52 protein-coding genes and 5 tRNA genes (1 of these 57 cut by a window edge) are annotated in these 55024 nt (G+C 69.1%); 31 read left to right on the top strand and 26 right to left on the bottom strand.

Translation table 11 applies throughout. The features are described 5' to 3' along the window. Together G4D83_RS15715 and G4D83_RS15710 are read left to right on the top strand one after the other, a co-directional pair. On the top strand, nt 1-447 hold the 3' end of the coding sequence (locus tag G4D83_RS15715) for a type VI immunity family protein (RefSeq protein ID WP_163865570.1). 498 nt of this gene lie to the left of the window's left edge; the window shows 447 of its 945 coding nt (coding positions 499-945); its start codon lies off the left edge, out of view; the stop codon is at nt 445-447. Beyond that, nucleotides 444-1178: a hypothetical protein gene (locus tag G4D83_RS15710; RefSeq protein ID WP_163865569.1), complete on the top strand. Its 735-nt coding sequence runs from the start codon at nt 444-446 to the stop codon at nt 1176-1178. The genes G4D83_RS15715 and G4D83_RS15710 overlap by 4 nt, the downstream gene beginning before the upstream one ends. Before the next feature lie 3 nt (nt 1179-1181). Here the strand turns inward: G4D83_RS15710 and G4D83_RS15705 are convergent, their stop codons facing one another. From G4D83_RS15705 to G4D83_RS15685, 5 genes are read right to left on the bottom strand one after another with little or no spacing between them, the layout of a single operon-like run. Then, nucleotides 1182-1661, bottom strand: a complete 480-nt coding sequence (locus tag G4D83_RS15705; protein ID WP_163865568.1) for an FAS1-like dehydratase domain-containing protein — start codon at nt 1659-1661, stop codon at nt 1182-1184. A gap of 5 nt (nt 1662-1666) precedes the next feature. Then, nucleotides 1667-2062, bottom strand: coding sequence for a MaoC/PaaZ C-terminal domain-containing protein (locus G4D83_RS15700; RefSeq protein ID WP_163865567.1), 396 nt, complete (start codon nt 2060-2062; stop codon nt 1667-1669). 36 nt (nt 2063-2098) lie between these two features. Beyond that, nucleotides 2099-3229 carry an SDR family oxidoreductase gene (locus G4D83_RS15695; RefSeq protein WP_176436814.1) on the bottom strand — a complete coding sequence of 377 codons (1131 nt, stop codon included), beginning with the start codon at nt 3227-3229 and terminating at the stop codon, nt 2099-2101. Between the two features lie 23 nt (nt 3230-3252). Continuing rightward, nucleotides 3253-3849, bottom strand: coding sequence for a dephospho-CoA kinase (gene coaE, locus G4D83_RS15690; RefSeq protein WP_163865566.1), 597 nt, complete (start codon nt 3847-3849; stop codon nt 3253-3255). Nucleotides 3850-3858: 9 nt separating this feature from the next. Continuing rightward, entirely contained in the window at nt 3859-4323 is a 465-nt protein-coding gene (locus G4D83_RS15685) for a hypothetical protein (RefSeq protein WP_163865565.1), read from the bottom strand. A gap of 132 nt (nt 4324-4455) precedes the next feature. Here G4D83_RS15685 and G4D83_RS15680 point away from each other — a divergent pair, with 132 nt between their 5' ends. From G4D83_RS15680 to G4D83_RS47400, 6 genes are all read left to right on the top strand, one after another. Continuing rightward, nucleotides 4456-4956, top strand: coding sequence for a cytochrome c3 family protein (locus G4D83_RS15680; protein WP_163865564.1), 501 nt, complete (start codon nt 4456-4458; stop codon nt 4954-4956). Nucleotides 4957-4960: 4 nt separating this feature from the next. Next, on the top strand, nt 4961-5581 hold the full coding sequence (gene yihA, locus G4D83_RS15675; protein WP_163865563.1) for a ribosome biogenesis GTP-binding protein YihA/YsxC: 621 nt from the start codon (nt 4961-4963) through the stop codon (nt 5579-5581). Nucleotides 5582-5670: 89 nt separating this feature from the next. Next, nucleotides 5671-7356, top strand: a complete 1686-nt coding sequence (locus G4D83_RS15670) for a DUF6178 family protein (protein WP_420826638.1) — start codon at nt 5671-5673, stop codon at nt 7354-7356. A gap of 150 nt (nt 7357-7506) precedes the next feature. Then, nucleotides 7507-8793 (top strand): spore coat polysaccharide polymerase ExoJ, encoded by a 1287-nt coding sequence (gene exoJ / locus G4D83_RS15665; RefSeq protein ID WP_163865561.1) that lies wholly within the window; start codon nt 7507-7509, stop codon nt 8791-8793. Continuing rightward, a complete protein-coding gene (gene exoK, locus G4D83_RS15660) occupies nt 8783-9931 on the top strand; it encodes a spore coat polysaccharide biosynthesis glycosyltransferase ExoK (protein WP_163865560.1) in 1149 nt (382 codons plus the stop codon). Before exoJ ends, exoK begins: the two co-directional genes overlap by 11 nt. Continuing rightward, complete coding sequence (locus G4D83_RS47400) at nt 9894-10724, top strand: DUF4097 family beta strand repeat-containing protein (protein WP_476703752.1); 831 nt, start codon at nt 9894-9896, stop codon at nt 10722-10724. Before exoK ends, G4D83_RS47400 begins: the two co-directional genes overlap by 38 nt. Before the next feature lie 166 nt (nt 10725-10890). Here G4D83_RS47400 and G4D83_RS15650 read toward each other — a convergent pair whose 3' ends face one another. The 4 genes from G4D83_RS15650 to G4D83_RS15635 are packed head-to-tail and all read right to left on the bottom strand — an operon-like array spanning nt 10891 to nt 14633. Further along, nucleotides 10891-11985: a quinone-dependent dihydroorotate dehydrogenase gene (locus G4D83_RS15650; RefSeq protein WP_163865558.1), complete on the bottom strand. Its 1095-nt coding sequence runs from the start codon at nt 11983-11985 to the stop codon at nt 10891-10893. Between the two features lie 11 nt (nt 11986-11996). Then, nucleotides 11997-12992, bottom strand: coding sequence for an amidohydrolase family protein (locus G4D83_RS15645; RefSeq protein ID WP_163865557.1), 996 nt, complete (start codon nt 12990-12992; stop codon nt 11997-11999). A 46-nt stretch (nt 12993-13038) separates the two neighbouring features. Continuing rightward, nucleotides 13039-13764 (bottom strand): Smr/MutS family protein, encoded by a 726-nt coding sequence (locus G4D83_RS15640; protein WP_163865556.1) that lies wholly within the window; start codon nt 13762-13764, stop codon nt 13039-13041. A gap of 47 nt (nt 13765-13811) precedes the next feature. Then, nucleotides 13812-14633 carry a TerB family tellurite resistance protein gene (locus G4D83_RS15635; RefSeq protein WP_163865555.1) on the bottom strand — a complete coding sequence of 274 codons (822 nt, stop codon included), beginning with the start codon at nt 14631-14633 and terminating at the stop codon, nt 13812-13814. A 55-nt stretch (nt 14634-14688) separates the two neighbouring features. Here G4D83_RS15635 and folD point away from each other — a divergent pair, with 55 nt between their 5' ends. Both folD and G4D83_RS15625 read left to right on the top strand, forming a co-directional pair. After that, a complete protein-coding gene (gene folD / locus G4D83_RS15630) occupies nt 14689-15552 on the top strand; it encodes a bifunctional methylenetetrahydrofolate dehydrogenase/methenyltetrahydrofolate cyclohydrolase FolD (RefSeq protein WP_163865554.1) in 864 nt (287 codons plus the stop codon). 273 nt (nt 15553-15825) lie between these two features. Further along, nucleotides 15826-16956 (top strand): esterase/lipase family protein, encoded by a 1131-nt coding sequence (locus G4D83_RS15625; RefSeq protein WP_163865553.1) that lies wholly within the window; start codon nt 15826-15828, stop codon nt 16954-16956. Nucleotides 16957-16972: 16 nt separating this feature from the next. On the opposite strand, the gene G4D83_RS15620 is transcribed toward G4D83_RS15625, so the two are convergent. The 3 genes from G4D83_RS15620 to G4D83_RS15610 all read right to left on the bottom strand — a co-directional run bounded on the left by G4D83_RS15620 (nt 16973) and on the right by G4D83_RS15610 (nt 20153). After that, a complete protein-coding gene (locus G4D83_RS15620; RefSeq protein ID WP_163865552.1) occupies nt 16973-17611 on the bottom strand; it encodes a TIGR02265 family protein in 639 nt (212 codons plus the stop codon). Between the two features lie 103 nt (nt 17612-17714). Beyond that, a complete protein-coding gene (locus G4D83_RS15615) occupies nt 17715-18335 on the bottom strand; it encodes a TIGR02265 family protein (protein ID WP_163865551.1) in 621 nt (206 codons plus the stop codon). Between the two features lie 579 nt (nt 18336-18914). After that, on the bottom strand, nt 18915-20153 hold the full coding sequence (locus G4D83_RS15610) for an OmpA family protein (RefSeq protein ID WP_163865550.1): 1239 nt from the start codon (nt 20151-20153) through the stop codon (nt 18915-18917). A gap of 292 nt (nt 20154-20445) precedes the next feature. Between G4D83_RS15610 and G4D83_RS15605 the strand changes: the two genes are divergently transcribed. Continuing rightward, nucleotides 20446-21390 (top strand): ADP-ribosylglycohydrolase family protein, encoded by a 945-nt coding sequence (locus G4D83_RS15605; protein WP_163865549.1) that lies wholly within the window; start codon nt 20446-20448, stop codon nt 21388-21390. 405 nt (nt 21391-21795) lie between these two features. After that, a complete protein-coding gene (locus tag G4D83_RS15600; protein ID WP_163865548.1) occupies nt 21796-23325 on the top strand; it encodes a sensor histidine kinase in 1530 nt (509 codons plus the stop codon). A 7-nt stretch (nt 23326-23332) separates the two neighbouring features. Here G4D83_RS15600 and G4D83_RS15595 read toward each other — a convergent pair whose 3' ends face one another. The 3 genes from G4D83_RS15595 to metF all read right to left on the bottom strand — a co-directional run bounded on the left by G4D83_RS15595 (nt 23333) and on the right by metF (nt 25274). Beyond that, nucleotides 23333-23860 carry a hypothetical protein gene (locus tag G4D83_RS15595; RefSeq protein WP_163865547.1) on the bottom strand — a complete coding sequence of 176 codons (528 nt, stop codon included), beginning with the start codon at nt 23858-23860 and terminating at the stop codon, nt 23333-23335. Between the two features lie 128 nt (nt 23861-23988). Further along, nucleotides 23989-24405, bottom strand: a complete 417-nt coding sequence (locus tag G4D83_RS15590; protein WP_163865546.1) for a hypothetical protein — start codon at nt 24403-24405, stop codon at nt 23989-23991. Continuing rightward, nucleotides 24402-25274 (bottom strand): methylenetetrahydrofolate reductase [NAD(P)H], encoded by an 873-nt coding sequence (gene metF / locus G4D83_RS15585; protein WP_163865545.1) that lies wholly within the window; start codon nt 25272-25274, stop codon nt 24402-24404. The genes G4D83_RS15590 and metF overlap by 4 nt, the downstream gene beginning before the upstream one ends. Nucleotides 25275-25372: 98 nt before the next feature. On the opposite strand from metF, the gene gcvT reads away from it, so the two are divergent. From gcvT to gcvP, 3 genes are all read left to right on the top strand, one after another. Further along, complete coding sequence (gcvT, locus tag G4D83_RS15580; protein ID WP_163865544.1) at nt 25373-26455, top strand: glycine cleavage system aminomethyltransferase GcvT; 1083 nt, start codon at nt 25373-25375, stop codon at nt 26453-26455. A 29-nt stretch (nt 26456-26484) separates the two neighbouring features. Continuing rightward, complete coding sequence (gcvH, locus tag G4D83_RS15575) at nt 26485-26877, top strand: glycine cleavage system protein GcvH (RefSeq protein ID WP_163865543.1); 393 nt, start codon at nt 26485-26487, stop codon at nt 26875-26877. An 87-nt stretch (nt 26878-26964) separates the two neighbouring features. After that, a complete protein-coding gene (gene gcvP / locus G4D83_RS15570; RefSeq protein WP_163865542.1) occupies nt 26965-29871 on the top strand; it encodes an aminomethyl-transferring glycine dehydrogenase in 2907 nt (968 codons plus the stop codon). 80 nt (nt 29872-29951) lie between these two features. On the opposite strand, the gene G4D83_RS15565 is transcribed toward gcvP, so the two are convergent. The 3 genes from G4D83_RS15565 to G4D83_RS15555 all read right to left on the bottom strand — a co-directional run bounded on the left by G4D83_RS15565 (nt 29952) and on the right by G4D83_RS15555 (nt 34113). After that, on the bottom strand, nt 29952-30881 hold the full coding sequence (locus tag G4D83_RS15565) for a cation diffusion facilitator family transporter (RefSeq protein WP_163865541.1): 930 nt from the start codon (nt 30879-30881) through the stop codon (nt 29952-29954). A 76-nt stretch (nt 30882-30957) separates the two neighbouring features. Continuing rightward, nucleotides 30958-32199, bottom strand: a complete 1242-nt coding sequence (locus G4D83_RS15560; protein ID WP_163865540.1) for an energy transducer TonB family protein — start codon at nt 32197-32199, stop codon at nt 30958-30960. Nucleotides 32200-32319: 120 nt separating this feature from the next. After that, the gene (locus tag G4D83_RS15555; RefSeq protein ID WP_240356347.1) at nt 32320-34113 is read right to left on the bottom strand and encodes a SpoIID/LytB domain-containing protein; all 1794 of its coding nucleotides are present in this window, start codon (nt 34111-34113) and stop codon (nt 32320-32322) included. Between the two features lie 120 nt (nt 34114-34233). Here G4D83_RS15555 and G4D83_RS15550 point away from each other — a divergent pair, with 120 nt between their 5' ends. Beyond that, nucleotides 34234-35898, top strand: coding sequence for a right-handed parallel beta-helix repeat-containing protein (locus G4D83_RS15550; RefSeq protein ID WP_163865538.1), 1665 nt, complete (start codon nt 34234-34236; stop codon nt 35896-35898). 97 nt (nt 35899-35995) lie between these two features. Here G4D83_RS15550 and G4D83_RS15545 read toward each other — a convergent pair. Then, nucleotides 35996-36067, bottom strand: a tRNA-Cys gene (locus tag G4D83_RS15545). 147 nt (nt 36068-36214) lie between these two features. Between G4D83_RS15545 and G4D83_RS15540 the strand changes: the two genes are divergently transcribed. From G4D83_RS15540 to fdxA, 4 genes are all read left to right on the top strand, one after another. Next, a complete protein-coding gene (locus tag G4D83_RS15540; RefSeq protein WP_163865537.1) occupies nt 36215-37366 on the top strand; it encodes an acyl-CoA dehydrogenase family protein in 1152 nt (383 codons plus the stop codon). A gap of 96 nt (nt 37367-37462) precedes the next feature. Continuing rightward, complete coding sequence (locus G4D83_RS15535) at nt 37463-37813, top strand: rhodanese-like domain-containing protein (protein WP_163865536.1); 351 nt, start codon at nt 37463-37465, stop codon at nt 37811-37813. A gap of 72 nt (nt 37814-37885) precedes the next feature. Further along, entirely contained in the window at nt 37886-38974 is a 1089-nt protein-coding gene (gene asd / locus G4D83_RS15530) for an aspartate-semialdehyde dehydrogenase (RefSeq protein ID WP_163865535.1), read from the top strand. Nucleotides 38975-39082: 108 nt separating this feature from the next. Further along, entirely contained in the window at nt 39083-39418 is a 336-nt protein-coding gene (gene fdxA / locus G4D83_RS15525) for a ferredoxin FdxA (RefSeq protein ID WP_163865534.1), read from the top strand. An 86-nt stretch (nt 39419-39504) separates the two neighbouring features. Here the strand turns inward: fdxA and G4D83_RS15520 are convergent, their stop codons facing one another. The 3 genes from G4D83_RS15520 to G4D83_RS15510 all read right to left on the bottom strand — a co-directional run bounded on the left by G4D83_RS15520 (nt 39505) and on the right by G4D83_RS15510 (nt 42690). Then, entirely contained in the window at nt 39505-40305 is an 801-nt protein-coding gene (locus G4D83_RS15520; RefSeq protein WP_163865533.1) for a hypothetical protein, read from the bottom strand. Between the two features lie 132 nt (nt 40306-40437). After that, entirely contained in the window at nt 40438-41490 is a 1053-nt protein-coding gene (locus tag G4D83_RS15515; protein ID WP_163865532.1) for a hypothetical protein, read from the bottom strand. A gap of 15 nt (nt 41491-41505) precedes the next feature. Further along, the gene (locus tag G4D83_RS15510; protein ID WP_163865531.1) at nt 41506-42690 is read right to left on the bottom strand and encodes an MFS transporter; all 1185 of its coding nucleotides are present in this window, start codon (nt 42688-42690) and stop codon (nt 41506-41508) included. Nucleotides 42691-42768: 78 nt separating this feature from the next. Between G4D83_RS15510 and G4D83_RS15505 the strand changes: the two genes are divergently transcribed. Continuing rightward, complete coding sequence (locus G4D83_RS15505) at nt 42769-43245, top strand: GNAT family N-acetyltransferase (protein ID WP_163865530.1); 477 nt, start codon at nt 42769-42771, stop codon at nt 43243-43245. Here G4D83_RS15505 and hrpB read toward each other — a convergent pair whose 3' ends face one another. From hrpB to G4D83_RS15485, 4 genes are all read right to left on the bottom strand, one after another. Continuing rightward, complete coding sequence (hrpB, locus tag G4D83_RS15500) at nt 43246-45810, bottom strand: ATP-dependent helicase HrpB (RefSeq protein ID WP_163865529.1); 2565 nt, start codon at nt 45808-45810, stop codon at nt 43246-43248. 35 nt (nt 45811-45845) lie between these two features. Next, nucleotides 45846-47663: a hypothetical protein gene (locus G4D83_RS15495; RefSeq protein ID WP_163865528.1), complete on the bottom strand. Its 1818-nt coding sequence runs from the start codon at nt 47661-47663 to the stop codon at nt 45846-45848. Between the two features lie 71 nt (nt 47664-47734). Continuing rightward, nucleotides 47735-48439: an HAD family hydrolase gene (locus G4D83_RS15490; protein WP_163865527.1), complete on the bottom strand. Its 705-nt coding sequence runs from the start codon at nt 48437-48439 to the stop codon at nt 47735-47737. Between the two features lie 49 nt (nt 48440-48488). Further along, nucleotides 48489-49145, bottom strand: a complete 657-nt coding sequence (locus tag G4D83_RS15485) for a HEAT repeat domain-containing protein (RefSeq protein WP_163865526.1) — start codon at nt 49143-49145, stop codon at nt 48489-48491. An 82-nt stretch (nt 49146-49227) separates the two neighbouring features. Here G4D83_RS15485 and G4D83_RS15480 point away from each other — a divergent pair, with 82 nt between their 5' ends. The 10 genes from G4D83_RS15480 to tuf form a co-directional block, all read left to right on the top strand. Beyond that, nucleotides 49228-49620, top strand: a complete 393-nt coding sequence (locus G4D83_RS15480) for a hypothetical protein (protein ID WP_163865525.1) — start codon at nt 49228-49230, stop codon at nt 49618-49620. A 253-nt stretch (nt 49621-49873) separates the two neighbouring features. Continuing rightward, nucleotides 49874-51163, top strand: coding sequence for an adventurous gliding motility lipoprotein CglB (gene cglB / locus G4D83_RS15475; RefSeq protein ID WP_163865524.1), 1290 nt, complete (start codon nt 49874-49876; stop codon nt 51161-51163). 84 nt (nt 51164-51247) lie between these two features. Continuing rightward, complete coding sequence (locus tag G4D83_RS15470) at nt 51248-52249, top strand: ATP-grasp domain-containing protein (RefSeq protein ID WP_163865523.1); 1002 nt, start codon at nt 51248-51250, stop codon at nt 52247-52249. Nucleotides 52250-52312: 63 nt separating this feature from the next. Further along, nucleotides 52313-52762, top strand: a complete 450-nt coding sequence (locus G4D83_RS15465) for a hypothetical protein (RefSeq protein ID WP_163865522.1) — start codon at nt 52313-52315, stop codon at nt 52760-52762. 5 nt (nt 52763-52767) lie between these two features. Beyond that, the gene (gene rlmB, locus G4D83_RS15460; protein ID WP_163865521.1) at nt 52768-53571 is read left to right on the top strand and encodes a 23S rRNA (guanosine(2251)-2'-O)-methyltransferase RlmB; all 804 of its coding nucleotides are present in this window, start codon (nt 52768-52770) and stop codon (nt 53569-53571) included. Between the two features lie 135 nt (nt 53572-53706). Beyond that, nucleotides 53707-53779: transfer RNA gene (locus G4D83_RS15455), tRNA-Thr, on the top strand. 77 nt (nt 53780-53856) lie between these two features. Continuing rightward, a tRNA-Tyr gene (locus tag G4D83_RS15450) sits at nt 53857-53940 on the top strand. Nucleotides 53941-53949: 9 nt separating this feature from the next. Beyond that, nucleotides 53950-54025 (top strand) — tRNA-Gly (locus G4D83_RS15445). Between the two features lie 26 nt (nt 54026-54051). Then, a tRNA-Thr gene (locus G4D83_RS15440) sits at nt 54052-54127 on the top strand. Between the two features lie 17 nt (nt 54128-54144). Continuing rightward, nucleotides 54145-55024: elongation factor Tu (gene tuf / locus G4D83_RS15435; RefSeq protein WP_163865520.1), on the top strand; the 880-nt coding region annotated here is incomplete at its 3' end.

The following is a 55024-nucleotide window of genomic DNA, read 5'->3' as shown; positions in this document are numbered from 1 at the left end:
TGGGGTTTCATGCACATGGGCGTTCATGAGAGCCAGGTGCGCCGCGAAATCAATCAACTCCTTCCTCGCTATCACGGCTTCGATCCGGCCTATAATTCGGCGAGGATGTGGATGCGAGGTCATATTCTGGGTGCGCACTGGCTCACCTTGCTGCGCGACGACCTCATTCAAAAGTTGGGAGGAATGGAGGCCATTCGCACAGGGCTCCCCTACGCTGAACTCCAACCTCTCGACCATGGGGTGCTCATCCGTGCGGCAAAACGCCCTCCGCTAGGCGACGTCAATCGCCAGTGTCTGGACATCGGCTCCATGCCAGACGTGGCACGGCTGCTGCGCCCCATCCGCCTCATGATGGAGGGCTTTGGAGAACCCCAGGAAGTCTTCGACGCACCGGCCTGGATTGCCCGCTACGACAACAAGCCCTCCCAACCCTGGGATGCCAAATGATGACGCGGCCCTTCAAGGTCTCACACCGCCCGCTGCTTCCGCCGACGAAGCTGGAGTTGGTGGTGGTGCTCGAGTCCCCCTTGTCTGGCCAGGAGCACCCCTTCGCGCCCCTGGACTATTTCCAGCAGGTCGCCGCGCTGGGAGGACTGGGCGGGGAGACGCTGCCTCCCTCCCGGTCTTCACTCCGGCTGTCGAGCCACGAGCAGCTCCCGGGCAACACCTGGAGCTGGCGCTTCGACGCGGTCCAGCTCCACGCCTCCAGTCTGTTCATCCTCGAGAACGTCCTCCACGACATCCACCTGGAGGGGCCCCACATCCAACAGGCCATCATCTCGTCGGGGTTGCTTGCTCCATCACAGCGGGGGCCCGAGCCGGTGCTGCCCTTCGCCTACGAGCCCCTGCCATTCGAGTACATCTTCGAGGCGGAGAGCACCGAGGCCTTCATCGAAGTGGATTTCGCGAAGGCGCAGGGCACCGAGCTGCTGCGTGACTGCGAGGTGGCCTGGTGGTCCTGGCTGGGGCTGGTGCAGCGAGGCGGCTTCGCGGAGGCCACCTTCCCTCCAGGTACGCTCAAGACCTTCCTGGCGAAGGCGCCCGTCATCTCCTCGCACGGGCTCCAGTTCTTCCTGGACGACGTCACGGCGGGGGGCGAGGCCTTCGACAGTCTGGTCAACATGCTCCACGCGATTCATCTGCGTGGAGCCACCATCGAATGCGTCCGGGTCTCCTGACGCTCAGCTCCGGATGACGCCCGTCCAGAGGCCCTTCACCACCACCTCGCCGCGCTGGTTGCGCGACTCGGTGGCGACGACGACGAACTCCATGCCGGCCTTCCCGTAGATGTTCTCGATGCGGCCCGTGGTCGTCATCACATCGCCGGGGCGCATGACGCCCAGGAACTCCAGCTCCTGCTCGCCGTGCACCAGCATCAACAGATTCACGCCCAGCTCCGGGTCCGCGACGGCCGCGCCGAACGGGCGGATGGCGAACACGACGGCGAAGCTTGGGAACGCGATGATGTCCCCGTACGGGCCCTTCTTCGCGGCGTCGTCGTCGTAGAGGAGGGGACTGACGTGCTCGGGCGGCTCGCCCGGCGTGCCGGCGGCGGGATGCGCGCCTCCCACGGCCAGGGCGAACTCGCGCAGCTTCTCCGCGCCAATCGTGTACGTGTACGGGCCGTATTCCCGGCCGATGAAGCGCTTGTCGATGGCCATGGCGACTATCCGAGGGAGGCTTCGACGATGGCGCCCTTGAGGACGGCCTCGCCGCGCTGGTTGGTGGCGGTGACTTCCGTGGTGAGCCGGTCCGCTTCGATGGCCGTGATTCTGCCCTCGAACGTGACGACGTCCTCCGGCCGCACGGGGCGCGAGAAGCGCACCTTCACCTTGCGGATGCGGCCCGGGTCTCCCACGAAGATGCCGACGGCTTCCACCGCCCAGGCCAGCGTGCAGAGGCCCTGCAGGATGACGCCGTCCAGGCCGGCCACCTTGCCGACCTCCGGGTCGATGTGGATGGGATTGAAGTCCCCGGATGCGCCCGCGTAGTAGATCGGCCGGTACAGGTCGCACTCGCGGACGTGCGTGAAGGTATCGCCTACCTGGAAGGTGCGTGCCATGAGGCCCTCTCATCTAGCACGGAGGGCCCTGCTCGCTCACCCCGTCGCGGTGCCCTGGTCCAACGGGTCATCCACCTCGGAGCCCTCGCGGCGCTTGCGGTACTGCTCGCGCACGTACGCCACCAGCTGGTCCAGATACGAGGAGAGGGGAGGGCACCTCACCCCCGTGCCGTCCAGGAGCTCCAGCGTGTTGTGGCAGTTGTAGATGGCCAGGTGATTGACGTAGCTGATGGCCGCGCGCTGCGGCCGGGCCAGCTTCTCCAGCACCGGCAGCCGCAGCATGACGTCCGCCGCCCGCGCCGACAGGTTGAAGCGCGGCAGCTTCTTGTTCGCCTTCTCCGCGATGAGCTCGTACACGCGCCGCGCGCTCATGGGATTCGGGTCCACCAGGTGGAACGTGCGGCCCGCCGCGCGAGGGTCCTTCCCCAGTCGCCACACCGCCTCCACCACGTAGTCCACCGGCACCACGTTGAGCGGCGCCACGCCGTTGCCCGGCAGCGGCAGCGGCACCACCAGCGGCGACGTCACCAGCAGGATGCCCAGGTAGTAGGGCCCCTCGAACTTGTCGATCTCCCCCGTGCGCGAGTCGCCCACCACGCTGGACGGCCGGTACACGGTGACGGGCAGGGTGGAGCTGGCGCGCATCACCAGCCGCTCCGCCTGGAACTTCGTCTCCTCGTACGGATTGCGGAAGCCCTGGCCCCGGTCCAGCTCGTCCTCGGCGATGACGCCCACGCGGTCGCCAGACACGTAGCAGGTGGAGAAGTGGTTGAAGCGCGCCAGGTGCTCGCAGTCCCGCGCCAGCTCCAGCATGTTGCGCGTGCCGTCCACATTCACGCGCCACGCGGTGTCCTTGGCCACGCCCAGTTGCGCCACCGCCGCCAGGTGGAAGATGTCCGTCACCCGCTCGCACAGGCGCTGGTACTCCTCGCCCGACAGGCCCAGGTGCATGTCCACCACGTCACCGGTGAGCAGCTCCACCGTGGCGCCCTTCAGCTTGGACGCGTGCTTCTGTGCTTCCTTGAGCGCCTTCGGCTGAACCAGCGCGTAGACGTGCCCCTTCGGGTCCTCCCGCGCGATGTGCTCCACCAGCCGCTTGCCGATGAACCCGGGATAGCCGGTGATGAAATACGTCCCAGCACCGGTCTTCTTGCGCGTCTCGCTCATTGCGCGCGGAGCATACTCGCCCGTCAGCCGCGCGCGAGCATGGCGCGCCAGACCGACTCCACTTGCTCCCGGGTGGAGGACAAGTCCCGGCTGTTGTCGATGACCCACGTCGCGTGGGCCCGCTTGTCGTCCAGGGGGAGCTGGGCGGCCAGCCGCGCCTCGGCCGCCGTCGCGTCCAGCCCGTCACGCGCCATCAGCCGCGCTTTTTGCAGGTCCCGGGGCACCCACACCAGCGCCACCCCCTCCATCCACTCGTGCATCCCCGCCTCCACCAGCAGGGGGACATCGTAGATGACACGCTCCACGCCCCGGGCCTCCAGCGCCTGGACCTTCTCCACGAAGGCCTCGCGCACCAGGGGGTGGGTGATGGCGTTGAGGGCGGCGCGCTCCGCGTCGTTACCGAACACGCGCGCGCCCAGCCTCGCCCGGTCCAACCGGCCGTCGGCGCCCACGACGCCGGGGAAGCGCTCGGCGATGGCGGCGAGGCCCGGGGTGCCGGGCTCCACCACTTCGCGCGCGAGCACGTCCGCGTCGAGCACCTCCGCGCCCAACTCCCGCAGCATCCGGGTGACGGTGCTCTTGCCGGAGGAGATGCCGCCCGTCAGCCCGAAGACGTGCACGGTGGGGGCCTACTTCGCGGCCTTCTGCGTGGTGAAGGTGAGCGACTGCACCGTCTTGCCGTCCTCGTTGAAGAAGATGGCCAGCCCCAGCTTCGGGTAGAGGAAGTAGGTGCGGAAGTCGTCCGTCAGCTTGCGCTGGTAGCACGGCGTCGCGGGCACGGGGCCGGAGGGGCAGGCGGGGCCGTAGCTCGTCTCGATGGTCTCCTTGTCGATGACGGGGCCGGGGAACACGTCGATGCGCTCGATGAGCCCGCTCGCGTCCACCTTGAACTGTGCCTGGCTGGTGCCCTTGATGGCCTCCTTGCCGAGATAGGCGATGGTCTCCTTGCCGTCCTGGCTCACCGTGCGCGAGGGCTCGCCGAACTTCTTGACGACCTCGTCCTTCTTGGTGACGCCGGGCTCCACGCCCTGCCACGGCTTGGCGACAGCGGGGAAGGCGACGGCAATCACGGCGAGCGCAATCAAGGTCCTCATCACGACTTCCTCCCTAATGGAAAGGGCGGGCGGGGCTCAAGCGCTGCCCTCTCTTTTCAACGGATGATTCCGACGGGCATTCAACCACGAGACGCCTTGCCCCGTCCGGGGGGGAGTGCTACTTCGCGAGCCATGCGCGCTCCTGGCTCCAGGATTCTTCCCGTCCTCCTGCTGGCCCTCTGTGGCGTGGCCGGGGCGGCGGACTTCGTCGGCGCTGACAGTTGCAAGGGCTGCCACCCGGAAGCCTACGAGGCGTGGATGCAGTCCAAGCACGCCCGGGCGGTGAGCTCCCTCTCCGAGCAGCAGCAGAAGGACGGCCGCTGCCTGTCCTGCCACTCGCCGGACCAGGTGTCGCAGACGCAGGCCAGTGTGAGCTGCGAGACATGTCACGGGGGCGGGCAGTACTACTCGCCCGAGTACGTGATGAAGGACCCGGAGCTGGCGCGCCTGGTGGGGTTGGTGGACCCGTCGGAGAAGCAGTGCCGCTCCTGCCACGACGCCTCCTCGCCCTCCTTGCGGCCGTTCGACTTCAAGGAGTCGCTCAAGGCCATCGACCACTGGTCGGCCGAGCGCGCCCGCCGCGCCGCCCGGTCCGAGGCCCAGGCCACTCCCCCCTCCACCGCGAAGAAGTAGCCGCTTGATCAAGATTCTCGACGCCCGATTCGTCGTCACCGCCGTGGAGCCCAAGGGCTACCCGCAGGGACATACCGCCGAGGTGGCCTTCGTGGGCCGCTCCAACGTCGGCAAGTCCTCCATGATCAACACCCTCACCGGCCGCAAGAAGCTGGTGCGCGTGTCGAACACCCCGGGCCGCACCCGGACGCTCAACTTCTTCGACGTGGACCTGGAGCGCGGCAACTTCCGCCACCAGGTGCGCCTGTGCGACCTGCCGGGCTACGGCTTCGCCCGCGCGAGCAAGGCGGACAAGGCCCAGTGGGAGCAGATGATCACCACCTACCTCGAGAAGCGGCACCGGCTCGAGGTGGTGATCAGCATCATCGACGCGGAAGTGGGCCCCACGCCGGATGACCTGGCCACGCTGGACTATCTGCAATCCCACAAGCGCAAGGTGCTGGTGGTGGCCACCAAGATCGACCGCATCACCAAGGCCAAGACGCTGCCCCGGCTCCAGGAGCTGTCGCGCCAGGTGGACCTGCCCATGGAGGCGATCCTCCCGTTCTCCTCCACGGAGCGGCGGGGCGTGGACGAGGTCTGGGGCGCGCTCCTGGACACCTTCGGCAAGGCCACCCGCCTCTGAGCCCGGGGCCCCGGGGCTCCATCAGGTAGTCGCCGCTCCGGGTGGTGTTCCCCTCCCGACGAGGGAGTCGCTGTGGTAGGCACGCCGCCGTGTCCTCCGAGAACGGCAAGGGTAATGGCAGGGATTCGCAGCTCGCCCTGCGCGAGTTGCAGCAGCAGTTGATGAGGCTGTCACCCCGGAGGCGCATGGAAGCGCTTCTAGAGGGTGCGGATGCGGCGGCGGTGGTGCGCGCCCTGCCGCCGGAGAGCCTCTACGTCACCATCCAGGAGGTGGGGCTCGAGGACGCGACAGAGCTGGTTCAGCTCGTGTCGCCCGCCCAGTTCCGCGCCTTCGTGGACCTGGGCGCCTGGAAGCGCGACAAGCTGGACTCGCACGCCGTGCTGACGTGGCTGCGCGCCGCGCGTGGTGGCTACGACGACACTCCGGAGTTCCTGCGCAAGCTGCACGCGGTGGACATGGAGGTGCTGGAGTACCTGCTGCACGAGCTGGTCGCCGTGCATGACCTGGAGGAGAACCCGGACGTCAACCCGCAGGGCGTGACGCTGGAGACTCCGGAAGGCCGCTACCTGGTCGAAATCAAGGCCGAGGGCGCGGAGATGTCCGCGGTGCGGGCGCTCGTCACCGACCTCATCGCGGAGAACCCCTTCGAGGCCGTGCGCCTGCTGGAGGCCGTGCGCTGGGAGGTCCCCGCCGAACTGGAGGAGACGGCCTTCCAGTTCCGCAAGGCGCGCCTGCTGGATCTGGGCTTCCCGACGCTGGAGGACGCGGTGGCGCTCTTCAGCCGCGTGGACGTGCCGGCGCGTCGGTCCTCGAACACCACGACTCCGTCGGGCACGGCGGCGCTGACGGCGCCCCAGGGCCACGTGGACTACCTGGACGCGGCCTTCCGGGGACTGACTGAAATCGAACGTCAGAACGCGGAGGACGAACTGGCGGGCGTGGCCAACGCGGCGCTGGTGGCGGAGCTGGCGGACCCGGGTGACCTGGATGCCGTGCGCAGGGTGGGGGAGATGGTGCGGGACTACCTCTCGCTCGGCCTGGAGCACCTGACGGGGGCGGACCCCACGCAGGCCATCGAGGTGCTGCGCGACACGCCCCTGCGGCGCATCTTCCAGACGGGCTTCACGCTGACGCTCCAGCTCAAGTTCCGCGCGGACCGGCTGGCGAAGTCGCCGGGCGCGGTGGTGGACGGCGTGCTGCTGATGCTGCCGGAGGAGTCCGCCGCGATGGAGGCCCTGCGCCGCAAGCGACCCCGTCGCACGCTGAAGGTGGAGGGCGCGGAGCCGGTGCCGTTCCGCTCCCTGCGCGAAGTCGCCGCCAGCGAGGCCGTGCTCGCGCGCGCGGAGGCCCAGGTGGAGGTCCTTCGCGGCGTGCTGGGTGGCACTCCCCAGGCCGCGCATCAGGCGGTGGCCCGCTTCGGTGTCCCGCTGGAGACGCTCGGCGTGGAGCGGCTCTTCGCCGCCGTGGTCGCCATGGCGGTCCTGGACGCGAGGCCGGATGCCCGCCCGGTGCCGCTGGGGCGCACGGTGGAGTTGGGCCAGCGCCTCTTCGAGGGCTCTCCCCAGGCGCCACGCCTGCTCGCCTCCGCGTCGGAGCGCGCCGTGTCGGGCCTGGAGGGCGCGGTGGCCCCGGAGGCTCGCGCGGAGCTGCGTCGCATGGTGGGAGTGACACTCACGCGGCTCTTGTCGGAATTGGGCGCGGCGTGGCTGGAGGACGCGAAGTGGAGTCCCGTCGCGTCCGAAGTGTTGCCCATGGAGAGCAGCCCGGTGCCGTAGCTTTTTCAGGGTGGGAGGCCTCCCGGTAACTCGGGGGCCTTGCTGCCCGTGGAGATCCGGGTGCTTGCGAGCCCGGACCCTGGCACGCCCTCTGCTTCTGTCTGCCGCACGCGAAGGTGTACGCGCGTGAACTGCCAGAGGAGGAGGGACATGGTGCCGGGAGAGCAGGGGCAGCGCCGTGACGTGTGGGCCTTCTATGCGCTGACCGCATTCGCCGCGGTGATGTACGCGGTGCCGGGTGAGTGGATCCCCGTGCTGGCGCCGCTTCGGCTGGCGCTGCTGACGTCAGTGGTGGCCGCGGGTTTGATGGTGATTCGGAGGTTGGGGCGCGGGGAGCCGCTCTACCTGGATGGAGCGCGAGGCTGGGGGCTCATCGGCTTCTCGTGCCTCGCCGTGCTGTCGGTGTCGTGGGCGGTGAACGCGGAGGTCGCGCGCTACACGGGCATCGAGCTGCTGAAGCTGACGGCCATCTACCTCACCGTCGTCAATGTCATTTCAAGCGGGCGCCGGCTCGCCGTCGTCTGCGGGTCCATCGTCCTGGCCTCCGTGGTGACGTCCATCGGCGTCATCAACTGGTACATGGTGGGGGAGAACCTGGTGGAGGGCTTCCGCGCGCGCTGGGTGGGCGTGTACGCGGACCCGAACCACATGGCGATGAACCTGGTGCTGGTGGTGCCGCTCGCGGTGGCCTTCGTGGCGCGCAAGGGCTCGTCGTGGGTGTGGCGGGTGGCGTGTCTGGTGGCGGCGGTGCTGGCGGTGGTGGCCATCGTCCTGTCGCACTCGCGCGGTGGCTTCATCGGTCTGTCCATCGCCATGGGCCTGTGGGCGTTCCGCGAGAAGCGCCGCATCCAGGCCATCGTCGTGGGCTCGCTCTTCGTGGTGGGCCTGGTCGTGTTCGCGCCGGAGAGCTTCTGGGCTCGCAACGAGACGGTGGCGGCCTTCCACGAGGACGCGTCCGCCATGGGCCGCGTCTACGCGTGGCAGGTGGCCAGCCGCATGAGCCTGGACAAGCCGCTCCTGGGCGTGGGCGCGGGCAGCTTCCGCTACGCGTGGGCGGAGTACGCGCCTCCGGAGGCCCGGCGCGCGTACGTGGCGCACAACATCTTCCTGGACGTCATCGGAGAGCTGGGCTGGGTGGGCCTGGGCCTCTTCATGATGTTCGCGGGAGGCGCGTCCGGCGGTGCGTTCGCCGCGTCGCGCGGCAAGGAAGTGGGTTGGATTGCACGGGCGCTGTCCGCGTCCGTGGCGGGCTACCTGACGTGTGACTTGTTCTCCGGCTACATCCTCTCCGCGCATTGCTACGTGCTCTTCGGCCTGGCTGCCGCGGCGCACCGCATCGCCCGCGCGGCGGAGGTGACGGAGACGGTGGCTGTGCCGGGGGGCCAGGCACCCGTCGGGCCCGTGGGGGCGTGGGAGGGGTCGGGACATGCGGCGTGAAGACGTGAATATGGGGGCCAGGCCCATGCGCCTGGTGCAGTTCACCCGGTCTTTCCACATCGGTGGCACGGAGGTGCAGGTGCTGGAGTTGCTGCGGGGACTGCCCCCCAGCTACCAGCTCCAGGTCTCCGTGCTGGAGGACGCCGGGCCGTTGATGGGCGCGGTGTGGAAGCTGGGCTACGCGGCGGAGACGTTTCCCCTCAAGGGCTCCGTCGCGCAGGCCAACACCGCGTACCAGGTGATGCGCATGGCCCGCTGGCTGAAGTCCAACCGCGTGGACCTGGTCCACGTGCACGACTTCTACTCCACGCTCATCGCCGTGCCCGCCGCCAAGCTCGCGGGGACCAAGGTCATCGTCGGTCGGCTGGACTTGTCCCACTGGCAGGGCAAGGCGCGGCGCGCGGTGCACTCGCGGCTGACGGCCATGGCGGACCACGTCGTCGCCAACGCGGAGGCCATCCGCCGGATGCTGGTGGAGGAGGAGGGGCTGCCCGCCTCGCGCATCTCCGTCATCCACAACGGCCTGGACCTGGCCCGCTTCGACATGCGCATGCGCGAGGGCCTCAAGGCCCCGCTGCCCGACACCGGCGATTCACCCGTCATCGTCCATGTCGCCAACATGAACCACCCGGTGAAGCGGCAGGAGGACCTGCTGCTGGCGCTGGCCATGCTCCACCACGGGGGCACGCCGGTGCAGGCCTTCCTCGTGGGCGACGGGCCCCGCCGCAAGGGCCTGGAGAAGCTGGCCGCGGAGCTGGGTGTGTCGGACACCGTGCACTTCCTGCGGCACCGCACGGACGTGGCCGCCATCTACGCGCGCGCCACCCTGGGCGTGCTGTGCTCCAGCGCGGAGGGCATGTCCAACGCCGTCATGGAGGGCATGGCGGCCGGCCTCCCCATGGTGGTGACCCGGGTGGGGGGGAACACAGACCTCGTTCGCGATGGCGAGCGCGGCCTCGTCGTCCCCTCCGAGCGCCCGGCCCAGCTCGCCCAGGCCATCAACCAGCTCCTCTCGAGCCCCGAGAAGGCCAGGCGCATGGGCCGCGCGGCCCGGGACTTCGTCGCCCGCGAGCTGTCCCTGGAGCGGTTGATCCGCCTCCATGACGCGCTGTATCAACGCGTGGTTCACGGCCCCTGAGGGCCATGTCAGACCGGCGTGGATACTTCGCGTCGTTCGCCGGCAATGGGGCGCCGGCCCGTCCGTAGGTGGGGTGTTCGTACCCTACCTCGGAGCTCCCGTCATGTTGCTGCCCCTGCTGGCTGTGCTGGCCTCCGCCGCCCCGACGACGCAGACCTGGAAGTTCGACACGGATGGAACTCCCCAGGTCCATCTTTCCAATGTTAATGGCGCGGTCCGCGTAGATGCGGTAGACGGGAATAGTGTGGTAATCGAGGCTGTTCCGGAAAATCCCGACAGTTCCCGGAAAGCCATGAGCGTGGAAGTCAGCCAGGACGGTGACGCGGTGGAAGTGAAGGTGTGCTGCGGGCCCTGCGAGGCGAAGCAGCAGTCGTGTCGGGCGGAGCACGGCTCGGTGCGGTTGACGGTGAAGGTGCCGAGGGCGTCGGAGCTGGACGTTTCAGTGGTGAACGGGGCGGTGGTGGTGAAGGGGGTGACGGGGCCTCAGCAGCACGCCACGGTGAACGGCCGTGTGGAAGTGAACGGCTCGGAGCGACGTTTGTCGGTGAGTACCGTTGAGGGAGAGGTGGTACTGGCTCCCAAGAAGCTCGAGGACACCGAAGTCACGACGGTGTCGGGCAACGTCCGGCTGAAGCTGCCGGAGCGAGCGGACGCGCGGGTGGAATTCAGCTCTGTAGGGGGGAGTTTCAACGGGAGCAGCGTGGCCCTGGGGTCGAGGAAGAAGACCTACGGCGCGGGCACCCACGAGGTGGAAGTGAGCACCGTCAGTGGCTCGCTGACCCTCCAGGAATAGCTTTCGAGGCCCGTCTCCAAGTCAGACGGCCCGGGGCGCTCGCCGGTGAAACTCCAAGGCGCCGGCGAGCGCTCACTTTTTGTCGTGCCGCTTTGCGTCCCCACCTTCCGGTGGCGCGAGACGCGAGGCCCCGGCCGGCGAGCCGCTCACAGGGCGGCCCCGGCCTTCAGGAAGCGGACGTCCTGGCGCTCCGGTGCTCCGCGCCAATGGCCTGGGAGACGCTCGTGAAGCCGTCTCTCTCCAGCAGGGCGGCCAGGGCGGGGAGGATGCGGCGCACCATGCCGGGCCCCTCGTAGATGAAGCCCGTGTAGACCTGCACCACGGACGCTCCCGCGCGCAGCTTCTCGTAGACGTCCTGGGCGCTGAAGACGCCTCCCACGCCGATGATCGGCAGCGCTCCGCCCGAGCGCAGGTACGCGCGTCGGATGACGGCGTTGGCGGCCTCTCGCACGGGCGCGCCGGACAGGCCGCCGGCCTCCTTCGCGAGCGGGTGCTCGAAGGGCCGCGCCACCGTGGTGTTGGTGGCGACGAGGCCCGCGAGCTTCCGGGTGCGCGCCACGTCCACGACCTCGTCCACGGCCTCGGGCGTCAGGTCCGGGGCAATCTTGAGGAACAGGGGCTTGCCCGGGGCCACGGCGGCCAGACGCTCCTGCACGGCGCCCAGGAGCGCGGAGAGCTGCTCGGGCTCCTGGAGCTTGCGCAGGCCCGGCGTGTTGGGTGACGAGGCGTTGACCACCACGTAGTCACCCAGGGGCGCGAGCGCGTCCACGCACGCCACGTAGTCCTCCACCGCCTGCTCCAGCGGCGTGTCCTTGTTCTTGCCCACGTTGATGCCCAGCGGCCCGGGGTGCCAGGCGCGCTGACGCAGGTGGGCCGCGGCCACGGCGGCGCCGTGGTTGTTGAAGCCCATGCGGTTGATGACGGCCTGGTGCTCCGGCAGGCGGAACAGGCGGGGCGTGGGGTTGCCGGGCTGGGGACGGGGCGTGACGGTGCCAATCTCCACGGCGGAGAAGCCGCAGGCGAACAGGCCGTCCACCGCCTCCGCGTCCTTGTCCAGGCCCGCGGCCAGGGCCACGGGGTGGGCGAAGCGCAGGCCCGCCACCTCCACGGACAGCGCGTCGGAGACGCCCCGGAGGGCCCGTCCTCGCAGGGACTGGCACAGCTCCTGGGAGTGCCCCAGCTCCCGCAGCCCGAAGAGGCCGAGCCGGTGCGCGGGCTCCGCCGGGAGCCGGAAGAGCAGCGAACGAGTCAGTCCATACATGCGCTTGGGGCTCAGGCGGGGATGAACGACGCCTGACGGGCCCAGGCGAGCGTCTGGTCCACCTGCTCCGGCGTGAGGATGCCGTTGTTCTCCACCAGCTCGATTTCACGGCGCATGTCCGTCTCGAGCAGGTAGGGGCCATCGGTGTTGATGGTGAACTTCACCTTGCGGTCCCAGAAGGTGCGGATGATGTGGCGCAGCTCCTCCACGCCCTCCACCGCCTTGGTGTGCAGGTTCGACGTCGGGCACAACTCCAGGACGATGTCGTTCTCCCGCAGCACCTTCATGGCCGCCTCGTCATAGGCCGCGCGGATGCCATGGCCGATGCGGTGCGGCTTGAGCTTCTCCACCACGGACATGACGCCCTCGGCGCCCGTGCCGCGTGTCTCGCCGGTGTGCACCGTGCACTTCAGGCCCGCGCGCCGCGCCCGGCCGAAGAGGTCCTCGTACTGCGCCACGACTTCGGGCTTGAGCTCCATGGCGTTGGTCTCCGTGCCGGCCAGGTCGATGCCGTACACGCCGCGCGTGCGGTACTTGATGGCCTTGTCCACGAGGATGCTGTTGAGCCGGTGGTCGAACTCACGGGCCAGACAGAAGATGAAGCCCACCTTCACGCCGTACTCGAGCACCGCGCGGTCCATGCCCCGCAGCGCCGCGTGGATGATGTGGTCCAGATCCAACTCGGACTGGAGGTTGCGCTTCATCGGATTGAAGCGCAGCTCGATTTGCGTCACCCGGCTGCCCCGGTACTCCTTGCCGATGATTTCGTAGACGGAGCGCTCAATCGCGCTGGGTGACGACTGAATCTTCTCCGTCCAGGTGTGGAGGATCTTCAGGTAGTCATCCAGGCTCCCCACCTTGCCCGGACGGGAGGTGATGAGCTCCACGAAGTCGAAGTACGTCTTGACCGGGAGCTTGAAGCCTTGCTGATGGGCGATGGACCAGAGGATGTGGGGGGCCACCGAGCCGCCCACGTGGATGTGGAGGTCGATCAGTTCACGTGCCATGGCGGTATGTATGCACAGTGCCGGGCACACGTAAAGGATACCGCCGTCACCGTCTCAGCAGGACGTAGACCGCCCCCGTTCCTCCGTCTTGCGGACGTGCGGTGGAGAACGCCAGCAGCAGTCCTCCAATGCGCTTCTGTGACAGCCACGACTTCATCAGCTCCTTCAGCACCGGCATCGAATCCTTGGAGTGCAAACCGCGCCCGTGGACGATGAGCACGCACCGGTGACGGGCGCGGCGACTGTCGGCGAGGAAACGCTCCAGCGCCGCCTTCGCCTCGGCCTGTGTCATGCCGTGCAGGTCCAACTGGCCCTGGATGGAGAAGTCACCCCGGCGCAGGGCGCGCAGCAGGTTGCGGTCCACGCCAGGGCTGGTGCCCTCCAGGAACTCGTCCGCGCCGGAGGAGATGTCGAAGTCTCCCTGGCCGGCGACCAGCTCGGAGAGCTGCGCGAGCGCCTCCGCGTTCTCGTCGATGAGCTCCGGCAGGCGCGGGTTCGACTTGGGCGGCTCGCCCCGGTGGGTGATTTGGGCCACGCCGTCCATGGCGGAATAGAAGAGGGCGGCGTCGTCCTCGGCGCTCTCGCGGACGGGCTTCGCCTTGGTGGCGCGCGCGGGAGCGGGAGCCGGCTTGCGCTTCTCGGCCTCGGCGGCGGCGCGGGCCTGGGCCTCCTTCTTCTCCTGCTCCTGGAGGGACTTGATGGCGCCCTTGAAGGGGTTGTTGTGGAACGCCTCGTCCTTCTTCTTCGGGGGGGCTTTTTTCTGCGAGCTCATGGCGGGAGAAGACCTCGTCGTGGGCGATGGCGGGATGTAACCCTGGGCTACATCCCGCGCAGGCGCCGGATTTCCTCGTAGGCGTCGCGGACATCCTGGAAGTGGCGGGCCGCCTCGTCGGCGTCCTCGCCCTTCAGGTGGGCATGCTTGTCCGGGTGCAGCTCCGCGGCGAGCCGCCGGAAGGCGCTCTTCACCTCGGAGTTCGTGGCGTCTGGCGTCAGCCCGAGCGCCTCGTAGTGCGACGAGCTGTCACCCAGGTGGAGCGTGGCGATGGTGTGCTGCTCCTCGGGGGACAGCTCCAGGCCGTCGCCCACCCGGCTGAGAATCTCGCGCTCGGAGCGCTGGAGGGAGCCGTCCACGAGCGACAGTTCGAAGAGCGCGTCCAACAGCCGCCGCCGCTCGCTGGAAGGCATGGCCTCCTGGCAGGCGGCCACGGCGTCATCCAGGTTCGGCGGCACGGCGATGAAGTCCTTGAGGCGCCCCCGCACGAACTCCAGCGAGTCCGGGCCGTACTTGAGGACCTCCTCGAAGTAGCGGCGGATTTCGCGAACCTCCTCGCGGCGCACCTCACCGTCGGCGCGGGCGACCTCCACGAAGAGGGCGCAGAGGCTGCGCGTCAGGTGCGCGTCGGCTTCCTCCTGGACGGAGGCGGCATCGCGCGGCCCGCCGCGTGCGACGAAGGCGGAGGGCGACAGCGGGGGGAAGTCGGCGAGCGCGTCAGGGGACTCGGCCGGCAGGGCGTTCATCTCGTCGAAGCGATGCCCGACGAAGCCGCCCACGGCCCCCAGCAAGACAATGGCCCACGGGCTGCCGATGAGCAGCCCGACACAGAGACCTATCATCACCCCGAGCACTTTTCCTGAGCCCATGGCCGCGGTTTCCCTCCCTGCCGGGTGGGGAGTCTCTCATAGAGTGGGCCGCGCTATGGCCCAGTTGATTGACGGCAAGGCAGTGGCGGCGCGGGTGCGAGCGGAGGTGAAGGCGGAGGTGGCCCGGCTCAAGGCGGAGCGGGGCCTCGTCCCTGGCCTCGCCGTGGTGCGGGTGGGGGAGGACCCCGCGTCCAAGACGTACGTCACCGGAAAGAAGAAGGCCGCCGAGGAGGTGGGCTTCCACTCCTGGGAGCACCACCGGGATTCCACGGTGTCCCAGGAGGAGCTGCTCGCCCTGGTGCACCGGCTCAACGAGGACCCCACGGTGCACGGCATCCTGGTGCAACTGCCGCTGCCCCGGCACATCGACGCGGACGTCATCATCTCCGCGGTGAGGCCGGAGAAGGACGCGGACGGCTTCCACCCGATGAACGCGGGCAGCCTGCTGCTGGGCCGCCCCGCGACGCGGGCGTGCACGCCGCTGGGCGTCATGCGGCTGTTGGAGGAGATTGGCTGTGAGCCGTCCGGCAAGAACGCCGTCGTCGTGGGCCGCAGCAACATCGTCGGCAAGCCGATGGCGCTGATGCTGCTTCAGCGCAACGCCACCGTCACCCTCTGCCACAGCAAGAGCGACCTGCCGAGCGAGGTGTCGCGGGCGGACATCCTCGTCGTGGCGGTGGGCGTGCGTGAATTGGTGAAGGGCGCCTGGATAAAGCCCGGCGCGGTGGTCATCGACGTGGGGATGAACCGCAAGGAAGAGGACAACAAGCTGGTGGGCGACGTGGAGTTCGCCGCCGCCTCCGAGCGTGCGTCGTTCATCACCCCCGTGCCCGGCGGGGTGGGGCCGATGACCATCGCCATGCTCATCCGCAACACGCTCGAGGCAGCCATCCGGAGTGTTGTCCCTTCCTCTCATTGACAGACTTTGACTGGTGCGGTGTCGCGCCGATACGCAGATGGCGTGTGTGTTTCGCGACGCTCCCGGGTTCGAAGGCGCGCGCGCGTCCGCTCGTGACTAACTAGGGCGCACTCTCCGACGAGTCCTCCAGCAAGGCCTGTCTGTCTCGCGTCGCACCTTGTCCGTCGGCGAGTGCCTGCCTGGTTTCCACGGGCCGGACCTGAGTCGTGCGGGAACGGGGGATGCCCGCATGGCGTTGCGTCCCGCGCGTGCGCGGGCAAGGAGCGGTGTGACATGAGTGGCATTCGAAACGCGGCCCTGCTCGTCTGTGTATTCCTCCTGACGAGTCCGGACAGCGCGCGGGCACAGTTCAACGAACGCGCGCAGAAGACGCGCTATCCGGTGGTCTTCGCGCATGGCCTGGGCGGATTCGACAACCTGCTGGGGCTTCTCTACTTCGGGGACGACCTGGGGACCTTCGTGGGTGACGCCTGTGACGAGCCGTTCGAGGTGGCCTGCAATCCCTACCTGAATGCAGGCCAGCGGGCCTACAGCGCGCAGGTCGCGCCCTTCCAATCCTCGGAGGTGCGCGGGCTGCAACTGGCGGATGAGATTGAGGGCGTGCTGGCGACCACCGGCGCGACGCGGGTGAACCTCATCGGCCACTCCCAGGGTGGCAGCGACTCGCTCAAGGCCGCGCGCACGCTCTACACGTGCAAGCGTCGCGCCGTGGTGGACGTCATGGTGAGTGTCTCCTCTCCACTCCGGGGCTCGCCCGTGGCCAAGTTCGTGCTCGACACGGGGCCGACGGTGACGGACCTGGCTGACTTCCTGGCGAAGATCTACGGGGACGCGGTCTACGACGAGGACAGCGCCCCCATCGCGGCCGTCAAGCAGCTGGTCTACAACGACTATGACCCCAACGACGGCGTCACCACGGGTGCGAAGGCCTTCAACGCGGCCAATCCCATGGACTCGCGCTATGCCTCCCACTATGCGTCGTTGATGACCGCGCAGTGGGGGCTGAACCTCAACCCCTCCTTCCTGGCGGTTCAGCAGTTGTTCGTCGACATCGACGGTGACGGCTACTGCGTGGATGACTGCGACAACGACGGTGCCGCGGGGCGGGGCGACGGCATTCCCAACGAGCGCGACGATGACGGAGTGGTGGGCATCAACTCCCAGCAGATGGGGCCGCGCCTGCGCTACACCCCCGTCACCTCTTCGCTCAAGATGGACACCATCGTCAGGGACACGTCCATCGACCCCGTCACCAACCTGAACGCTCCGGGCTCCGAGCAGATGACGTCGATGTCCAGCGTCATCGACCAGGACCACCTGGATGTCGTGGGCTTCGGGCCGGACCTCTTCAACGAGCGAAAGTTCTACTCAGCCCTCATCCACTACATCAGCCAGAACGAGTGACGCGGGACCGCGTGGCTCACTCCCACGCCACCGCGTAGTCGCAGTCCAGCAACTGTCGCTCATGGCCCTCGACGCGCACGTTCGTGGCGCCGAGGGTCCGCAGCACGGTGAGCATCCCCCCCTCGTGATACGGGGGCGGCATGAAGTCGCGCCGCATGTGGAGGCAGCCCTGGCGCTCGCTCTCCCACGACACGTGCCGCTCTCCATAGCTGACGGATGCGGAGTAGCTCCAGGGCAGGTGCTCCACCAGCCGACGCGGTGAACCGCCCGCCGCCGTCATCAGCGTCCTGCCCAGCGCCGACGCCAGGAAGTCCCGCGTGGCCTGCTCACCCATCGACCGCATGGCGGAGTCGAACCCGCCGAGCCGTGGCGCGAGCAGGCCGGCGGCGCAGTACGTCAGCCGGAGGAAGTCATTGACGGGATAGAGGAAGAAGGGGACGAAGCGCCGCTCCTTCGACGTCCTGAAGCACCGCGTCCGGGCCGCCTCTCCAGCCACGCGGCGCACCACCTCCAGCACGCCCAGGAAGAACATGCCCCGCGTCATGTCGCGAGGGGTGGTCAGCGCCAGTCTCCGTGCGAGCTCCGTGAGCGGGTCCACCCCGCCGCGCTCCTCGCCCGTCTCCATGTCCATGTCCCCGCGCGTGCTCGCGTCCATCTCCTGGTGGTACGCCCCTTGGCGGGGAAACCCACGCCTCCCCGCCGGGGAGATGAACGCCACTTCACATCCGCCGGGGCGGATGACGGAACGAGGGCGTTTCCTACGCCCAGGACATGACGTATTCGCAGTCGAGCAGGCTCAAGGGCCGCCCGCGGACTCTCGCGACGCGCGTCCCCACCGCCTGCAGTACCGCCAGCAACACCCCCTCATGGTAGGTGTGGGGCATGAAGTCCCTGAACACGTTGATGCAGCCTTCGTGGGCGCCCGTCCACGTGACATGGCGCTCTCCGTAGGTGACGGCGGTGCGGTAGCCGGAGGGCAGGTTGTTGATGAGGCGCCGAGGGTCTCCCGCGGCGAGCATCAAGAAGCTGCGGCCCACCACCGAGTCCAGGAAGTCATGGGTCGCCTGGGCGCCAATGATTCGCATCGCCGTCTCGAAGCCGCCGAGCCTGGGGGCGAGGATTTCCGCCGCCGCGAAGGACATCCGGAGGAAGGCGCTGACGGGATAGAGGAAGAAGGGCACGAAGCGGCGCTCGCCGGAGGCCGCCAGGCACCTCGCCGCCGCCGTCTCGCCCGACTCGCGGCGCACCACATCCAACACTCCCAGGAAGAACATTCCCCGGGCCCGGTCCTCGCTCGCAGCCAGTCCCAGTCGCCGTTCCAACTCGCAGCCAGGGTCGAGGACTTCTCTTTCCCTGCTCCGGAACGCAATCACTGTCATGGACTTCCCCCCTGACTTGGAAGTTCGAGCGCGGAGGCGTGGTGCGTCCGGACTCGCCCCTGAAAGTGAGCCAAACCGAGTAGCCTGGAAAGCCCGACATGGTGCGACGCCGGTCGGTGTGTGCTGTCTCGGCTGGGACAATTGCATCCGCTTCCAGACGAGGAACCCGGACGGGCGACGTGTCCCAGGCGCGCCGGGAGGTGATGGCCAATTCACAGCATGGGTCGGCGACTCCTGGCGATGTGGCGGTTTCCGAGCGTTCTTGACGCGTGTCAGCGTTGTTGGATTCATTGCCGGAGTCAACGAACTGGGAGGTTTGACTGCGGGCAAGCCCATGCGGGCGACGGCGCGACGCGGCATGCCCTTCCAGACAGGCAATGGGTGTTGACGCGAGAGGGCAGGGCCGACGGTGTGATGCGCGGCGGGGGCCTCGTGAAGCCTCCGCGCCAGGTGGGTGACACGCGGCCCTCGGGTGGTGCCTGTTCGACGCAGCGGGCCCCCGCGTGAGTGTCCACGCGGGGGCCCGGGCCGACTTCGTTCAAGGTGACGCGCCAGATGAGCCGGGCGCGTCAGGTGGCGTCAGCGGCTGAGCACCTGGACCTCGATGCGGCGGTTCGCGTCGCGGCCCTGCTCGGTGTTGTTGGACGCCACGGGCTGCTCGGCACCCACGGCGGCGACGTCCACGCGGTTGGCGGAGATGCCGTCGGCGACGAGGGCGGTGCGCACCGCCTCGGCGCGGCGCTGGGCGAGCTGGCGGTTGACGTTCGCGTCGCCCGTGGCATCCGTGTGGCCGGCGATGCGCACGCGGGAGTTGGGCTTCTCACGCAGCACGGAGGCGAGCTGCCCGACGCTCGCGTCGCTCTGCGGCGTCAGCGTCGCGGAGCCTTCCTCGAAGCCCACGCCGGCGAGGATGAAGCTGCGCGCCCCGCTGTCGATGGCCTGACGCATGGTCTGCGCGTCCCGGGCGACGGGAGGCGTGGTGCCCGCCGTGCCGGCACCGCCCACGCCCGTGTCCACCGGGCGCTGCTGGGGCTGCGGCTGCGCCTGGGGCCGCGCCGGCTGGGTGACGGCCGCCTGCTCGCGTCGAGGCTCGTGGCGCCGCCCACGCGTGAGGAACCAACCGGCCAGGAGCGCGAGCAGCGCCACGGGGATGACCCAGGACAGGTTCTTCTTCTTGGGCTCCGCGTGGTGCACCGGCGCGCGTTCAATCGGCTGCTGCCGCCGCACCGTCTCCACCGTGGGGACGGCGCGCGTCTCGTGGACCTCCTCGACGACGCGAGGCCCCACCGCCGCGCCCCCCATGCCCAGGATGCTGCCCAGCCCCGCGGGAAGCGCGGCCGACAGCAGCGACTTCTGGCCGCCGAGCAGCTGCCCCAGCCCCGCCGCGCCCATGCGGTTGTCGCGCACGTGCTTGCCGATGACACCCATGATCATGGGCGCCACCAGCGCCATCATCCCGCCCGCGGACTTGCTGTTGCTGAACCCGCCCGAGCGACCGAGCGCGCTGGTGATGCTTCCCAGCTTGTCTCCGAACAAGCCATTGAGCATGCCCTGACCGCGCTCCTCGGTGTCGGCGGAGAGGATCTCCTCGTTGCCCGCGTTGGGCCCCGTGTAGCCGCCTTCATTGAGCTGGGACATCAGCCGCTGGGCGCCTGCTTCCGTGGAGCCTCGCTCCGCCACGCTTCCACCCACCGTGGCGATGACGCCAGGGAGTGCCTTGCCCAGGGTGCTCGGGTCCTCCCCCATCGCGGAACCCATCTGCTGCATCACGTTGCCAGTGAAACGCTCACGCACCATGTCGATGAGATTGAAAGCCATGCGAATGCCTCCTCCGGTGTTTGGCACCAGTTGGCCCGGTGCGGGGAGTCGCTCATCGCCTGCATGGCGCCGGGGGCTCCGGAGCGAACGACTCTTCAGGGGACGAAGGTGCGAACCTCCCGGGGAGGGAACATCGCCCTGGCGGCGGGCTCGGTCAGGGGGGCCGTTGCACGCCTGCTCCCGGCCAGGCACTTGCCGCGCCGGGAGCCGGCGTGGCCGCTTGACGTCGGGCGGGCGCGAGCGCGAGCGTCCGTCATCCGACGTTGGGACGAGTGCCCCAGGGGGTTGGACCATGGTGACGCGCGAGGAGCGAATCGAGGGCGGGCTGCTGGGGTTGCTGGTGGGAGATGCGCTGGGCGTGCCCTATGAGTTCCACGCGCCGGAGGGGATTCCCTCGCCAGGCGCGATTGAGTTCGAGCCGCCCGCGGGCTTCGAGCGCTCCCACGCCGGCGTGCCCCCGGGCACCTGGTCCGACGATGGCGCGCACGCGCTGTGCCTCCTGGACTCGCTGCTCTATCAGGGGCGATTGGACTTGGAGGACCTGGGCAGGCGCCTGGTGAACTGGCGCGAGTGGGGCTACCTCGCCGTGGATGGACAGGTCTTCGACGTCGGCATCCAGACCGACCGCGCCCTGGCCATGTTCCGCGCCGGTGTGCCCGGCGCGAGCTCCGGCCCCTCGGAGCAGCGGGACAACGGGAATGGCTCCCTGATGCGCGTGCTGCCGCTCGCGTTGTGGCATCGCGGGAGCGACGCGGAGCTCGCGTCGGACGCCATGCTCCAGTCCCTGGTGACGCACGGCCACCTGCGCTCGCGGGTCTGCTGCGCGCTGTATTGCCTCTGGGCCCGCCGCGCGCTGGAGGGCTCCGCCCGCCCGTGGGACGACGCGCTCGGGGCCTTCCGCGCGCTGTACCCGGAGGGCACCGAGGCCCGCGCCGAACTGGACGATGCCGTCCTCCCGCTCGGCGCCGAGGACACGCCCGGGCGCGGCTCCGGGTACGTGGTGGACTGCCTTCGCTCGGCGCGGGACTGCGTGGCGGGTGACCACGGCTTCGAGCACGTGGTGCGCGCGGCGGTGCGCCTGGGCCACGACACGGACACCACGGCGGCGGTGGCCGGCGGCATCGCTGGAGTCATGCTGGGCGCGCGGGCCATTCCGGAGCGGTGGCGCTCGGCGCTCCGGGGCCGCGAGTTGCTGGAGCCCCTGCTGCGCAAGCTGCTGGTGCACGCTTCCCGCTGACCGGATACCGCGGGCCTCGCTCCGCCCACCCCCCCGGGGGCGGAGCGAGGCCTTCAATCCAACGCCAGCCGTCGGGGAGTCCACCGGCCCGGGCCAGAGCAGGCTCTGACCTGCGGGGCCGCGTCCTCCACCATCACCACCCCGCGAATGATATGCCCAGGGTGCCTTCCTGCAACTCGATTCAAAGCCGGATTGACTGGATGTCGTGGTGTCTGGCTTTGGAATTGTACCCAGGTACAATGCCAGTCATTGCGGGCATGCGGCGCGCCTCGGCCCGCGGGGCGGAGTCAGGTGTTGACGGCGCCACAACCAGCCTAAGCTGAAAGAACTGCATTGCTGGATATGCGCGACGCGTTAGTATGGGGCGGATCCTGAGGGGCCAGCGCGGCCGGGGTGAGCCTGAGGATGTCGAACAAACATGAAATGGGTGCGCTCGCTGGACGGGCGCTGGCGAGTCATTCCGGCACGTGGGAGGCCTTGCGCTCCCTGCCACCGGTGACGGAGCCCGGACGACAGGAATCCAAACCGCTGGACGCGACGCAGGAGTCGCGCGTGCGGTGGCTGTTGTCGGAGTACCTGGGCGCGGTGCGAAGGCGGGCGGACGGGCTGTGCATCTGGTTGATGGCGGGCCAGTGGGTCTTCGCGCTCGCGCTGGCGGTGGTGACGTCCGCGCATCCCTGGGATTGGCGGATGCACCCGGGCCCCGAGCCGCTGTGGGTGGCGCTGCTGCTGGGCGGGCCGCTGTGCATCATCCCGGTGACGCTGGCGTTGCTGCGGCCTGGCGCGGTGGTGACGCGGCAGGTGATGGCGGTGACGCAGGTGCTGTGGTCCGTGCTGCTCGTGCACCTGTCGGGCGCGCGGCTGGAGACGCACTTCCATGTCTTCGGTTCGCTGGCGCTCCTGAGCTTCTATCGAGACCCACGGGTGCTGCTGACGGCGGGCGTGACGGCGGTGCTCGCGCACATGCTGCGAGGAATGGGCTGGCCGGCGCCGGGCGCCACGTTCTCCGGCGCGTCGGGGTGGAGCGTGCTGGAGCTGGCGTTCTGGGTGGGGCTGGTGGATGGGGTGCTGGTGCTCGCGTGCCGGGGCGTGGCGCGGGAGATGCGGTGTGTCGCGGAGCGGCAGGTGCGGCTGGAGCGCGCGTACGAGCGCGAGAAGCAGGAGCGCGAGCGGACGACGGAGCGAAGTGGCCGGGAGCTGGCGGACAACCAGGAGGTGATGGCGCGCCTGGAGAAGCTCGCGGCGGTGGGGCAGTTGACGGCGACGGTGAGCCACGAGCTGCGCAATCCCCTGGCGGCGGCGCGCACGGCGAACGCGGCGGTGGTGCGCAGACTGCGCAACGTGGAGGGGGCGCTGGACGACCCCCGGCTGCGGCGCTTCCTCGACATCATCGAGCGGGAGCTGGGCGTCTGCGCCAGCCTCACGTCGGAGATGCTGGAGTTCGTGCGGGAGCGTCCGCTGGTGCTCCAGCCGTGCTCGCTGCACGGACTGATGGAAGAGGTCATCGACGTGGTGCCCGCGCGCGACGGAGTGTCCGTGATGAACCGCGTGCCCGCGGCGCTCGAGCCCCCCTGGGTGGACCGGGAGCTGCTCCGCAAGGTCCTCATCAACCTGGTGCAGAACGCGATGGAGGCGATGCCCCTGGGTCGCGAGGGCAGGGTGGAGGTGAGCGCGGAGCTGGGCGTCGGTCGGGCGTTCCAGATTCGCGTCGCCGACAACGGCGGCGGGATTCCGGCGGGGGTGCTGGACCACATCTTCGACCCGCTCTTCACCACCAAGGCGCACGGCACGGGCCTGGGCCTGACGGTGGTCTCCAGCACCGTGCGGCAGCATGGTGGGACGCTGCGGGTGGAGAGCCGCGAGGGGGAGGGCAGTGTCTTCACCATCTCCCTGCCGCGCGTGCGGGCCGTCTCCGGGGTCGCCTGCCCGTCGTGAGGGAGGCTCAGCGCAGGCGGGTGAGGCGCAGGGTGCTCGGGCCCGAGAGGGAGGTGAGGCCCGAGGGATACAGGCACGACAGCAGGTCCACGGGAGTCATGGCCTGCGTCAGGGTGACGGCGTCTCCCTGGAAGCGGCCTCCCGTCACCAGTCCGACGGAGACGTGGACTCGCGCGCCGTTGATGACGTCCACCCCGGAGCCCTGGAGCGTGAAGGTGGAGACCGAGCCGTCATCCCACGTGACGGTCGCCTCGGTGGGCCCCAGGTTGCCAGCGCAACTGGTGGACAGCTCCGTCGTCGCCACGAGCACGCCCGAGGTGACGAGCGCGTCGCTCGACGTGCACGTGTCGTAGCTCGTGTAGTTCGACGCGATGACGTGCCGGTTCGACAGCCTCAGTCCCGGGTCCCACGTCTGATAGGCGCCTCCCGCGCAGGTCAGCTCCGTCGAGCCCACCTGCGCCCAGGCGGGCGCGGCCAGGAGGGCGAGTGCGCTCAGCAGCGCGGGAAGGGTGGACGGGAGGACTCTGGACGACATGGACGGCTCCGTGGGCTGCCGGCGGAAGAGGCGCGGGGTCGGATGAGTGAGCCCCGCGAAGGAGCCTCACCAGTCCGACCGCCAGTCGCACGGGCCTGTCTGGAACCCCACCCGGGTTCGCGGGCCCGTCAGCTCCGGAACGCCTCGCGCACGCCATCCCGGCGCAGCGTGAAGAGCATCCAGACGGCCACCGGCACGCCCACGACGCAGCCGGGGGACAGGATGTACAGCGCGGTGATGCCGCCCACCGTGGCCAGCCCGTAGCCCTTGAGGCTGAGCGCGCTCAGCGCGCCCCACGCGGACAGCACGCCGCAGAGGATTCCCACCAGCAGCATCAGCGCCAGCGAGACCGACAGCTGCAGCGGCGCCCCGCCCGGGCCCGCGAACGGCGACGTCACGTTCAGCGCCGCGAGCACGAAGCCCAGGATGTTGAAGAAGACGTTCAGCACGCCCGTGCACAGCAGGAAGAAGGCCGGGGCGCGGACGATTTCGATGACCTTCGCGCGCGGGTCATCGGGGGGAAGCTGGATGCCAGGACCGCTCATGTACGGGCTCTCAATGCGCTCACGATCATCCGCGTCGCCGGGGATTTGTTGAGCGTGTAGAAGTGGATGCCGGGCACGCCGCGCGACAAGAGCTCCATGCACTGCACCGTGGCGTGCGCCACGCCGAGCTGCACCACCGCGTCCGGCTGGTCCTTCACCCGCTCCAACTGCAGGCCCAGGCGCATGGGCACCGTCGCGCCGCACATGCGCGTGAAGCGCTGCACCTGCTCGAAGTTGGTGATGGGCATGATGCCGGGGACGATGGGGACGTTGATGCCCGCGCGACGGGCCCGCTCCACGAAGTCGAAGTAGAAGGCGTTGTCGAAGAAGAGCTGCGTCACCACGAAGTCCAGCCCCGCGTCGACCTTCGCCTTCAGATGACGCAAGTCGTCGTCACGGGAGGCCGTCTCCACGTGGCCCTCCGGATAACACGCGCCCCCGAGGCAGAAGTTGAAATCCTCTTCTCGGATGAATCGCACCAGCTCCGAGGCGTAGGTGAAGCCGCCCTCGGCGGTGACGAAGGACTTTTGTCCCTGCGGCGGATCTCCTCGGAGGATGAGGACGTTGTCCAGCTTCGCGTCCGCCAGTCGCTGGAGCAGCTCCTTCAGCTCCTGACGCGAGTGGCCAACACACGTCAGGTGGGCCATGGCCTCGATGCCCGTCTCCGCCTTGATGCGCGTGACGAGCTCCACCGTCCTGTCGCGCGTGCTGCCGCCCGCCCCGTACGTGACGGAGACGAACCCGGGCTCCAAGGGCGCCAGGTCCTCCAGCGCCTTGAGCAGGTTGGCCACCCCTTCATCCGTCTTCGGCGGGAAGAACTCGAAGGAGAAGCAAGGGTTGGACGGATTCAAGCGATTACGAATCTTCATGTTGGACCCAGTGTAGACGGTCCCCGTTGGCCTTGATCGGCGAAGGTGCGCGGCTATAGTCCGCGCCGTTTTCACCCCCCCTTCATCAGGAGAAGCCGATGGCCCGGCGTACGCCGCTCAACGACGCCCACCGCGCGCTGGGCGCTCGGATGGTCGACTTCGCGGGTTGGGACATGCCCGTTCAGTACACCTCCGTCATCGCCGAGCACGAGGCGGTGCGCAACCACGTTGGCCTCTTCGACGTGTCGCACATGGGCGAGGTGGAGTTCACGGGTCCCGGCGCGCTGGAGACCGTCAACGCCCTCATCTCCAATGACCTCGCTCGCATCTCGGACGGGCAGGCCGTCTATGCGGGCTTGCTCAACGAGCAGGGTGGCTTCGTCGACGACATCGTCGCCTACCGCTTCAGCCCCGAGCGCATCCTCATCTGCGTCAACGCGAGCAACCGCGACAAGGATTTCGCGTGGATGAAGGAGCATGCGCGCGGTGTCACGCCCGTGGACCGGGGAGACGACTTCGCTCAAATCGCCGTGCAGGGCCCCAAGGCCGCGGGCCTGGTGCAGCGGCTGACCAAGACGGACACCTCCAAGATTGGCACCTACCGCTTCGCGGAGGGCGAGGTGGCGGGCGTCGGCGCCATCATCTCGCGCACCGGCTACACGGGCGAGGACGGCTTCGAGCTGTACTGCGCGCCGGGTGACGCGGTGGCGCTCTGGAACGCGCTGCTCACCGAGGGCCAGCAGGACGGCGTGAAGGCGTGCGGCCTGGCCTCGCGCGACAGCCTGCGCACGGAGATGAAGTACGCGCTGTACGGCAATGACATCGACGACTCGCACACCGCGCTGGAGGCGGGGCTGGGGTGGATCGTCAAGCTGGACAAGGCGGGTTTCATCGGCAAGGACGCGCTGGTGGCGCAGAAGGCCGCGGGCGTGAAGCGCAAGCTGGTGGGCTTCGAGCTGACGGGTCCGGGCATCCCCCGTCACGGCTATCCCATCCACAAGGAGGGCAAGCCGGTGGGCGAGGTGACGAGCGGAACCATGGGCCCGACGGTGAAGAAGCCCATCGGCATCGGCTACGTGCCCGCGGAGCTGGCCGCGGAAGGCTCCACGTTCGACGTCGAGATTCGCGGTCGCGCCGTGCCCGCCGTGGTGGTGAAGACGCCGTTCCACAAGAAGCCGTGAGTTCCTTCTAGCCCTGTCGAGGAGCATCCATGTCCGACCAGAACATCCCCGGTAACCTCAAGTACACCAACGAGCACGAGTGGGCCCGCGTCGAGGGGAACAAGGTGGTGGTGGGAATCACCCACCACGCCCAGGCCACGCTCGGCGACGTCGTCTACGTGGAGCTGCCCAAGGTGGGCGCCACCCTCGACCAGGGCGACGAGTTCGGCACCGTCGAGTCCGTGAAGGCCGTCTCCGAGCTCTTCTCGCCCGTCTCCGGCAAGGTCGTGAAGGTGAACGACGCGCTCACCGAGAGCCCGGAGACGCTGAACGAGGACCCCTACGGTGAGGGGTGGATCCTCGAAATCGAGCTCTCGGACACCAGCCAGGTGAGCGAGCTCCTGGACGCCGCCGCCTACGGCAACCTGCTCAAGAACGCCTGAGAGTGAAGCGCCGCAGGGCCGTTGTTAGTGACGGTCCTCGAATTTTCCGACTCCGCCGTCGTGAGTCGCACGCGAGCCACCACCGCCATGTCCCTGAACTGGAAGTACCAGGAGTCGTTCGCCGGCCGGCACATCGGTCCGGATGAGCAGGAGCTGAAGCAGATGCTGTCCGCGCTGGGCGTGGACTCGCTCGATGCCTTCATCGACCAGACCGTGCCGCCGGCCATCCGTTCCAAGGAGCCGCTGCGGCTGGGGCCGGCGCGGGGGGAGCATGACCTGCTCGCGCTGCTGGAGACCATCGCCGCGAAGAACCAGGTGTTCCGGTCCTTCATCGGCATGGGCTACCACGACACGCACACGCCCAACGTCATCCTGCGCAACATCTTCCAGAACCCGGGCTGGTACACCCAGTACACGCCCTATCAGGCGGAGATCGCCCAGGGTCGGCTGGAGGCGCTGCTCAACTTCCAGACGATGGTGATGGACCTGACGGGCCTGGAGGTCGCCAACGCGTCGCTGCTCGACGAGGGCACGGCCGCCGCCGAGGCGATGGGGCTGGCGCTGCACCTGAAGGGTGAAGACGCCGGGGCTGCCTTCTTCGTCTCCGAGGGCTGCCACCCGCAGACGGTGGACGTGGTGCGCACGCGCGCCGAGCCGCTGGGCGTGGAAATCGTTGTCGGTGACCACCGCACGGTGGACCTGTCCGCGAAGAAGTACGTGGGCGCGCTGGTGCAGTACCCGGCCACGGACGGCGCGGTGCTGGACTACCGCGCGTTCGGCGAGAAGGTGCACGCGGCGGGAGGACTGCTCATCGTCGCCGCGGACCTCTTGAGCCTCACGCTGCTGACGCCTCCGGGCGAGTTCGGCGCGGACGTGGCGGTGGGCAGCGCGCAGCGCTTCGGCGTGCCCATGGGGTACGGCGGTCCGCACGCGGGCTACTTCGCGACGAAGAACGCGTACACGCGCGTGATGCCGGGCCGCCTCATCGGCGTGTCCGAGGACGCGCAGGGCCGACGTGCGCTGCGCATGGCGCTCCAGACGCGCGAGCAGCACATCCGCCGCGAGAAGGCGACGAGCAACATCTGCACCGCGCAGGTGCTGCTGGCCGTCATCGCCAGCATGTACGCCGTCTACCACGGGCCCCAGGGCCTGAAGGCCATCGCCGAGCGCGTGCACGGGCTCACCGTGCTGCTGGCTCGCGGCCTCGCGAAGCTGGGCTTGAAGGTCCGGCACGAGCAGTACTTCGACACGCTGCGCGTGGAGCTGACGACGCCGCAGGTGCGCGCGGTGCTCGCGGCCTCCGAGTCGGCGCGGATGAACTTCCGCCGCATCGACGAGAAGACGCTGGGTGTGTCGCTGGACGAGACGTCCCGCGTGTCCGACGTGGAGGCCATCCTCGCGGCCTTCGCCACGGGCGCGGGCAAGGCCGCGCCTTCATCGCTGGACGACGTGGGCGCCAACGTGGAGACGCCGGTGGTGCCGGAGCTGCGCCGCACGAGCGCGTTCCTCACGCACGCGGTCTTCAACAGCTACCACTCCGAGACGGAGATGCTGCGCTACATCCGGCGGCTCGAGGCGAAGGACCTGTCCTTGACGCACTCGATGATTCCGCTGGGCAGTTGCACGATGAAGCTCAACGCCACCGCGGAGATGATTCCGGTGACGTGGCCGCAGTTCGGCCGGCTGCATCCCTTCGCGCCCACCTCGCAGGCGGCCGGCTACAAGGTCATCTTCGAGCAACTGGAGCAGATGCTCTCCCAAATCACGGGCTTCGCGGGCTGCTCGCTGCAGCCGAACGCGGGCAGCCAGGGCGAGTACGCGGGCCTGCTCGTCATCCGCGCGTACCACCAGGGGCGAGGGCAGGGGCACCGCGACGTGTGCCTCATCCCATCCTCCGCGCACGGCACCAACCCGGCCTCCGCCGTCATGGCGGGCTACAAGGTCGTCGTCACCAGGTGCGATGAGAATGGCAACATCGACCTGAACGACTTGCGCGCCCGCGCGGAGGAGCACAAGGACAAGCTCGCCGCGCTGATGGTGACGTACCCGTCCACGCACGGCGTGTTCGAGGAGGAGATCAAGGAGATCTGCTCCATCATCCACGAGCGCGGTGGTCAGGTGTACATGGACGGCGCGAACCTCAACGCGCAGGTGGGCCTCACGGCGCCCGGGCTGGTGGGCGCGGATGTCTGCCACATCAACCTGCACAAGACGTTCTGCATCCCGCACGGCGGTGGTGGCCCGGGCATGGGTCCCATCTGCGTGGCCAGCCACCTGGTGAAGCACCTGCCGGGGCACCCGGTCATCCAGACGGGGGGAGCGGACGCCATTGGCGCCATCTCCGCGGCTCCGTGGGGCAGCGCGAGCATCCTGCTCATCTCCTGGATGTACATCTCGATGATGGGCGGCGAGGGCCTGACGAAGGCGACGAAGCTGGCCATCCTCAACGCCAACTACATCGCGGAGCGGCTGCAGCCTCACTACCCGGTGCTGTACCGGGGCAAGCGGGGCAGGGTGGCGCACGAGTGCATCGTCGACCTGCGCCCGCTGAAGAAGACGTCGGGTGTCGAGGTCGAGGACGTGGCCAAGCGGCTGATGGATTACGGCTTCCACGCGCCGACGGTGTCGTTCCCCGTCGCGGGCACGCTGATGATCGAGCCCACGGAGAGCGAGTCCCGCGCGGAGCTGGATCGCTTCTGCGACGCGATGATCGCCATCCGCCAGGAGATTCGTGAAGTCGAGGAGGGGCGCATGCCGAAGGACAACAACGTCCTGAAGAACGCACCCCACACCGTCCGCACGATTACGAGCCCGGAGTGGAACCGTCCCTACTCGCGCGAGCTGGCGGTCTTCCCGGCCCCATGGGTGCGCGACAACAAGTTCTGGCCGTCCGTGGGGCGCCTGAACAACGTGCTCGGTGACCGCAAGCTCGTGTGCTCGTGCCCGCCCATCGAGGACTACATGACGCCGGAGCCCAAGCCCGCCGTCGCCTGACGGGCCGCGCAAGCTCGGTGAGTCCCGGGGCCGTCTCCCTCACGTGGGGAGGCGGCCCTTGTTTTTCGCGCGGGTCCGACTCAGCTCGCGTGCGGCGCGATGCCCTCTGCTCGGGTGGTGCCCGCGTGCTCGGGCTCCACGTGGACGACGACGTCCACCACCTGGGGATAGGCGGCGTGGAGGGTGCGCTCCACGCGGTCCGCCACCTCGTGGGCCTGGGCGGTGGTGAGGTTCGGGTCCACCTCGATTTTGAGGTCGACGTAGACGCTCTCCTCCATGCCCCGGCTGCGCACGTCGCGGCAACTGCGCACGCCGGCAACGCCCACGGTGTGCTGCGCCACCTGCGCGGGGTCCAACCTCGCCGTGTCGGAGAGGATGCCCACCGCCTGCCGGACGATGCCGTAGGCCACCCACGCCACGAAGACCATGACGCCCAGGGCGATGATGCCGTCCGCCTTCGGATAGCCCAGCGCCACCAGTCCCAGCGACGCGAGCACCGCCAGCGTGACGTAGACGTCGGACAGCGTGTGGCTCGCGTCCGCCAGCAGCAGGCTGCTCTGGTACTTGCGCCCGTAGTGGCTCTCCACGCGCGTCACCGCCAGGTTGACGCCGAGGGTGAGCACCATGACGACGGCCATGGCCGGTGTCACCTGCGCGTGACGCTCATACAGCAGCGAGTCGAGCGCCATGCGCCCCAGCTCCAGCATGCCGATGCCAATCATCGCGCCGATGCCCAGCGAGGCGAGCGCCTCGAACTTGCCGTGCCCGTAGGGGTGGTCCTCGTCCGCCGGCCGCGAGGCCACGCCCATGGCGACCAGTCCCAGGACGTTGGAGCCACCGTCGATGAACGAGTGCAGTCCATCCGCCGTCACCGCGGCGGACTGGCTGAGGAAGCCGAAGAGGAGCTTGGCGCCCGCCACCACCCAGTTGGCCACGAGGATGGCGAGCAGCACGTTGCGGATGCGCTGGCTGCGCTGCTGGAGCGCGGTGCTTCTGTCGGCGGAGGACATGTCCACGGCGCGGCACCGTAGTGGGAACCGAGTCCGGCGGCGAGGACCTCTCACGCCGCGCGTGGTGAAGCGAACGTCAGTTGGGCTGGCGGAACAGCCGCATGCGCGGGCCGCCCCCCATCTCCAGGAAGAACCCGAAAGAGAAGCGCACCTTCGAGTCGTCGCTCAACAACCCCGGCGGTGGGTTGGGGAAGGGCTGCGCGCGCTGGAACGAGGACACCGCCTCCATGTCCAGGAAGTCCAGGCCGCTGCTCTTCTCCACCTCGATGTTCGTCACGCGGCCCTTCTCGTCCAACGTGATCTCCAACATCGTGTGCCGGTCCTTCCCGGTGAACATGCTGCCCGTGGGGTCTCTCCGGAGCAGCGTCTCGTTGGGATTCCAGTGCATGCCCACGCTCTGCTTCACGCGGTTGAAGAAGCTGGCGTACTTCCACTCGCGCGAGTTGAGCAGCGTGCCGTCGCCTTCATCCACGTCGCGCAGGTGGTCATTGGGAGCGGCGCCCAGCACCTTGTCCATCACCGCGCGAGACGGCATCAACGCGGCGATGCCCGGCGAGCCCACGCGTCCGGCGGAGCCTTCCTGCTCACCCCCGGTGCCCGGCTGGATTCGCAGGCGCTTCGCGTTGCCCGTCAGCTCTTCGCTCTCGTTCTGGTTGTTCACCGCCACGCCGCCGGGCGTGTTCGGGTCCGTCTTCACCTTCACTTCGTTCTTCTTGTGGATGTCGGGGACCTCGAACGCGAACTTCTGGCCCCCCTCGGCGAGCGGCCGGTCGTCATTGCCCATGCCGTTGTTGCCGGCGATGCGCGGCGCCTGCGGCTCCGCGTCCGCGCCCTTCTGCTCCTGGGGCGCGGTGCGCTGCGGCATGGCGTTGCGGTAGAAGGGCGTCTGCTCCCGGGCCCGCGTCTCCTTGTCCACGCGGTTGTTGTGCTCCGCGAGGTACTTCGCGTCGGGTGCCTGCTGCTCGTTGCCCGGCGCCAGGTCCACCACCTGCCCCTCGGGCCTGGTCTCTGGCTTCTTCTCCTCGGGCTTCTTGTCCTGGACGCGGGGCTTCTGGGTCGTCTGCGTCTTCGAGTCCGTCTTGCCCCGGTTCCGGGCCCACTGGTCTTCCGTCAACGGCCGCACGGCCACGGAGGTGGGGGGGCGGGTGACGGGCTTGCGCTCCCGTCCCGTCGGCGGAAGCGTCCCCGTGAAGAGCACGATGGCCAGGTAGGCGCCATGAAGCGCCAGGGCGAGCAGCACCGCGGCGACCACTCGCCAAGGGGATGCTCGCCGCCGCTTGCGGCGCCAGTCTGACTTCGGAGAAGAACCCGTGCTCACGGCGCGATGATAAACCTCCGGGCCCGCTGCCTAGTCCCGTCCCGTTCGCGGCGGAACACCTGGGCAGGGGAGGACATTCACGAGACGTGCACTGGTTCTCAGGCGCGCCCCCTCTTCAGGTCAGTAGATGGGGGCGACTTCAGCACCATTGAAGTAGTGACGGAGGATTTCCTCGTAGCGCTGCCCGGCCTCGGCTCGGCCGATGGCGCCCGTCTGACACATCCCTACTCCGTGGCCCCAGCCGCCGCCACGGAAAAGCCAGTGGGTGGGTCGGCCCTCGGCGTCCCGCTCGGCTTCCACCACCGCCATGCTGCTGTTCAGCATCCCGAAGAGGCGGCGGATGTTCAGTTCGCCACGCACCTGGGTGGCCCCCAGGTCCCCGGATAACGCGAGCACCCGGGCCCGGCCGGACACGCCCCGCTCCTGAAGACTCATGGCCTGGACGCGTCCCACCCCCAGCCGGGTGACGAGCGCGTCCACCTGGGCAGCCGTGAAGCGCTTCTCCCAGCGGAACTTGCTGGGCTGGGCGAAGCTGGACAGCCGGCAGGCGGCCCTCACGTCGGGCGCGGCCAGCCAGGCCTCCAGGCGGGAAGGGGAAGGCGTGCTGCCCGAGGGCTCCAGGATGTCCGGGCGCCCGCGCAGGCTTGGGTCCGGCGGGCCGCCCCAGACGATGTCGTTGTCCTCGGTGTGGCCTCCGCACACCGCGCTGTAGACGGAGTCCACCAGCCGGCCGTCCGCGCTGAAGAGGGCCTGGCCCCGGGTGGCCTCTACCGCCGCGGACGTGCTGGCCGCCTCGCCCGTGCGCCCCCGGTACACGGCGCAGTGCTGCTCCGAGCACAGCAGATAGGGGTCCGCCAGGTGTTTGATTCCCACCTTCGCGAGCACCTCGCCGCGCGCGGTGACGGCCTGGGCCTTGAGCGCCTCCGAGTGGGCGCGGGCGAAAATCTCCGCGGGCACCAGGCCCTTGAGCAGGTCCTCGAGCGGCACCACGTTCACCACCGCCAGCAGGCCCAGGCGGTCCACGGAGAACTGGAGCGCGCCCCGGAACGTCCGGTCCTCGAAGCCGTGGAAGTCGTAGCCGACGCCGAACTCCACCTGTCGCACGTCGAAGCCCGCGCCGTCCGGGGAGTCCGCGTCCAGCTTGTCCTGCGCCAGGCCCACCACCGCGCCGGACTCATCGCGCACCTCCAGGATGGCGCGCGCGGGAGTGCGGACCTCCTCGAAGAGAATGGTCCGCGCGCCGAACTGGCGCAGCAGCTCCGCCTGTCGCGTCGCGGCCTCCTCGGGGGTGAGCACCTCATCCACCAGGAGCAGTGAACGCCGGTTGTCGATGACCTTGCCGGCGATGCCGTACACCGCGCCCAGCACCTGCGTGCGCACCGCGAGGCCCCGGGCCCTCCACTCCTCCTGCGCGGCGGCGAGCCCCTCCCGGTCCGCGAACCGGTGCTCGCCCAACTGCACGCGCGCGGAGAGCACCGCGGGCGTCCCCTGCGTCACGCGCACCGTCCACCGCGTCCCCGCCGCGGCGTCCAGCACCTTGTCCACCGCTCCGCCGAAGCGCATCCGCATCCGGCCTCGGGGGGAGAAGGTCGCCTCGCGCCGTCCCTCCATGAGGCGGATGGGGAGCCGAGGCTCTCCGCCCCGGAAGTCCAGGCGCTTCAGCTCACCGGGGCCTGGGATTCCTTGCGCCAGCGGGTCTTCTCCAGGCGCGCCCGGCAGCGCGCTGGTGTCCACGCCCCCGTCGCTCGTTCCCCCGTCCGGGGAGGAGGGCAGGCTGCCCGCGTCCGTCCCGGCGTCCTGGCCCTCATCGGCCAGGGCCTCCACCGAGGGATTCGCCAGGTGGGGTGGAGGCTTGGGGCTCGCGCAGGAGGCGAGCAGCACGGCGGAGAGCAGGAGCGGGACGGCGGTGCGCACGGGGGGCGACACCGTACCCGCCGGGGCGGGGCCTGTCACGGACCGGACGCCCGCTGGCCCGTCCGGGTGGGCTTGTCACGTGGCGAATAGAACGCGGCGCGCAACGCGTTCGTCCTGCTCATGCGAATTTTCAAAGGCAAGTACCTGAAGCTGAAGACTCCCGTGGCCAGCCTGGCCGCCAGCCTGCTCATGCTCGGTTCGACCGCTCACGCAGCGGGCCTGGGTTCCTTCATCCCGACGCCGAAGCTCCCCGGCGCTTCGGCGCCCAAGACGCCAACCGCCCCCTCGACGCCCGGTGCCTCGGCGGCGACCGGCAGCCTGCCTCCCATCGGGGTGCAGGCCGTCCCCGACACCCCCGTGGCCGCGCTGCCCTCGCACGCGGACCACGCCGGCATCGTCACGCCTTCGCCCCAGCCGGGCATCCAGGCGAACGCGCTGTCGCAGGCGTCCAAGAAGTCCTTCACCCGCGAGTGGGTGGTGAGTCCCTCGGGCAATGACGCGGGGGACGGCAGCGCCGCGAAGCCCCTGAAGACCATCACCAAGGCCGTCGGCCTGGCGGGCCCCGGCGAGGTCATCCGCGTGCAGGCCGGCATCTACGCCGAGCGTGTCATCATCGGCGCCAACGCGAAGGCGGGCACCGAGGGCGGCAAAATCACCCTCCAGGGCGAGGGCAGCCCGCGCATCATCCCCGGCGCCGGCAGCGGCGCCATGGTGCAGGTGCGTCAGCCGCACTGGGTCATCGACGGCTTCGAACTGGACGTGCAGCGTCAGCCCATCTTCGGCGTCACCTTCGAGGGCAACGTCGCCGGCTCCACGCTGGCGAATTCGGACCTGCACCACGGTGGTGGCGGCGCGGGCGTGACGACCTACAACAATGCCTCGGGCGCCATCATCGAGAACAACCACATCCACGACTTCCTGAAGACGACGGGCAACCAGGATTCGCACGGCGTCGTCGTGCAGCCCACGTCCAAGAACATCACCGTGCGCAACAATGACATCCACGCCAACTCGGGTGACTCCGTGCAGTGCCTCGGGCCCGAGGGCTTCAGTTCGCTGCCGCCCGCCAACGGGCTGCTGGTGGAGAACAACCACTTCTACGGCAACCGTGAGAACGCGGTGGACATCAAGACCTGCTACGGCGTGGTCATCCGCAACAACCGCATGCACCAGTTCCGCCCGACGAGCACCGCCAAGGGCGACGTGGTGGTGATTCACTACTCCGCCAACAACGTGATGGTGGAGGACAACGAAATCTACGACGGCGCCAAGGGCATCTCCGTCGGTGGGAATCACGAGGGCCCCGTGCCCTCCGGCATCGTCATCCGCCGCAATCGCGTGCACGACATCACCACGGCGGCGGGCGGCGAGGGGACGGGCATCCGCCTGGAGAACTCCAAGGGCACCGTGGTGGTGAACAACACCATCACCAAGGTGTCCACCGGCCTCGTCCTCGGCCACGGCACGGGCGGCGCCACCCAGTCTCCGGTGGTGCGCAACAACATCCTGGACGGCGCCATCTCCGTGGACATGGGTGCCCAGGCGCCGGGCATGAAGCTGGGCAACAACCTCTTCGCCGCCAGCGGTCAGTTCAAGAGCAACGGCGCGGTGGTGGGCGTGGAGCAGTTCAAGACCACGGCGGGGGATGCGTCGTCCGCCAGCGGCTCCGCGGACCTGGGCGAGGGCTTCGGTCCGGGCCTGCTCGCCGTGGACAAGGGCATCGACGTGGGGCTGCCGTACTGCGGCGGTGCGCCCGACATCGGCGCGGTCGAAATGGGCTGCTGACGCGCGGGCCCACGCCTGTCCGGCAGGCCACCAGGCTTGCCGGAAAAAAGAGAAGGCCCGATGCGGAGCGACTTCCGCATCGGGCCTTTTCTTTGTGAGGCGCCACCCGGATTCGAACCGGGGAATGAAGGTTTTGCAGACCTTTGCCTTACCACTTGGCTATGGCGCCAACGGCTTGGGGCCGGGTTTATACGCAGCCCGCCACCGCCCGGTCAAGGATTCAACGGAAGCGGTGGGCGAGGTGTACCGGTACGATTCGCGTCAAAGCGAGCCCGTGGGTGGGCTGCGCGCGCACGAACGGGCCGAGGGGTTTCAGATGCTGCATGGGCATGGGGTGTACGAGGAAGAGCACGAGGCCTTTCGCCGCACCGTCAGGGCGGTGGTGGAGAAGGAGATCCTCCCCCACGTCGCGGGTTGGGAGGAGGCGGAGGAGTTCCCCCGGGAGCTCTTCGCGCGCTTCGGGGAGCTGGGCTTCCTGGGCTTGAAGTACCCCGTCGAGTACGGGGGCACGGACGCTGGTTGCCACTACGAGGCGGTGCTGTTGGAGGAACTGGGGCGGTGTGGCTCGGGCGGCGTGTCGGCGGGCCTGGGAGCGCAGTTCACCATCGCCACCGGCCCGCTCCACCTGTTCGGCACGGAGGAGCAGAAGCGCCGCTGGCTGGCCCCGGCGATTCGGGGCGAGAAGATTGGCGCGCTGGGAATCACGGAGCCGGACGCCGGCTCGGACGTCGCGGGCCTGCGCACCACGGCCCGGCGCGATGGCGCGCACTACGTCGTGAATGGCTCCAAGACGTACATCACCAACGGCGTGCGCGCGGACTTCGTCGTCATGGCGGTGAAGACGGACCCCTCGGCGGGGCACAAGGGCCTGTCCATGCTGGTGGTGGAGAAGGACACGCCTGGCTTCACGGTGAGCCGCAAGCTGAAGAAGCTGGGGTGGCGGGCCTCGGACACCGCCGAGCTGTTCATGGAGGACTGCCTCATCCCCGTGGAGAACCTGCTGGGGGTGGAGAACCAGGGCTTCTCGCAGATCATGGGCAACTTCCAGTGGGAGCGGCTCTCGCTCGCGCTGGGCGCGTTGGGCGCCATGGAGGACATGCTGGAGCGCGTCGTCGAGCACGTGAAGTCGCGCCGCGCCTTTGGCCAGTCGCTCAGCCAGCTCCAGGTGGTGCGCCACAAACTGGCGGACCTGTTCACCGCCCGCGAGTGTGCCCGCCAGCTCACCTACCACGCGCTGCGGCTGCACGCGGCGGGCGAGTGGGCCGTCGCGCAGACCTCCATGGCGAAGAAGGTGGCCACCGAGACGGCATGCCGCGTCGCCGACGAGTGCCTCCAGCTCCACGGGGGCGCCGGCTACATGATGGAGTACGACATCCAGCGTCATTGGCGCGACGCCCGCCTGGGCCCCATCGGAGGCGGGGCCAGCGAGGTGATGAACGAGATCATCGCCAAGCAACTCGGGCTGTAGGGCCGCGGTCCGCGGGGGAGGAGCAGGCGACCAGGCGGGATGGAAGAGGCCCGCGGTGTCCCTGGTTGAGCCCCGAGAGCCCCCGCGGAGGTCCTCGTGGAGTCGAGCATCCTGTGTACCGAGCTGTACCTGCGCCTGGGCGATGATGAGATCCTCGTCATCGACTGTCGCGCCCCCACTGAATGGGAGCACCATGACCTGCACATCCCCGGCGCCTTGAGAATGTCCCCCTCGGAGGTGGCCAGGGATCACCGCATGCTCCCCGATGACGAGCTCATCGTCCTGTGTGGTGGCACGCACGACGGGTCCGATGTCAGCCGGGTCTGCCGGCTCTTGCGCATGCACGGGCGGGAGGCGGTGTGCCTCGACGGGGGACTCTCCGCTTGGATCCGAGGGGGCTACCCCACCGAGCGCCGTGGCCGTGCCCAGGTGGCGCTGCCCCGCTGAGGTTCGGTGGATGCGGTGCGTCGTCAAAGGGTGTATGGAGCGGCGGACTTCCTCCCTCGGAGAACCGTCCCCATGGCCAAGCTTCGTGCCGCCCTCGTTGGCGCCACCGGACTCGCGGGTCAGCAATTCATCGCGGCCCTCAGGAACCACCCGTTCATCGAGCTGACCGGCCTCGCCGCGTCGCCTCGTTCGGCGGGCAAATCCTACGGGGACGCCCTGCGCACGGCCAATGGCATGACGGCGTGGTTCGTCTCCGAGCCGCTGTCGCCCGAGGTCGCCCGCATGCAGGTCGTCAGCGGCGACGCGCTGCAGTCCAAGGACTACGACCTCGTCTTCTCCGCCGTGGAGGCGGACGTGGCGCGTGAGCTGGAGCCCCGGCTGGCGAAGGACATCCCCGTCTTCTCCGCCGCCAGCGCCTTCCGCTACGACGACGACGTCCCCCTGCTCATCCCCCCCGTCAACGCCGCTCACGCGCCGCTCGTGCGCGAGCAGCAGCGCAAGCGGGGCTGGAAGGGCTTCATCGTCCCCAGCCCCAACTGCACCACGACGGGCCTGGCCGTCACGCTGGCCCCGCTCGCAGAGCGCTTCGGGGTGAAGGCCGTGCTGATGACCAGCCTCCAGGCCATGTCCGGCGCCGGACGCTCTCCGGGCGTCATCGGCATGGACATCCTCGACAACGTCATCCCCTACATCCCCAAGGAGGAGCACAAGGTCGAGGTGGAGACGAAGAAGATCCTCGGGGCCCTGAACGCGAGCGGCGCGGCCCTCACCCCCCACGACGTCCGGGTGTCCTGCACCTGCACCCGCGTGGCGGTGCTGGAGGGGCATACCGAGTCCGTCTTCGTCTCGCTCGGCACCAAGGCCACGGTGGCGGAAGTCACCCAGGCGATGCGCGAGTGGCGCGGCGCCGAGGTGGCCAGGGATTTGCCGTCCTCGCCCGTCCGGTGGATTGAGGTGATGGACGACCCCTTCCGTCCTCAGCCGCGGCTGGACAGGGAGACCCATGGGGGCATGGCCACCACGGTCGGCCGGGTGCGCGAGGATGGTGTGCTGGAGAACGGCTTCAAGTACGTGCTCGTCTCCCACAACACCAAGATGGGGGCCGCGCGTGGGTCCATCCTCGTGGCGGAACAGCTGCGGGCCCAGGGGTTGCTCGGCTGACAGCGACACGCGTCGGACAGCGGTCACAAATTCAGGGTGCCATCCCTGGAACGAACCATTAGTCTGCGCGCCCACGGACGCGCTGAAGAAATCTAGAGGAGAGCTTTCATGGCCTACGTCGTCGCGGACCCTTGCATCAAGTGCAAGTACACTGACTGTGTCGAGGTCTGCCCGGTCAATTGTTTCTACGAGGGTGCGAACTTCCTGGTCATCCACCCCGACGAGTGCATCGACTGTGGCGCCTGCGAGCCCGTGTGCCCCACCAAGGCCATCTTCCCGGAGAGCGAGCTCCCCTCGAAGTGGTCCGAGTACAAGACGCTGAACGCGGACTTCTCCACCAAGTGGCCGAACATCGCGGAGAAGAAGTCGCCGCTGGGCGAGGCCGAGGAGTACAAGGAGAAGGACGGCAAGCGCGCCATGCTGGACACGAAGCCCGGCAAGTAGCCCGCTGGCGCCTGTCGCGCCCGTGCGTCTCATGGAGGCCCTCCCGCCCGCTGCTGGCGAGAGGGCCTTCGCCGTTTCGTGCCCGCTCATCCAGTGCGCAGTGAGTGGAGCTTCAGCCCGCGTGCCTCCAGGGCATCCCGCAGCCGGATGACCTGTTCGGTAGGCACCGGTCCGTGGTGTCCCTGGATGTGGAGCCTCACCTCACGAGGGCCCGTCCGCTCTACCTCCACGGTGGCGTCGAGTGTCCCCCGGACACTGAGGCTCAGCGCCGGACGCTGCGACTTCACGAAGACCTCGATGCGCTCGATGACCTCCATCGTGGAGTCGACGCGGGACGTCGGCGCGGCTTCGCTCCTCGCCGCGCCTCCAGTCGCCGGGCTCCGCCCCTCCGCGCCGATTCCCTCCACGGCCTTGGGCGTCCGAAGGGGCTCCTGTGGCGCGGCGGATGGCTCCGTGCCGAAGGGGCTGCTCGGAGGGGCGGGCGCGCGAGGCTCTCGAGAAAGCTCCCGCGAGAGGAGGTCCGTGAGGCGGTGCTCGGTGCGCTCCTGGCTCGCCGTCTGGGCTTCACCGCGCACGCTTCCCAGTCGGAAGGACTCGGCATGCATCGCCTGTCGCGTCACCGTGAGTCGCTCGGGCGTGGACAGCGCGCCTCGGGAGGTCGCGAGGAGGGTCGACGTGGTCCGTGCGGTGCCGGGCCCCACCGCGGCGGGTAGGGGGCGAAGCGTTGCGGGCCGCACGGGCCGGATGTCACGCGTGGCGGCGCTGGGCGTGGGGGGCGCGGGCCTCTTCGACGTGGCTTCCTGGAGGGCTCGCTGGAACCGCTCTCCGTCGGGGTGTTGCCGCGTCGGAGCGCTGCTTTCGGTACGGGCCTCGGTGTCGACCTTCATGTCATCCCTCGCAGGCATGGGCGCGAGGGACGAAGCAGTCGTCATGCCAGGGCTTCGACACCGTGGAGGCGCGTGTCGAAGGAGGACGTCACCATCCCGACGCTCGGAGGCGAGGCTCCGACGAGGGACGGCTCAGCGCCCCTTGCTGCCGAAGGCGCCGGGCTGGACGGGGGCGATGCCGGACAAGTCGTTGACGGCCAGGGGGCACGAGGCCAGGGCCATCGGCTCGACGAGGGTCCCTACGCGCGCCCAGTCCCGCTCCTGGAAGAGGAGCGCGTCGCGAATCTCGATCGCCGAAATGCCCTTCTTGTATTCCCAGAAGCGCCCGCGCACGAGCACGCGGTTGCCCTTGAGCAGCTTGTTGAGGTCGACGTACTGCTTGTCCTGGAGGATGGCGGTGATGTCCACGCGCTCGCGCTTGCGCGGCTTGCCGAACTGGAACTCGTAGGTGACCTGCGCGGGCGGCTCGGGCTCCACCCAGACGAGTCGAGCCACCATGCGCTCCGGCTCGGGCTCCTCGCCCTTCTTGAGCTTCTTCTTCTTGGGCTTCTCCAGCTTGACGTCCACCAGCTCCATGCCGCTGAACGCCAGCTCGTGGTCCAGGTAGTTGTCGCGGAACAGCGCCTCGGCGGTGGACATGGCCACCGAGTTGACGCGCTGGACCTCCTCCGCGTAGCGCTCGCGCAGCACGGGCAGGGTGAGCAGGAAGCTGTCCACGGGCTTCACTCCGTCGGCGAGGAAGCGCATCCGCGCCATGTCGATGGCGGGATAGAAGGGGACGAGTGACTCGGCGGTCTGGAGCCAGTCGGCGCTCAGCTTCTTGTCGATGAGCACCCGGCGCACCATGGCCACGAAGAAGCTGTTGCCCGGGAACCGGTCCGTCATCAGCTGCGTGCTCAGCGCCTGCACCAGCGCTGGGTCCAGCATGAAGTTCTCGTCGCGCTTGTGGAACTGGGTGCCCACCTCGCCCAGCATCGTGAGGAACGCGCCGACCAGCTGTGCGCAGTTCGCATCCGCGGTGCCCTGGTTGAGGGCCTGGTACAGGCGCGTGCGGGTGAAGCGCTTGTCCAGGGCCTCCTCGCGGAAGGTGGGGGCTTCACCGGTGCCGAAGAAGAACTCCGGCTGAGCGATGGCGGGGCCGGCGAGCAGGCCCAGGGCAAGTGCGAGCAGTCGGGCGATACGCATGAGGCCGCCAGCCTATCACCCCGAGGCCCCCGCGGAGAGGGGGCCTGGCGCGGGCTCCGAGGGGGCGATGGCGGCCCGCAGGACGAGGCCGGCGGCCACCAGCTCCAGCACCCCCGCCACGGCGAAGAGCCGGTGTCCCCCGAGCCAGTCGTACCCGGCTCCCGCCGACAGGTACCCCACCAGTCCGCCCAGTCCGAAGGTGAACGCGGCGAACAAGGCCTGGCCGGAAGCCCGCATCTCCGGGGGCACGCGCCGCGAGAGGAACGCCACGCTGCCCACGTAGAAGGCGCCGAACGTGAGGCCATGCAGGGGCGCGAGCAGCAGCATTCCCGTGGGAGACGACACCAGGGCCATGCCGCCCCAGCGCAGCGCGCTCATGGCGAAGGCGAAGGCCAGGACATTGCGCGGCGCGAGCCCTCCCGCCACGCGGGGGTAGAGCGCCATCACCGCGACTTCCGCGAGTACGCCCAGGCCCGCCACCGTTCCCACCACGGCGGGGGACAGGCCCAGGGCCATGACGTGGATGGAGAACGTCCCATGGAACGGCGCGCACGCCATCCAGTGCAGAGAGGTGGCGGCGAGCAGCCAGCGCAAGTCCTTGTGCCGCAGGAGCCGGAGCCCCGCGAAGGGGCTCAGTCCCCGGCTCGCGGCCGCGGTGTCGCGCAAGGTGAGGCTCCAGGGCACCAGCAAGGCGAGCAGCGCGAGCGGAGCCAGGACCACGGTCCGGTCCACGTCCGTGGCGAGCAGTCCGAAGAGGACGGACGAGGCGATGAAGCCCAGCGAGCCGAAGAGGCGCAGGTGCGAGAAGCTGTCGCCAGTGCGCGCGACGTGGTGGAGGGTGAGGGTGTCCATGAGCGGCGTGAAGGCGGACGCGAAGCACGCGTACAGCGCCATGGCGGGCACGAGCGTCTCGAAGGTGCGAGCGCTGGCCACCAGCCCGAAGGCGAGCGCCGCGCCGAGCGCCAGCACGGTGAGGACACGGGACGTACGGCCGGTGCGGTCGGCGAGGTGCCCCCACAGCGGCGGGACGAGCAGCGAGACGCAGGGGCTCAGGCACAGCAGGAGTCCCACCTGTGTCGCCGAGAGGGAGAGCGACTTGAACCAGGCGGGCAGGAACGGGAGGACGATGCCCACCGTGGCGAAGTAGAGGAAGTAGAAGCCCGCCAGCGGCAGACGGCTGGCGACAGGGCGGGGGCTCATGGACGGTTTGGACCTTGACATGGCCGGGTGCGTTTCCGCCTGTTGACCTCGCGTCCTTTTGTGTACCTTGCCCTCGACATGGCCAGTCCCACGGATACTTCCGCGCCCGTCTCCATCACTCAGATCAAGAGTGAGGCGGAGCTCTTTCAGGCGCTCGCCATCCGCGAGGTGGTGTTCATCGAGGAGCAGCACGTCCCCGAGGGCATCGAGCGGGATGCAGAAGACGCGCACGCCTACCACATCATCGCCAACCAGGGAGGCCACGCCATCGGCACGGGGCGGCTGGTGATGCTGCCTCAGCCTCCCTCGGCTGAGCAGGGCCTGTGGGGCCAGGTAGGGCGCATGGCGGTACTGCAGGCGCACCGCAAGGCGCGCGTGGGCTCGCTGCTGCTGACGTCGCTGGAGGAGGAAGCCCGGCGACGCGGCGTCCAGGGCATCATGCTGCACGCGCAGCTCTACGCCCTGGAGTTCTACAAGAAGCACGGCTACACCGAGATGGGCACCGTGTTCCTCGAGGGTGGCATCGACCACCTCGAGATGCGCAAGCGCTTCTAGTCAGCGGCGCGGAGGACGGGGCGCGGGCGGCTGCGCGTGCCTCGGGTCCTCCGGCCAGGAGTGGCGCGGGTACTTGCGGCCCAGCTCCTTGCGCAGCGCCGGGTAGTGCCGCTCCCAGAAACCCGCCAGGTCGGTCGTCACCTGAACGGCGCGCATGTTGGGCGCGAGCAGGTGCAGCACGAGCGGCACGCGGCCCGCGCACACGCTGGGCCCCTGGGCCAACCCGAAGAAGTCTTGCAGGCGTGACTCCACCCAGGGCGGCTTGCCCGGCTCGTAGTTCACCTTGACGCCGCGGCCACCGGGAAGCGTGACGCGCTCGGGGGCGTGGGTGGCGAGCAGCCGCTGTTGCTCGGAGTTGAGTCGCGCGTAGAGCGCGTCGATGAGGGACACGCCTTCCAGGTCCTTGAAGCTGCGCGCGTCCGAGCAGAGGGATGCGAGCGCGTCGCGCAGGAACGTGTCATCCACGGTGGGGAACTTCGCCTCCGGGAAGGCCTGGGCGAGCAGGGCCACGCGCGTGCGCCACTGTTGCAGGGCTTCGGGGTCGGCGAAGCGACCGGGGCCCGCGGCGAGCGCAGCTTCGACGAGCACCCGTGCCGTGGCTTCCGACGCGGGCGCGGGGGCGCGGGTCTCCTCGAGCATGAGATTGCCGTAGGAGAGGCGGGTGAGGCGCTCCACGCGGCGGGCCTCGGCGTTCCACTGGAGGGTGTCCACCTCTTCGAGGGTGTCCGGGTAGAGGTCCAGCAGCCACTCGGGTTCCACGGCGCTGGCCAGTCGCACCACGGCGCCCTTGCCCGGGCGCTCCTCGGCGTCCACGGCCACCATGAGGTCCGCGTCCTGCACGACGCTCAGCTCGGAGAGGGACGCGGTGCCGCCGCCGAAGAGCAGCAACTCGGGAGCGCGAGGCCGCCGCCTGCGCGCGACGCGGTCCGGGTAGCCCGCGAGGACGCTGAGCATGAGGGCCTGCTCGATGTCCTCCGCGCGGTGGGGCTTTTCTCCCTGGCCACGCACGGCGCGACGAAGCTGCTTCTGCACGCGGTCCACGGACTGCACCGCGCCTTGTTCGAGAGAGAGTGAGTGCAGCCGGCCGGAGGCGAATCCCGCGCGCTCGGCTTCTCGGAAGCGCTCCAGCAGTTCGAGCAGGTCCGAGGGGCCACTGACGACCGCGGCGGCGCGTCCACCTCCGCCCAGGTTGGCGCGAGCCTCGCGGCGGATGTCCCGCTCGCCCATGAGGGCCGCGAGCGTGGCGGCCTCGGCGCCGACGCCCCGGCGCTCGCCTTCGACGATGACGCGGGCCTGGCGGGGGTGGACGGGGAAGCGCAGCAGGCGTTGGCCCACGTCGGTGACGAGGCCCTTCGCGTCGACGGCGCCGAGTCGACGAAGCAGGGTCTCCGCCGCGTCGAGCGAGGCCGCGGGAGGAGGCTCGAAGAACGGGAAGGCGCCGAGGTCGACGACGCCGGAGGCGCGCAGGGAGAGCACGGTCTCCGCCAGGTCCATGCGGCGGATTTCGGGGGCCTCCTGCTCGGGGCGGCCGTCGAAGTCATGCTGGGTATAGAGGCGGATGCAGTGGCCGGCGCGGGTGCGGCCCGCGCGTCCGGCGCGCTGGATGGCGGAGGCGCGGCTCACCTTGGACAGCTTGAGGGTGGGCAGGCCGGACCAGGGTGAGTGGCTGGCGACGCGAGCCAGTCCCGTGTCGATGACCACGGAGACGCCGTCGATGGTGACGGACGTCTCCGCCACGTTGGTGGAGAGGATGATCTTCCGGCGCGGGCTCTTGCGAACGGCGCGGTCCTGTTCCGCGGGAGAGAGGTCGCCGTGGAGAGGGAGGACGTTGGTGTCGTGGCGCTCGGCGAACTCCGCGCAGGCGTCGCGAGTGCGGCGAATCTCCCCGGCGCCAGGGAGGAAGACGAGCACGTCGCCATCCACTCCGTTGGTGAACAGGCGCTTGATGGCGGAGAGGACCTGCAGGTCCAGGTGTCGGTCATCCGGAGCGGGGAGGTACTCCACGCTGACGTCGAAGCGCCGGCCCTGGGAGCGCAGGGAGGGACAACCTCCGAGGTACGCACGAACGGGTTCGGCCTCCAGGGTCGCGGACATGACGACGAGCTTGAGGTCGGGGCGACGAGTCTCTTGCAGTCGGCGAAGCAGCGCGAGGGAGATGTCGGCGGACAGGTGGCGCTCGTGGAACTCGTCGAGCACGACGATGCCCACGTCGCGAAGGGTGGGGTCGGACAGCAGGCGGCGTCCGAGCACTCCCTCGGTGACGAAGGACAGGCGTGTCTTGGCGCTGCGCACGTCCTCGAAGCGGACCTGGTAGCCGACGGTGTCGCCCACGCGCTCGCCGATCTCCTCGGACACACGCTGGGCGGCGAGTCGGGTGGGGAGGCGTCGCGGCTGGAGGACGACGATCTCCTTGCCTCCACCGAGCCCCGCTTCCAGCAATGCGCGAGGCACGCGCGTCGTCTTGCCCGCGCCGGGAGGTGCCTCGAGCACGAGCGAACGAGCACCGCGCAAGGTGGTGACGATGTCCGGAAGGAGCGGGTCGATGGGAAGGGCTGCGTCCGCCATGTCCGGGTTCCTCTAACGCGCGAGCCGAAGCTCGCTCAGGGGGTCTCGGTTCCCGCCGCGCCAGGCGTAGACGTCACGCCCTTCTTCTTGCGGACGGCGGGAGCCTGGGCACGCGAGGGGGCCGGAGCGGCCGAGTCATCCGACGAAGGGGGAGCGCCGGAATCGCGAGCGCGTCCGCGAGCAGGTTGCGCGCGTGAGCGCTCCGCCCCATTGGAGGAATCGCTGCCGGTTGGAGGCGAGCCAGCGTCGCGAGTGCGTCCGCGAGCAGGCTGCGCGCGCGGACCCTCTGCCGCGTTGGAGGTATCGGCGGCGGTCCGCCGAGGCGAGCCCGCGTCGCGAGCGCGTCCGCGAGGCGGTTGTGCGCGTAAGCCCTCTGTCTCGTTGGAAGCATCACCAGCGCTAGGAGGTGAGCCAGCGTCGCGAGTACGTCCGCGAGGCGGTTGTGCGCGTGACCCCTCTGCCGCGTTGGAGGTGTCGCTGGTGGTTGGAGGCGAGTCCTCATCGCGAGCACGGCGTCCTCGATCCACTTCTGAAGGGCCGGACGCTTCGCCCGACGTCGAGGCCGCCTCCGCGACGCGATTGCGTCCGCGACCCGAGCCGGGACGTGAGGTCTCCGCCGAGTTCGTGCTGCCATCGCCAGAGGAGGAAGCCTCTCCCGGCTCACGCTTGCGTCCACGAGGCGCCGATTCGCGAGGTTCCGCCGTCACGTTGCCGCGCTCATCCTCGCGGCTATGCGGCTCCTCGAACTCTTGAGGGGACGGAGCCGCTTCGCCCTGAGAATCGGAGGTGTCCTTGCCCACGGGCGCGTTGACGTGCGCCTCATGCTTGCGTCCGCGAGCGCCACCCTGGCCGGGTTCGGCGTCATCCACCGACGTCTCTGGCTCGCTCGTTGCCAGTTCCTCGGAGCCAGCAGCGTCAGTGCCGCCATCGTGAGGTCCGGCCGTTGCCGATTCCTTGCCATGCGCCACGCGAGCGTCGACCGCCTCCCCATCGAGAAGAGCACCCCTGTTCGACGCGTGCGGCGGACGGGTTGGCACCTCGTCATCGGAGGACGAACCGAGGGCGGCGACCTCCGCCAGTTCGGCCTCGGTGGGCTCCATGGAGTCCGAGGGCTCGAGGTCGAGCGCGCTCAGTCCGTCATCGGAAGGCGCCAGCCCACGACCTGCCTTGCGCTTGGGCTTGAGTCCGAGCGCCGCGGCTTCATGGACGCTGGGGACGGGGACGAGCGCGGCCTCGGAGAGCAGTCGCGCCTGTCGCAGCGCCACCTCGAGCTTGCGACCCAGGTTCACCAGCTCCTCGCGGAGCACGGCCTCCTGTTCGAGCGAGAGTGGCGCGGGCTCATGACTGGCGCGCCACGCGGCATGCGCGGCGGCGACCTGGTCCATCACGGGACGGACGAGCGCGAAGTCCTCGCGAGCGAAGATGCGCGACACGTAGGAGCTGCGGGTGCGCCGCTCGTAGGACGTGGCGTACTCGAAGACGACTTCTCGAGGCGCACGTCGGAGCTGGGCGAACTTGAGGTGGGGGAAGAGCGCCTCGATGACAGGCGCGCGGCTGCTGGCGGTGAAGGTGATGCCCGCGTGCAGCTTCTCCAGGGAATCGACCCAGAGGCCCTGTTGATGGAAGGCGTATTCCTCCCGGGCCTCGTCCAGCTCGGGCAGGTCCTTGACGCGGTCGACCACGCCAGCGGAGGGAGCGCGGGTGGTGCGCACCAGCTCCAGGGCGGTGGTCAGCCAGCTCTTCTCGGCCTCCAGGCCGGGGCGGCCGGCGAGCATCTCTCCCGCGGTCGCGATCCGACCCTCGAAGGCCTCGGCGAAGCGGATGAGCTCATAGGACTCGAGCGTGGATGACATGCGCGGGGCTCCTCGGAAGGGCGGCGGGAGATACCACAGCCCGGGCTCGGCTCCGAGCGCGGGCGGAAGGGTCAGCTTCCGCCGAGCAGCGTCGGAAGGGCTTCGCGGTGCGAGAAGTCCGGGAAGGCCGCATGGGCGCCGGCCTGCAAGAGGGCCTCGGCGGTGAAGGTCCCCGTGCCCACGCCGATGCACTCCGCGCCGATGCCGAGGGCCGCGTCGACGTCCTTGGGAGTATCCCCGATGATGACCACCCGGCACTGCTCGCGAGGGACGCCGAGCGTCGCCGCGCCGGCCTCGGCGCCTCGGCGGATCAGCTCCACGCGGTTCTCATGGTCGCAGCCGAAGCCGCCGAAGGCGAACTGGTCATGGATGCCCACGCGTTCCAGCTTCAGGCGCGCGCCGTCGCGGACGTTGCCGGTGCCCAGGCCCACTGCGAAACCACGACGACCGCGCGCGGCGAGGACGGCCTCGCGCATGCCGGGAAACACGCGGTAGCGCGCGTCTTCGACCTTCTGGATTTCGTCCGCGAGGTAGGCGAGGTAGGCGGCGATGCCGGCATCGATGGCGGCCTCGGTGTCCTCGACGCCGATGATGCGCAGGGCGGTGCGGACGATGCCCCGGTCCGTCATGCCGGACATATGGAACGAGTCGCAGGCATCGCGGCGACCGTGAAGCTGTTCGAAGGCGCGGTCCATGGCCCGGCGTCCCGCGCCGCCGGTGGTGACGAGGGTGCCATCGATATCGAACAGGAGGACCGTGGGGCGCATGGTCCCCATCTAACGGAAGGCCAGGGCCGACGCGAGCCCCGAGTCACGTCGAGAGCGCTCAGGGCTCCGCGAGGCTGAGTCCTCGCTGGAGTGCTTCGCGCACGAGGGGGCGTTCCTCCAGGGGGATGCGTTCCTCGAGTGCCTGACGGGCCTGCTGTCCGCCCAGTCGCCCGAGCGCCAGGGCCACGGCCTCCCGGACGGGGTCCTCACGGTCCACCAGTCGCGCCGCGAGGGGACGGATGGCCTCGGTGCCCAGGCAGCGAGCCAGGGCTCCCGCGGCGCTGGCGCGGACGTCAGCGGGAGCGCGCGGATCCTCCAGGACTCCCTGGATGGCAGGCGCGCCTTGGGGGTCGAGGAGAGCCAGTGACGCCATGGCCCGCTCGCGACGCGACGCGGGAACCGCGCCGTCCACCACGAGCGAGCGAAGGACGGGAACCGCCTGTGGCCCGAGCCGCCGCCACTGCTCCTCTCGAAGCGGCCCCTGGGAGGCATCCAGCAACGTCAGTACCTGCTCCCGCAGGTCAACCGGTGGGACCGGGGCGGGAGCGGAAGGGGTGGACGAGGGTGATTCGCCCGAGCCGTGCGAGTACGCGAGCGCGGTGCTCCCTGAGCTCGCGAGCAGTCCCGCTCCGAGCAGGAGATGCCACCACTGCCGGCCCCGTGAGGGGAGGGGAGCGTAGGGATGGCGAGGTGGCGGCGAGGTCGGTGTTGTCATGGGGGCGCCTCGAGCAGGGGAACGTCCTGGGTTATACGCCGGTTGCCCGCTCCGACTCGAACCCCGCTATGGTGCCGCGTTGATGGCCGGACGCGTCTTCTTCTTTCTGCAGCACGCCACGTACGAGCCGGCTTTTCAGGCGAGCTCCATGGGCATCACCGCCGTGGCGATGGGCGACGAGGTCTACTTCGTCTTCGCCTTCGACGCGCTCCGCTCCTGGGTGGGTGGAACTTTCGGTCAGCCCGAAAGCGAGCGGGAGCGTGAAGAGCACGCGCGAGGGGAATCCCTGGGCGTGACTCCTCCGCTGAAGATGCTGGAGGAGGCGAGGGCGCTGGGCGCGAAGCTGATCGCCTGCGACACGACGGTGCGCCTGTGCGGCTTCGATCCCGAGTCACTCCAGGGCCCCCTGGACGAGGTGATGGGCCTCGCCTCGCTGTGGCGGCTGACGCAAGGGGCGCGCACGCTGACGCTCTAGGTGATCCGCCCGGTGGAGGAGCCAGGCAGGCGCCAATGTCGTCCACGCCACACCGGGTGTGTGCCTGCCGAGCGGGGCCCATCGGCTCCTGCTGTAACCTCGCAGTATGGGTTGAACCTGATGCACCCTGTCTTTTGAGGCTGTAGCCTCCGAGGGGAGTCACGCGTTACTCTTCCCCCAAGCCGTCCCCTGAAGAGCCCGGCCGCGCGGAGCTCCGCGTCCCCCCATGAGAAGCAGAAGGAATTCATCACCTATGCGCGCCAAGTTGCCCCTCCTGAGCGCTCTCGTCTTCGGCGCCCTCTCGGGTGTCGTCGCCGCGGGTTGTCAGTCCTACGACTTCGAGCCGGTGGAGCCGCTCGCCATCGCGCAGACGACGGTCGAGGAGACCATCACCGCGCTGTCGAGCAAGCCCAACATCATGATGTTGGTGGACGTCTCCGGTTCGATGACGCTCCCGGTGGATACGACGCGGCCGTCCTGCCAGGTGCCGGATCGCGGCACTGGCCCGCTGACGCTGTGTGGCAACACCAACCCGTGCCCCACGGCGACTTGCCCCACGCGGTGGTCGGAGCTGCAGGCGGCCGTGCCCCAGTTCCTCGCGAACAGCGGTCCCTATGTCCGCTTCGCGCTCACGACCTATCCCCAGGCCACGGAGACCTCCTCGAGCATCGAGTCCTGCACCAGTGCCTCCTCGAACTCGGTCCGCAAGGACTTGCCGATCGTCGAGGACGATGCCTCGCTGCTGGCGCACGCCAACTCCATCAACGACATCATCCAGGGCATCCCCAACAGCGGCACCGGCAGGCCCTTCGGTGGAACACCGACCAGTGGAAGCCTGAACTTCATCGGGCAGATACCCGCCTTGCAGGTCAAGGACCGCAAGAACTTCGTCATCCTCCTGACGGACGGTCTTCCCAACTGCAACGCTGAGAATGAGTACTCCGGCGTTGAGCAGCCCGCGCTCTGCAAGTGCACCGTCGCTGGCAATAGCGCCTGCGGCACGAGCGGCGCGGCCTTTGAACGTCGTGGCTGCCTCGACACCAACGCCTCCGTGCAGGCCGTGCAGGCGCTGAAGGCCCAGGAAATCACGACCATCGTCATCGGCTTCGGCGCCGAGACGGCGTCTGGTGATGGCCCGGTGGTGCTCCAGTCCATGGCGGCGGCGGGTGGTTTCGCCCGCTCCTGCGCGGATGACGCGACGGCCTGTGGTGCCAACGACACGTGCATCGCGGCGACGGGCCTGTGCGGTCGTGCCTTCTACCAGGCGGGCAACCAGACGGAGCTGGCCGAGGCGCTGGAGCGCATCAGCAAGGAAGTCATCAACCCGGAGCCTTGCCTGATTCCGCTGAAGGGCCCGCAGCGTCCCTCGGACCCGAAGCTGGTCGTCGTCTACATCGAGGGTGAGCGCACCCTGGCGGGTGATGGGACCTGGGCCCTGACGGACGACGGCGTGCTCTTCAACGGCGCGGCGTGCGAGCGCATCAAGAACTCCCGTCCGGAAGCGCCCATCAGCATCGAGATTCGCGCCATCCGTCAACGCTAGGCAGGCGGCCGGGGGCGGCTTTACCCGGGAGGGTGCGGGGATTATAGGTCCCCTCGCCTCCGGCCCGGTCGTCGTCCCCTGCCCATGAAAGTCACCCTCCTCTCGCGGTCCGCTTCCATTCCCTCCACTCGGCGTCTTGTCGAGGCGGGCCGCGCGCGGGGGCACAAGATGCGCGTGCTCAACCCGCTCCGGGTGCAGATGCATCTGGACGGGGGCAGCGCCACCCTCTACTACGACCGCAAGAAGCTGGCGCCCACGGACGTCGTCCTGCCGCGCATCGCCCAGTCCATCAACATGTATGGGCTCGCGGTGGTGAACCAGTTCGCGCTGGGCGGGGTGCCACTCGTCAACCACGCCCAGGCCATCGCCCAGTCGCGCAGCAAGATGCGCTCGCTGCAGTTGCTGTCCGCACACGGCATCGACATTCCCGCCACGGTGATGGCGCGGGATGCCGCCCACTTGAAGGAGATGGTGGGGCTGGTGGGCGGGGTGCCCGTGCTGGTGAAGCTGCTTCAGGGGCAGGAGAACCACGGAGTGATGGTCTGCGAGAGCCTCCAGTCCCTGGAGGCCGCGCTCGAGGCGGTGCTCGGCCTGGGCCACAACCTGGTGATGCAGGAGTACGTGAAGAGCACGAGCCAGGACGTGCGCGTGCTCGTCGTCGGGGGCAAGGCGGTGGCCGCGGTGCGCCGCAGGCCTCGTCCCGGTCGGCTCGCCCACACGCTCATCAAGGGGGCTCGGCTGGAGGCGATGGAGCTGTCCCCTGGTCAGCGCGCCACGGCTGAGAAGGCCACGCGACTGGTGGGGCTGGAAGTGGCGGCCGTGGACCTGCTGGACATCCAGGGGCAGTTGAAGGTCTTCGAGGTGAACAGCTCCCCCGCGTTGCCGGAGATGGAGGCTGTCACTGGCATGGACCTGGCCACGCCCATCATCATCCGCGCCGAGGAACTGGTCGCGGGCGCGGAGCCGGTGTCCATGCCAGACCTCCTGCCGCCCCGAGGTATTCCCGCGCCGGGCCTGCCTTCCTCCCCTGCGCCGCGCAGGAAGAAGTCGAGTCGCACGCCCACGAGCGGAGCAGGGGGCGCGTGAAGAGAAAGCGGGTGACCGACGTCGCAGGCATGATAGGCAGCACCCGCTCTCAGGAGACCCGCCATGTCGCACATCCGAAGCCTCACCTCCGTCGCCGCCTTGCTGGTGGCCTGCGTCTGGTCGGCCCCGGCGTCCGCCGATGAAGTGGACCCCGCCAGCCTCTATGACGTGTCCACGGATGGCTCCTCCACCCAGGTCAAGACGGGTGAGAAGGGCATGTTCGTGCTCTCGGTGAAGACGAAGCCCGGCGCGCATGTCTCCGAAGAGGCCCCGCTGAAGCTCGAGGTGAAGGGCACCCAGGTCGCCGTCTCGAAGGAGAAGCTGGGGCGCGAGGACTCCGTCGCGAAGAAGGCCGCGGGCCAGGAGTTCGCGGACCCCCGCTTCGAGGTTCCGTTCTCCGCCACGGCCGCGGGCAAGGGCACGGTGGACGCGAAGCTCGTCTTCTTCATCTGCACGGAGAAGATCTGCGCCCGCCAGCAGAAGACGTTCTCCGTTCCCGTCGAGGTCCTCTAGTTCCCATGCGTGAGCGTCCCCCCAAGGGTGGTCGAGGCGAGCGCGATGGCGGGGACTCCGCGGCGCGTCACGTCTATGGCGTCAATCCGGTCCTCGAGGCCCTCAGGGCCAAGCCGGAAGAAGTGGAGCGGCTGTTCATCGTGGAGGGGCAACTGGCCGCCAAGGCGGCGGGCGAGCTGCTCAGCCGCGCCCGGGACGCTGGAGTCCGCGTGGAGAAGGTGTCGCGCGAGCGCCTCGCCGCCATGGCCGACGGCGGCGTCCACCAGGGCGTGGTGCTCGAGCTGCGGGGCTTCAAGTACTCGGAGCTGGAGGACATCATCGACGCGGCCGAGGCCAGCAAGAGGCCTCCCCTGGTGGTGGTGCTCGACGGCATCCAGGACCCGCACAACCTGGGCGCCATCATCCGCTCGGCCAACGCGCTGGGCGCGCATGGAGTCGTCATCGCCAAGGACCGCGCCGTGCAAGTCACGGGAACGGTGGCGAAGGCGTCCGCGGGAGCGGTGGAGCACTGCCTCATCGCCCGCGTGGTGAACATCTCCCGCGCGCTGGAGCAGCTGAAGGAGGCGGGGCTCTGGGTGGCGGCGGCGGACGTGGACGCGACCGAGCCCATGTGGAGCGCCCGACTGGACGGGCCTCTGGCCCTGGTGGTGGGGGCCGAGGGGGCGGGCGTGAGGGAGGGAGTCCTCAAGCACTGCGACCACCGCCTGCGGATTCCGATGGCGGGTCAGGTCGGTTCACTCAATGCGTCCGTTTCGGCCGGCATTCTGCTATACGAGGTCGCCCGGCAGCGGGGGAGCGCCTCCCGTTAGTCGGCCATCATCTGGGATCAATCCCCTTGACTTGGATGGTGGGGACTTCTAAAAGGGCGCGCCTCGCACATCGGAGTCGGGTGGTTGACGGGTTCGGTGCAGGTGGGGTAGGGCGGTAGGCAGCAGCCGATGAGTGCCGGTGTAGCTCAGTCGGTAGAGCAACTGATTTGTAATCAGTAGGTCGCGGGTTCAAGTCCCGCCGCCGGCCAAGCAGGACGGGGGCCGCGGATGAGGGCCCGAGACGAGCAGTATGGGGAGCAGTACGCAGTTGGCAGCAAAAAATGCGGAGGGATACCCAAGCGGCCAAAGGGAGCAGACTGTAAATCTGCCGGCTCTACGCCTTCGATGGTTCGAATCCATCTCCCTCCACTCGGCAACGCGGGAATAGCTCAGTTGGTAGAGCGTCAGCCTTCCAAGCTGAATGTCGTGGGTTCGAATCCCATTTCCCGCTCCAAACGTTGTAGTTCATAGCATCGCCAAGCCCTGATAGCTCAGTTGGCAGAGCGCATCCTTGGTAAGGATGAGGTCACCAGTTCAATCCTGGTTCAGGGCTCCATTTTTTAGAGGAGTGTCATGGCCAAGGAGAAGTTCGAGCGTAACAAGCCCCACGTGAACATCGGCACGATCGGACACGTGGACCACGGCAAGACGTCGCTGACGGCGGCCATCACGAAGGTGCTGGCCAAGACCGGCGGCGCCACGTTCCTGGCGTACGACCAGATCGACAAGGCGCCGGAAGAGCGTGAGCGCGGCATCACCATCTCCACGGCGCACGTGGAGTACCAGACGAAGAACCGCCACTACGCTCACGTGGATTGCCCGGGTCACGCCGACTACGTGAAGAACATGATCACGGGCGCGGCGCAGATGGACGGCGCGATTCTCGTCGTCTCGGCCGCGGACGGCCCGATGCCCCAGACGCGTGAGCACATCCTGCTGGCGCGCCAGGTCGGTGTTCCGTACATCGTGGTCTTCCTGAACAAGGTCGACCTGCTGGACGACCCCGAGCTGCGCGAGCTCGTCGAGATGGAAGTTCGCGACCTGCTCAAGAAGTACGACTTCCCGGGCGACTCGATTCCCATCGTCCCTGGCTCCGCCATGAAGGCGCTCGAGGGTGACACGAGCGAAGTCGGCGAGGGCGCCATCCTGAAGCTGATGGAGGCGGTGGACAGCTACATCCCGACGCCGCAGCGCGCGACGGACAAGCCCTTCCTGATGCCGGTGGAAGACGTGTTCTCCATCGCCGGCCGTGGAACGGTGGCGACGGGTCGCGTCGAGCGCGGCATCATCAAGGTCGGCGAGGAAGTCGAAGTCGTCGGTCTGCGCGACACGCAGAAGACCGTCGTCACGGGCGTGGAGATGTTCCGCAAGCTGCTGGACGAGGGCCGGGCGGGAGACAACATCGGCGCGCTGGTGCGTGGTCTGAAGCGCGAGGACATGGAGCGCGGGCAGG

The sequence above is a fragment of the Myxococcus eversor genome (genome assembly GCF_010894455.1).
Lineage (GTDB): Bacteria > Myxococcota > Myxococcia > Myxococcales > Myxococcaceae > Myxococcus > Myxococcus eversor.
This window is presented reverse-complemented; position numbering and strand designations above follow the sequence as displayed.

What these genes read in the sequence shown, in the direction of transcription:
- G4D83_RS15710 (WP_163865569.1), top strand. Translation starts at nt 444, where the DNA reads ATGATGACGCGGCCCTTCAAGGTCTCACACCGCCCGCTGCTTCCGCCG.
- G4D83_RS15705 (WP_163865568.1), bottom strand. Translation starts at nt 1,661, where the DNA reads ATGGCCATCGACAAGCGCTTCATCGGCCGGGAATACGGCCCGTACACG.
- G4D83_RS15700 (WP_163865567.1), bottom strand. Translation starts at nt 2,062, where the DNA reads ATGGCACGCACCTTCCAGGTAGGCGATACCTTCACGCACGTCCGCGAG.
- G4D83_RS15695 (WP_176436814.1), bottom strand. Translation starts at nt 3,229, where the DNA reads ATGAGCGAGACGCGCAAGAAGACCGGTGCTGGGACGTATTTCATCACC.
- G4D83_RS15685 (WP_163865565.1), bottom strand. Translation starts at nt 4,323, where the DNA reads ATGAGGACCTTGATTGCGCTCGCCGTGATTGCCGTCGCCTTCCCCGCT.
- G4D83_RS15680 (WP_163865564.1), top strand. Translation starts at nt 4,456, where the DNA reads ATGCGCGCTCCTGGCTCCAGGATTCTTCCCGTCCTCCTGCTGGCCCTC.
- exoJ (WP_163865561.1), top strand. Translation starts at nt 7,507, where the DNA reads ATGGTGCCGGGAGAGCAGGGGCAGCGCCGTGACGTGTGGGCCTTCTAT.
- exoK (WP_163865560.1), top strand. Translation starts at nt 8,783, where the DNA reads ATGCGGCGTGAAGACGTGAATATGGGGGCCAGGCCCATGCGCCTGGTG.
- G4D83_RS47400 (WP_476703752.1), top strand. Translation starts at nt 9,894, where the DNA reads ATGACGCGCTGTATCAACGCGTGGTTCACGGCCCCTGAGGGCCATGTC.
- G4D83_RS15650 (WP_163865558.1), bottom strand. Translation starts at nt 11,985, where the DNA reads ATGTATGGACTGACTCGTTCGCTGCTCTTCCGGCTCCCGGCGGAGCCC.
- G4D83_RS15645 (WP_163865557.1), bottom strand. Translation starts at nt 12,992, where the DNA reads ATGGCACGTGAACTGATCGACCTCCACATCCACGTGGGCGGCTCGGTG.
- G4D83_RS15640 (WP_163865556.1), bottom strand. Translation starts at nt 13,764, where the DNA reads ATGAGCTCGCAGAAAAAAGCCCCCCCGAAGAAGAAGGACGAGGCGTTC.
- G4D83_RS15635 (WP_163865555.1), bottom strand. Translation starts at nt 14,633, where the DNA reads ATGGGCTCAGGAAAAGTGCTCGGGGTGATGATAGGTCTCTGTGTCGGG.
- folD (WP_163865554.1), top strand. Translation starts at nt 14,689, where the DNA reads ATGGCCCAGTTGATTGACGGCAAGGCAGTGGCGGCGCGGGTGCGAGCG.
- G4D83_RS15625 (WP_163865553.1), top strand. Translation starts at nt 15,826, where the DNA reads ATGAGTGGCATTCGAAACGCGGCCCTGCTCGTCTGTGTATTCCTCCTG.
- G4D83_RS15620 (WP_163865552.1), bottom strand. Translation starts at nt 17,611, where the DNA reads ATGGACGCGAGCACGCGCGGGGACATGGACATGGAGACGGGCGAGGAG.
- G4D83_RS15615 (WP_163865551.1), bottom strand. Translation starts at nt 18,335, where the DNA reads ATGACAGTGATTGCGTTCCGGAGCAGGGAAAGAGAAGTCCTCGACCCT.
- G4D83_RS15610 (WP_163865550.1), bottom strand. Translation starts at nt 20,153, where the DNA reads ATGGCTTTCAATCTCATCGACATGGTGCGTGAGCGTTTCACTGGCAAC.
- G4D83_RS15605 (WP_163865549.1), top strand. Translation starts at nt 20,446, where the DNA reads ATGGTGACGCGCGAGGAGCGAATCGAGGGCGGGCTGCTGGGGTTGCTG.
- G4D83_RS15600 (WP_163865548.1), top strand. Translation starts at nt 21,796, where the DNA reads ATGTCGAACAAACATGAAATGGGTGCGCTCGCTGGACGGGCGCTGGCG.
- G4D83_RS15595 (WP_163865547.1), bottom strand. Translation starts at nt 23,860, where the DNA reads ATGTCGTCCAGAGTCCTCCCGTCCACCCTTCCCGCGCTGCTGAGCGCA.
- G4D83_RS15590 (WP_163865546.1), bottom strand. Translation starts at nt 24,405, where the DNA reads ATGAGCGGTCCTGGCATCCAGCTTCCCCCCGATGACCCGCGCGCGAAG.
- metF (WP_163865545.1), bottom strand. Translation starts at nt 25,274, where the DNA reads ATGAAGATTCGTAATCGCTTGAATCCGTCCAACCCTTGCTTCTCCTTC.
- gcvT (WP_163865544.1), top strand. Translation starts at nt 25,373, where the DNA reads ATGGCCCGGCGTACGCCGCTCAACGACGCCCACCGCGCGCTGGGCGCT.
- gcvH (WP_163865543.1), top strand. Translation starts at nt 26,485, where the DNA reads ATGTCCGACCAGAACATCCCCGGTAACCTCAAGTACACCAACGAGCAC.
- gcvP (WP_163865542.1), top strand. Translation starts at nt 26,965, where the DNA reads ATGTCCCTGAACTGGAAGTACCAGGAGTCGTTCGCCGGCCGGCACATC.
- G4D83_RS15565 (WP_163865541.1), bottom strand. Translation starts at nt 30,881, where the DNA reads ATGTCCTCCGCCGACAGAAGCACCGCGCTCCAGCAGCGCAGCCAGCGC.
- G4D83_RS15550 (WP_163865538.1), top strand. Translation starts at nt 34,234, where the DNA reads ATGCGAATTTTCAAAGGCAAGTACCTGAAGCTGAAGACTCCCGTGGCC.
- G4D83_RS15540 (WP_163865537.1), top strand. Translation starts at nt 36,215, where the DNA reads ATGCTGCATGGGCATGGGGTGTACGAGGAAGAGCACGAGGCCTTTCGC.
- asd (WP_163865535.1), top strand. Translation starts at nt 37,886, where the DNA reads ATGGCCAAGCTTCGTGCCGCCCTCGTTGGCGCCACCGGACTCGCGGGT.
- fdxA (WP_163865534.1), top strand. Translation starts at nt 39,083, where the DNA reads ATGGCCTACGTCGTCGCGGACCCTTGCATCAAGTGCAAGTACACTGAC.
- G4D83_RS15520 (WP_163865533.1), bottom strand. Translation starts at nt 40,305, where the DNA reads ATGAAGGTCGACACCGAGGCCCGTACCGAAAGCAGCGCTCCGACGCGG.
- G4D83_RS15515 (WP_163865532.1), bottom strand. Translation starts at nt 41,490, where the DNA reads ATGCGTATCGCCCGACTGCTCGCACTTGCCCTGGGCCTGCTCGCCGGC.
- G4D83_RS15510 (WP_163865531.1), bottom strand. Translation starts at nt 42,690, where the DNA reads ATGAGCCCCCGCCCTGTCGCCAGCCGTCTGCCGCTGGCGGGCTTCTAC.
- G4D83_RS15505 (WP_163865530.1), top strand. Translation starts at nt 42,769, where the DNA reads ATGGCCAGTCCCACGGATACTTCCGCGCCCGTCTCCATCACTCAGATC.
- hrpB (WP_163865529.1), bottom strand. Translation starts at nt 45,810, where the DNA reads ATGGCGGACGCAGCCCTTCCCATCGACCCGCTCCTTCCGGACATCGTC.
- G4D83_RS15495 (WP_163865528.1), bottom strand. Translation starts at nt 47,663, where the DNA reads ATGTCATCCACGCTCGAGTCCTATGAGCTCATCCGCTTCGCCGAGGCC.
- G4D83_RS15490 (WP_163865527.1), bottom strand. Translation starts at nt 48,439, where the DNA reads ATGGGGACCATGCGCCCCACGGTCCTCCTGTTCGATATCGATGGCACC.
- G4D83_RS15485 (WP_163865526.1), bottom strand. Translation starts at nt 49,145, where the DNA reads ATGACAACACCGACCTCGCCGCCACCTCGCCATCCCTACGCTCCCCTC.
- G4D83_RS15480 (WP_163865525.1), top strand. Translation starts at nt 49,228, where the DNA reads ATGGCCGGACGCGTCTTCTTCTTTCTGCAGCACGCCACGTACGAGCCG.
- cglB (WP_163865524.1), top strand. Translation starts at nt 49,874, where the DNA reads ATGCGCGCCAAGTTGCCCCTCCTGAGCGCTCTCGTCTTCGGCGCCCTC.
- G4D83_RS15470 (WP_163865523.1), top strand. Translation starts at nt 51,248, where the DNA reads ATGAAAGTCACCCTCCTCTCGCGGTCCGCTTCCATTCCCTCCACTCGG.
- G4D83_RS15465 (WP_163865522.1), top strand. Translation starts at nt 52,313, where the DNA reads ATGTCGCACATCCGAAGCCTCACCTCCGTCGCCGCCTTGCTGGTGGCC.
- rlmB (WP_163865521.1), top strand. Translation starts at nt 52,768, where the DNA reads ATGCGTGAGCGTCCCCCCAAGGGTGGTCGAGGCGAGCGCGATGGCGGG.